Here is a 49,795-nt window from a genome sequence, read left to right as displayed (position 1 = left end):
GCGCGAAAGCGCGGCCCGCCCACCTGCATAGGCTGGGGCCGGGAGGTAAATCTCCCGGCCCCAGTCGCTTTCCGCGAGTGTGGAGGACACGATATCCTCCGCCATGACGCGGATCAGTGGCTTCAGCTGTCTTCCTTGGGCGTCAAGTGCATCATGATCTCGATGGAGTCCATGAACTGGCCCAGCGACTTATTGAACTTTTCGTAGTCGGTGTTCTGGTATTCTTCGCCGACGCGGCCTACCGCGACGTTGACGAAGGACACCTGGTTGTGGAACACCAGCATGGCGGCCGTCTTGATGACGGGAACGAAGCCGCGAATGGTGATGGAACCGGCCTCGGGGATGGCGAGGATCTCGTCGGGGGAGGAGATCTGGATGATTTCGTCGTCGACCAGAATCTCGGGATTGTCGGCGTTTTGGGAGACGTCGCGCATGTAGGGGTAGACACCGCGTACGCCCTTGAGCAGGGTCTCCCACGAGACGCGGTAGGTGAGATTAAAGGTGGAGCGAATCCAGCCGGGTTCTTCGGTGAAGCCGATCAGAAGCATGGCGCGTCCTGTCGTCGATGATGTATATGTGATCGGCATCCTATCAGAGTGGTTGGTTGGCCGAGTGCGAGGACAAGTGATAGACGCGAGCGGCCCCGTACTTGTCGCTATTGGTGAAAGGACACCATCGCGTCATGCGCGTCAGTAGTGGGCGTCCTTACGCGGATAGGTTATAAGCACGCGGATAGGTTACGAGCATGTGGATAGGTTAATAACCTATCCGTATCTGCATAACCTATCCGCAAACGCACAACCTATCCGCATGAGCGAGCGTCACCGGGAAAGGTCACCTATGTGCCAGCCCTCCGCGGGCCGCGTCGATTGCCGCCTTCGCCGTCTTCAGGTCGAGGCCGGTGCGGTCCTTGTAGTTCTTGACGGCGTTGATCATCCTGCCGTCGGCGATCAGCTGGATCTCCACCGCGTTCAGTTCCGGGAGCGAGGCTGAGGCCGGGGAAGAGGTAGCAGGAGCCGGGGTGGGGGCTGCTGCCTCGAACGTGGGGGAGGAGGACCCGGCGAGAGCCGTGACCCCAGCGTCCGCGTAAGCGGCGCGCAGTCGCGCCTCGAGGTTCGCGACCTGTTCCTTCAGCTGGCGGTTCTCAGCGCGTAGCTCCTCGATTTCGGATGCCTGACCAAACCACTTACCCACGTGTTGCCTCCTTGAGAGAAATACCTTGGCGGAAACAATCCTATCCGCGTGCGGTGGGCAAGGGGCCTTCCGCTCGCGATGCGCTCAGAGCGCGAGGGGAGGTGATGCGCGCGAGGAGCCCCGGCCTCGTCGATGAATCCAGAATTGCTAAAACGCGCCGTGACCGGCGGAACAAGCCGCCCGCGCGACCCAGCCCGGTAAAATAGCGAAGACACTGTGAGTAGCGGAGGAAACATGGCAGGCGAATCGTTCTTTGGACAAGACCCCACCCACGACGAGCAGGGCGGCATCCCGGCCGACCTGATCCCGTACCTGGAAGCGGCCGACGAAGTCGAAGACACGGAGGCGGGGGAGAGCGTCGACCCTCAGGCTGAGGAGAGCGAACGCGAGGCCGCACTGCGCGCCCTCGTCGAGAACTCACTGCTGCTGGGCCCCGACCCCTCGGTCCTCGCCGAGATCGAGGGCGAGGTGGACGAGGACTTCGCCGATGACGCGGCGGAGGCACGTGACGAGCGCGCCTCCCACGAGGCCGCGTTGGCTAAGGCCGAGGATGAGGTCGCCCTCGACGCTCGCGTGCAGGAGATCTACCAGTCCATCGTCGCACGCGCCCCCGAGCACGACATCGACCCCACCCTTGACCGCGTCAAGCTCGCCCTGGACATCCTCGGCGACCCGCAGAACTCCTACCCGTCGATCCACATCACGGGCACGAACGGCAAGACGTCCACGTCGCGCATGATCGACTCTCTGCTGAGTGCTTTTGGCATGAAGACGGGCCGCTTCACGAGCCCGCACCTGCTCGACGTGCGCGAACGCATCTCGCTGGAAGGCCACCCGATCACGCGTGAGGGCTTCGTGCGCGCCTGGGAGGATATTGCCCCGTATGTCGGCATGGTCGACGAGCGCAGCCAGGAAGAGGGTGGCCCGCGCCTGTCCTTCTTCGAGGTCTTCACGATCATGGCGTACGCGGCCTTCGCTGACTACCCGGTTGATGCGGCCGTCGTCGAGGTTGGCATGGGCGGGCGCTGGGACGCTACGAACGTCATCGACGCAGGCGTCTCCGTCATCACGCCGATCGCCCTGGATCACACGAAGTGGCTCGGCTCCACCATTGAGGAGATTGCCCACGAGAAGGCAGGCATCATCAAGCCCGGCCAGGTCGTCGTCATTATGAAGCAGGAGGAGGAAGTCTTCGACATCCTCCTCGAGCAGGCGCACGCTGTCGACGCGATCGCGCGCGTCGAGGGCCGTGACTTCGAGGTCGTGGATCGTCAGATGGGCGTGGGCGGACAGATGGTTACCATCCGCACGCCCTCCGCGGTCTACGAGGACGTGTTTGTCCCGCTGTTCGGGCAGTATCAGGCGCATAACGCCGCAGCGGCGCTCGTGGCCGTCGAGGCCTTCATGGGCGGGCGCGGTCTGGACGGCCGCATCGTCGAGCAGGGTCTCATGAACGCTTCTAGCCCGGGTCGCATGCAGGTCGTGCGTCATTCGCCCACGATCATCGTGGACGCCGCGCACAATCCCGCGGGTGCGGCCACCCTGCGCGAGGCCGTGGAATCCTCCTTCGCCTTCGCGCGGATCGCGGGCGTGTATGCGGCGATGGGAGACAAGGACGTCGAGGGTGTCCTGTCCGAGGTCGAACCGTTCATCGATCACCTTGTCGTGACCCAGATGCCGGGAGAGCGTGCCGCAGATGTTGCGCGCTTGGCTGAGATCGCAGGGGAGGTCTTCGGTCCCGATCGGGTAGATGTGCGCGAGTCGCTCGCCGACGCGGTCGATCGTGCAGCGGAGATTGCCGAGGCCGGGGCCGAGCCCGCAGATCGCAGCGGAGTTCTCGTGTTTGGCTCGGTCATGCTGGCTGGCGAAATGCTGGCCCTCGCTGGCCACTCTCCGCGCTAGGATGTCATCCAACCGTGGCGGCCGCATCGTGGCGGCCGCCACGGTTGGGAAATCGTGCTCGATGGTGGCACGATTGATCATGCGTACAAGTACAGATGAGCAATGTCGCAAGGAGGCACCATGAAGAAGCTCGTCAATGATGTTCACGCCGTCGTTCGCGAAACCCTCGAAGGTTTCGCCCTCGCCCACCCTGACCTCGTCGATGTCCACTATTCGCCGGATTTCGTGACCCGGCGCGCCCCCAAGGCCGAGGGCAAGGTCGGCCTCGTCTCCGGTGGTGGATCCGGACACGAGCCCCTGCATGCGGGTTTCGTCGGTGAAGGCATGCTGGACGCGGCCGTACCCGGCGCGGTTTTCACCTCGCCCACCCCTGACCCGATTCTGGAGGCCACGAAGGCCGCCGATCACGGCGCGGGCGTCCTGCACATCGTCAAGAACTACACGGGCGACGTCCTCAACTTTGAGACCGCCGCCGAGCTGGCCGACATGGAGGACATCAAGGTTTCCACGGTCGTTGTCAACGATGATGTGGCCGTCGAGGATTCCCTCTACACGGCGGGTCGCCGTGGCGTCGCCGGCACCATCTTCGTGGAGAAGATCGCGGGCGCCGCGGCAGAGCGCGGAGACTCCCTCGAGGAAGTCACGCGGATCGCAACCAAGGTCAACGATCAGACTCGCTCTATGGGCCTGGCCCTGGGGCCCTGCACGGTGCCCCATGCTGGTAAGCCCTCCTTCGAGCTGGGCGAGGATGAGATTGAGCTGGGCATCGGTATCCACGGTGAGCCCGGATACCGCCGCGGTGCGATGGAAAGCGCCGACGCTCTCATCGCCGAGCTCTACGAGCGGGTGCGCGAAGATCTCGGCCTGAGCGAAGGTGAGCGCGTCGTCGCCCTGGTCAACGGCATGGGTGGCACCCCCATTTCCGAGCTCTACATCTGCTTCCGAGCACTCGCCGCCCTCCTGAAGAAAGACGGCATCGAGATTGCTCGCCAGATGGTCGGCAACTACGTTACCAGCCTGGAGATGCCCGGCGTCTCCGTGACCCTCATGCGCGCCGACGACGAGCTCCTCGAGCTCTTCGACGCACCCGTGAACACGGTCGCCTGGAAGTAAGCAACGAGGCAGGACAAGGAGAATCACAATGAGCCTAGATGCAGCGTGGGCACAGCGGTGGATCGAGCTGGCGGCGGCAGATATCGCCGAGCAGCGCGACTATCTGGTGGACCTGGACCGAGCCATCGGGGACGGCGACCACGGCGAGAACATGGATCGCGGCTTCAAGGCCGCGCTCGAGGCGCTGAGTCAGGCCCAGCCGGGCAGCGTCGCTGAGGTGCTCAAGACCGTCGCCAAGACGCTCATGTCCACGGTCGGCGGCGCCGCCGGGCCCCTGTACGGGACCGCGTTCCTGCGCGCATCGAAGGCCGCCGGTGACGGCGAGCTGGACGGCGTCGGCGCTGCCGCAGTGATCGCGGGCGCGCTCGAAGGGATTCAGGCGCGCGGCAAGGCCACCACGGGCGAAAAGACCATGGTGGACGCGTGGACACCCGCGCTCGAGGCAGCCCGCGCAGCCGCTGAGTCCGGTAGCGACGCGGCCGCCGTCTTCGAGGCAGCCGCCACCGCCGCCGAGGCCGGCGCAGCCTCCACCGAGCCGATGCGGGCCACGAAGGGACGCGCCTCCTACCTGGGAGAACGCTCCATCGGCCACCTCGACCCGGGCGCCGTCTCCACCTCCCTCATCCTGCGAGCCGCCGCGCGCGCGGCGGGCGAGGGCGGCGCAGCATGAGCGTGCGCGTCTCTTATGTGATCGTCTCTCACTCTGCCTCCCTGGCCTCCGGCGTGTGCGAGCTCGCCACCCAGATGGCCCCCGACGTTCACTTCGAGGCTGCCGGAGGCACGGACGACGGCCGCATCGGCACGTCCTACGACCGCGTGGAGGCAGCACTCGAGGCAGCCCTTGCGGCCGTGGACGGGGACGGCAGCGGCGTCATCGTCCTGACCGACCTGGGCTCGGCCACGATGACCGTCGAATCCGTCATCGACATGAGCGACGAGCCCGAACGTATTCGCTTCGTCGACACCTGCCTCGTCGAAGGGGCCGTCGCATCCTCCGTGCGCGCCCAGCTCGGCGAAGATCTCGACCAGGTCGCCGACGTTGCAGCCGCGCTGGCCCCCCGCGTGGACGACGTACCCGCCCAGGAGGCACCCAGCCCCGCTCCCGCGCAGCCGAGCGGGGGAGCGGGAGGGGCCACGGCCTCGTCACTGTGGGCGCAAGGGGACGCGGTCGTCGCGGACCCCGTCGGACTGCACGCACGCCCGGCCGCTGCCTTCGTGCGCCTGGCGGGCACCTTCGACGCTGAGGTCACTGTCAACGGGGCGGATGGCGGGTCAGTCCTCGAGCTCATGGCTCTGGGGATCACCCAAGGTCAGAGCGTCCACATCGAGGCCAATGGGGCAGATGCCACAGCCGCGGTGGCAGCGCTGACAGATATGCTTGAAAGCGCAACACCGCAACCGCCAGAATCAAAGGAGACAATGTGAGCGCTAAGAGTGTTCTGCTGGAGCCCCAGCACCTTCTCGACCCCACCCTCGAGCACACCCTCATCGTCGTCAAGCCCGACGGCTACGCCCGCGGCCTGACCGGTGAGATCCTGCGCCGCATCGAGGCCAAGGGTTACACGATCAAGGGCCTCAAGCTCATGGTCGCCTCCCGCGAACTGCTTGCCGAGCACTACGCCGACCACAAGGACAAGCCCTTCTTCGAGGGCCTCCTGGAGTTCATGAGCTCCGGCCCGGTTGTCGCCATCATCGTCGAAGGCCAACGCGTCGTTGAGGGCATGCGCGTCCTCATGGGCTCGACCGACCCGACGACGGCTCCCGCGGGCACGATCCGTGGCGACCTTGGTCGCGCATGGAACAGCCCCCACATGGAGAACCTGATTCACGGTTCGGACTCTGTGGACAACGCAACGCGCGAAATCTCCCTGTGGTTCCCGGAGATTTACTGAGTCACGGCTAACCTGCAAGGGTGTACCTCAAAAACCTGACGCTGCGGGGCTTTAAGTCCTTCGCCAGTGCGACCACGCTTGCCCTTCAGCCGGGCATTACGTGCGTCGTCGGCCCCAACGGGTCGGGTAAATCGAACGTCGTCGACGCGCTCGCCTGGGTCATGGGCGAGCAGGGTGCTCGCGCTCTACGTGGCGGGCAAATGGCGGACGTGATTTTCGCGGGGACATCTGGGCGCGCGGCGTTGGGGCGCGCCCAGGTGGACCTGACGATCGACAACACCGACGGGCTGCTCGACATCGAGTATTCCGAGGTGACGATCAGCCGCACCCTGTTTCGCGGGGGAGGCTCCGAGTACTCCATTAACGGGACTCCGGCGCGCTTGCTGGATGTCCAAGAGCTCCTGTCTGACACGGGCATGGGCCGTCAGATGCACGTCATCGTCGGCCAGGGGCAGCTCGATGCGATCCTGTCCTCCACGCCCGAGGAGCGTCGCGGCTTCATCGAAGAGGCCGCGGGAGTCCTCAAGCATCGCCGGCGTAAGGAGCGCGCGCTCAAGAAGCTGGCCGACATGGACGCGAACCTCGTGCGCGTCCTGGACCTGACGAACGAGATTCACCGCCAGCTGGGGCCCCTGGCCCGCCAGGCGCGGGTGGCCCGGCGCGCCTCCCTCATTCAGGCGCGCGTGCGCGACGCGAAGGCCCGCCTGCTCGCCGATGACCTGTCCTCTGCGCTTTCCAAGCTATCGGTGCTCGAGGCATCGGATGAGTCTGCGGCCGAGCGCCGGGCTTCGCTCGAGGAGCAGATAGCCGCAGCGCGCGCTGAGCTTTCGCGTCTGGAGGATGCGGAGCGCGCGTCCTCGCCTGCGCTCGACCAGGCGTCCTCCGACTGGCAGTCCCTGACTACGATCACCGAGCGCCTGCGTGGCACGCTGATGGCCGCGACCCAGAAGGTTTCCCTGCGTGCGACCCCCGAGCTGCCCCCGGGCGGCGAGGATCCCGACGTCCTCGACGAGCGCGCCCGCGTCGCCGGTGCCGAGGACGCTGCGCTGGTCGCTCACGTCGAAGAGGCGCGCAGTGCCCTGACGTCCGCGACTCGCGCGCGCGAGGCCGCCGAGGACGCCGACGATTCCGCGTCCCGCGAGCTCGCCCGCGTCAACCGCGTCATTGCCGATCACCGCGAGAAAGTCGCGCGCCTGACCGGAGACGCGTCCACCGCCGCGTCTCGCCTGGAGGCAGCGATCGCCGAGGCCGACCGCGCGTGGGGCGCATACCGCGCGGCTCAGGAGCGCGCCGAGGCCGCCGAGAGGGCCGTGCCTGCGTCGTCTGTTGGAACCGTTGACGTGGACGCTTCTGGCGCTGAGGGAGCCTCATCCGAGGAAGAAGACGACGGGGGAGCGGCCCGCGCACACGCCGAGGCCTCTGCCCGCCGCGACGCCGCGCGCGCCCGCGTGGACGAGCTGCTCGGCGTCGAACGCGAGGCCCGCGCTGACCGCGCGCGCTGGGAGGCCCGCCGCGACGCGCTTGAGCAGCTGCTCGCCCCCGAGGACGGCACCGCCGAGCTGCTGGGACGCCCCGGTGTGCTCGGCCAGGTCGCGCCCCTCCTACACGTCACACCCGGTTTCGAAGACGCCGTCGCCGCCGCGCTGGCTCCCTTCGCTGACGCCGTCGTCGTCGACTCCTTGGCCCGAGGCCTGGGCGAGCTGGACGCTGCCCGCGCGGCCGGGCGCTCGCTGCGGTTGGTCGTGGCATCTGATTCTTCAGGTTCTTCCGACGATCCTGCGGATAGGACCGGCGGTGGCGCCCGCGCCGAGCTGCCCGAGGGCGCGACGTGGCTCGCCGACGTCGTCGCCTGCGAGGGGGCCGCCGCGCCGCTGGCCTCTCTGCTGGATGGGGTTGTCGCCTGCTCGCTTGAGACCGCCGCGGCTGTGCTCGATGTGCTCGGCGTGCGCGCCGTCGTCACGTCGGGCGGCGACGTGCTGCGCTCCTGGTCGGTGGAGGGGGGCCGCCAGGCGTCCTCCGTACTGTCCGTGCGCGCTGACTACGAGGAGGCGTGCGCGCAGGCCGAGGCCGCGCAGGCCCGCATGGCCGAGGTCTCCGAGCAGCTCAGCGAGGCAAACGCACACCTGGACCGCTGCATCCGCGAGGCAAACGACGCCCTGAAGGCGCTGCGCGAGGAAGACGCACAGCGCGCCAAGGAAGCCCAGGAGCTGGCCCGCGCCCAGTCGGCCGCGCAGGCAGCCCGAGCCGAGGCCGAGCGCGCCCACGATGTGGCTCGCCGCGCCGACGAGCAGGTCACGTGGGCCCGTGAGCAGGATGTGGCCGCACGCGCGCGCCTCGACGGTGCCGACACCGTCGGCCCGCCCGAGTCCCTCGAAGACGCTCAGGCCCGCGCGGACGCCGCCTCCCGCGCCGCGCGCGAGGCACGCGAGGCCGAAAACGAGGCGCGCCTGAGCCTGCGTGCCCTCGAAGAACAATCACGGCGCGCCGCATCCCGCGCCCGCTCCCTGCGCCAGGCTGCCGCCGCTGAGCGCGAGGAGCGCGCCCGCTACGCCCGGCGCGAGGCCGCGCGACGAACGGAGCTGGCCACGGCCTCGGACGTGGAAGCTGCCGCCCGCGTGGCCCTTGAGGCTGCTGAGCGCGCCCTGGCTCAGGCTGCCGCGGAGCGCGACCGCCTGAGCGAGCGCCGCACCCAGGTCTCGCAGGAGGTCTCGGACGCACGCCGCGCCCTAGACCGACTGAGTGCGGAGCTGTCGGAGGCCACGGCCTCGGCCCACCAGGGGCAGATTGCGGCCGAGCAGACTCGCCTGCGCGTCGAGGATCTGCAGCGGCGCGCCCTGGAGGAGCTGTCCCTCGAGCCCGAGCAGCTGCTCGCCGAGTTCGGGCCGCAGATGCTGGTGCCGATGCTGCCGCTCGACCCCGATCAGGTCGAGAAGGCCGCGGCTGTCGAGCCGAGCGCGTATGTGCGCGCTGAGCAGGAACGCGCGCTCGCCAAGGCGCTGAAGGACTTGGAGAAGCTGGGGCGCGTGAACCCGCTGGCGCTCGAGGAGCACGAGGCGCTGGCCTCGCGGCACAAGTTCCTCGTGGACCAGGTCCAAGACCTCAAGGCATCGAAAGCGGACCTGCTGCGCATTGTGCAGGACGTGGATCGCCTGGTGGAGGAGGCCTTCGCGTCGGCCTTCGCCGAGACGCGCGAGCAGTTCGAGCACGTGTTCGGCGTGCTGTTCCCGGGCGGCCAGGGCGACCTGGTGCTCACCGACCCGGATGACATGCTTTCGACGGGCATCGAGATCGAGGCCCGGCCCGCGGGCAAGAAGGTCAAGCGCCTGTCCCTGCTCTCGGGCGGCGAGCGTTCCCTGGCCGCGATCGCGTTCCTGGTCGCGATCTTCAAGGCGCGTCCGTCCCCGTTCTACGTCATGGACGAGGTTGAGGCCGCCCTGGACGACATGAACCTGACGCGCCTGCTCGCCATCTTCAAGGAGCTGCAGGAGACCTCGCAGCTGATCGTCATCACCCACCAGAAGCGCACGATGGAGATCGCGGACGCCCTCTACGGCGTCACCATGCGCGACGGCGTCACGACGGTGGTGTCCCAGCGTCTGGCGGACTAGGGGGCAGCGTTCTCGCGCGGATGGAGCCGTTGCATCTGGTCGCAATGGCCGCGCCTTCACAGAAAATGATGACAGAAATATTTGGACCTGAGAGGAGAGGCAATGAGCACGAAACCAGAAGAAACCTACCGCCTTGCTGGAGGAATCACTGTTACCGACGCCGATCTTGAAGCAGATGCGCAGCGCTTCGAAGCGGGCGAATGCGACGGAGCGTGGAAGGTTCTCCCGGTGCGCCCGACGCTCTCAGGCTTCGATCTTCGTTAGCGTGCCGTGCGTGAGCTCGTAGATAGTGCCCACGTAGGGGAGGATCGAGCGATCATGCGTCACCATGAGGGCACGAACCTCGGCCTGACGCGCGGCCTTGTCCTTCTGGCCCTTGAGCTTCGCGACCAGCTCAAGCTGATCGCCGATGCGCATGTAGGGGTGGGCTTGTCTGCACGTTGTTGGTCGTTCGTTCAACCGGCTTTGTCGAGGCTACGTAGTGTCGTTCGTCGTGGAGTGAGATTGTTGCCGGGATTGCTGATTGTTGATCTGGATAGGATGCGGCCTTCTGGATAGGTTATGAGCATCTGGATAGGTTAATAAGCTATCCAGATCTGCGTTTCCTATCCAGAACTGCGTTTCCTATCCAGAACTGCGTTTCCTATCCAAGAGAGTGGGCGTATTCGGCGGAGCGCAGGCTCACTCATGCGCACGTTGACCCGCCGGGTGGAGCAACGGCGGTTCGAGTATGAAAACGCGGGCGGGGACCCCGTCGGTCCCCGCCCGCGCCTCACAGCCGTGCGTCCCGCCGCTGCGGGAGGCTCGCTCTCAGTCGTTCATGAAATGACGCTCGTCCAGGATCTGCGCGCCGCCGCCCACCAGTGAGGGCAGGTGTTCATTTGCGTGGTGGCCGCAGAAGTACAGCTGGCCACCCGAAGGCATCGTCGCACGAACCCAGGCGCGAGCGCCGCAGGCGTCGCAACGATTCGCCGCGGTCAGCTGCGGCTCGTCCAGTACGGGGCGTTCAAGAGTCTGTGCGTTCATGCTTCCATCACACACCATCACCCCGCGCCGCGCACCCCTGTTCACCCGGGGCGCAATCGAGAGCCCATACGCCGACACAATGAAACGGGAGAATGCAAACCCTCCCGAAGCAACCGCCAACACGCCCCGAAACGCCACCCACGAGGGCGACCTGGCCCCGGCCTCGTCAATCGTGGAAAGCGTCCCAGAACCCGCGCCACGCGCACCGTTGGCCACAAACGAGCGTTGACCCACATATGATGCACCTCGTGACTCCTACCGACGCATCCGACTACAACGCACGGCACCTCTCGGTCCTCGAGGGGCTCGAAGCCGTGCGCAAGCGCCCCGGCATGTACATCGGCTCGACCGACCACCGGGGCCTCATGCACTGCCTCTGGGAGATCATCGACAACGCGGTCGACGAGGCCCTGGAAGGTCACTGCGACACGATCGACGTGCGCCTGCACCCTGACCACTCTGCCTCCGTCGCAGACAACGGCCGAGGCATCCCCGTCGACATCGTGCCCGGACAGGGTCTGACGGGCGTCGAGGTCGTCTACACCAAGCTCCACGCCGGCGGTAAGTTCGGCGGCGGCTCCTACGCGGCCTCGGGCGGCCTCCACGGCGTCGGAGCCTCCGTCGTGAACGCCCTGTCGGCCCGTCTCGACGTGCAGGTCGACCGTGGCGGTAAGACCCACGAGATGTGCTTCCGCCGCGGCGAGCCCGGCGAATTTGACGACTCGAAGCAGCGCACTCCCAACTCGCCCTTCACGCCCTTCGTGGACGGCTCGACCCTCAAGACGGTCGGCAAGGTGAAGAAATCCCAGACCGGCACGCGCGTGCGCTTCTGGGCGGACTTCCAGATCTTCCCGTCGACCGAGGGCTTCTCCTGGGAAAACCTGCTGGCGCGCGCCCGCCAGACCGCGTTCCTCGTGCCCGGCCTGACCATCAACTGCTACGACGAGCGCGGCGAAGAGGAACTCCACGAGAGCTTCCGCTTCGACGGCGGCGTCGTCGACTTCGCGAACTGGCTGGCCTCCGACGGCCCCGTCACCGACACGTGGCATATCACGGGCGAGGGCACCTACAACGAGACCGTGCAGGCCCTGGACTCCGAGACCGGGCACCTGCGCGCCACCGAGGTCGAGCGCACCTGCGAGGTCGACATCGCGCTGCGCTGGGGCATCGGCTACGACACGACCGTCCAGTCTTTCGTTAACATCATCGCCACCCCCAAGGGCGGCACCCACGTCACCGGCTTCGAGCAGGCTGTCCTCAAGACGCTGCGCGCCGCGATCGACAAGAATGCGCGCAAGCTGAAGGTCGGCGCGAAGGACGGGCGCCCCGAGAAGGATGACGTCCAGGCCGGCATGACCGCCGTCATCACCGTGCGTTTCCCCGAGCCTCAGTTCGAGGGCCAGACGAAGGAAACGCTGGGCACGCCCCAGATTCGCACCGTCGTCAACCGCGTGGTCTCGGACTGGCTGAAGGCCAAGTTTGCGTCCTCCAAGCGCGATGACAAGCAGCAGACCTCCCTCCTCATGGAGAAGGTCGTTGGCGAGATGAAGGCCCGCGTCTCCGCGCGCATCCACAAGGAGATCTCGCGCAAGAAGAACGCGCTCGAGACCTCGTCCCTGCCCGCTAAGCTCGCGGACTGCCGACTCGAGGACGTCGAGGAGACCGAGCTCTTCATCGTCGAGGGCGACTCCGCCCTGGGCACGGCCAAGGCTGCGCGTAATTCTCAGTACCAGGCCCTCTTCCCGATTCGAGGCAAGATCCTCAACGTGCAGAAGGCCTCGACCGCGGACATGCTGGCCAACGCCGAGTGCGCCAACATCATCCAGGTGATCGGCGCGGGCTCGGGTCGCACCTTCGACCTGTCGCAGGCTCGATACGGCAAAGTCATTCTCATGACCGACGCCGACGTCGACGGCGCGCACATCCGTACCCTGCTGCTGACCTTGTTCTTCCGCTACATGCGTCCCATGGTCGAGGCTGGCCGCATCTACGCCGCCGTCCCGCCCCTGCACCGCATCGAGGTCGCGGGCAAGGGGCGCAAGAAGCGCGAGTACATTTACACGTACTCTGAGGACGAGCTGCATCGCAAGCTTGCCTCTCTGCGTCGCTCGGGGCGCACTTGGAAGGAGCCCATCCAGCGTTACAAGGGCCTGGGTGAGATGGACGCCGACCAGCTGGCGGAGACGACGATGGACCGGGCGCATCGCTCGCTGCGTCGTATCACGTTGGCCGACGAGGAGGCCCTGCGTCAGGCTGAGGACGTGTTTGAACTGCTCATGGGGTCGACCGTGGGCCCTCGTAAGGAGTTCATCGTCGAGGAGTCTGCGGGGCTGGATCGCACGCGTATTGACGCGTGACGCGAAGCGGAAAGCGCTGATTCATTGCACAAACGTTCAGGCCTGTTGGTCATATGTCAGGTCCCAGTGTGACTAAAGGCCCTATCAGCCGGTAGGATGTTACGCATGACAGGACTTGCGCAGCGCCTCACGCCGCCCGGGTCCGTCCCGTACCCGGGCAATCACCTCGGGTTGCGCTGGCGGCCCCTGATCGGCCGCGACGCGCCCGCCGTGTATGCACTCATCTCCCTGATCGAAGACGACGATAACGCCATCCGGCGCACGTCCGTCGACGATATCGCGGACATGATGGAGGGCGAGAACGGACGCGACTGGGTCGACACGATCGTCGGCCTCGATGCGAAGCGAAACATTTGCGCGGTAGCATCCGTGCGCGTGCTACGCGGCATCCACGAGGCTGCGACCGCCATCGTGAGCGCATACATCCACCCGCACTGGCGTGGCCGAGGCGTGGGCCGAGCCCTGCTGTACTGGCAGGACGGACGCGCTCGCCAGATGCTCGTCGAGGCATTCGGCGCCGAGTCCGAGGTCCCGGTGTCCATCTCGAACCTCGTCGACGCGCACATGACCGACCGTCGCCGTCTCTACATCGCTGCCGGTTTCTTTGCCAAGCGCACGTACCAGGTCATGTACCGCGACCTTGCCGGTGGTGAGGTCGCCCCGCAGCCGCGCCACGGCTACCGCGTCCTGCCGTGGACGCAGGTTCCGCAGGAGCAGATCCGTGCGATCCACATGGAGGCTTTCCAGCAGGCGTTCCGTTCACCGCTGCGTGCTCTGTGGTGGGATGACGCCATGAATCACTTCGATCCGCGGTGGTCCTTCGTCGCTGTCGACTCCGAGGGTGAAGTGGTCGGCTACGCGATCACTGGTCGTCCCGCGCAGCGCTGGGTGGCCACGGGTCGGCCGGAGGCGTACATCTACCTGCTGGGCGTTGCTGAGGCTCACCGTGGCCGTTCCGTGGCGACAGCTCTCGTTGGGCACACGGTCGCCGCAGCGTCGGCCTCGGGAGTGAGCCGGATCGGCCTGGATGTCGATATGTCAAGTCCCGACGGCGCGCATAATATCTACGAACACCTTGGCTTCGTTGATGAGGCCGCCGAGGTTTATTACACGATCGACCAGTAGAGCCGGAAGGAGGCGAGCATGAGCATTCCTCTCGCACAGCGAGCAAATGCCCCCGAGTTCGTCCCCTTCCCGGGCGAGCATCATGGGATTGAGTGGGAGGAGCTGACGCTTGCCCACCACACGGGTCTTGCTGCCCTGTTTGCTCGCATGGAGGCTCGTGATAACCCGCCGTATCGCACGAGCCCGGACGAGGTCGAAGAGATGCTCTCGAGTGCCTCGCAGTGGCGTGGCCTGGTTGGTATTGCGCGTAGAGGAATCGCGGCAGGGCGCATCGTTGCTTTCGCGCAGGTCGTCTTGCGTTTCCCGGGGCGTGTGGAGTGCGTGTGCGTCGGGGGAGTGGATCCCGACTTCCGCCGCATTGGCCTCGGTAATGCGATCGTGGACTGGCAGGAGGGAACCGCGCGCCAGATGCTGGCTGGGGTCGAGGGGGACGGTCCCGCACAGATCACCTGCCACGTCGAGACCGGACAGGATGATCTCGAAGCGCAGCTGAAAGTCCACGGATTCCGTTGGACACGCACCTACTACGAACTGCGCGCGTCGCTTGAGGGGCTGCCGCAGCTGCCCGATCTCGGTTCGTACATGAGTGTCGAGGCCTGGGATCCCCAGTGGGAGGAACCCGCCCTACGTGCGGCGAACCGTCTCAACGAGTTCGAGTGGGGGCGTCCCCCGCTCACGCAGGAGCAGTGGATGCAGGGGCGCACGGCTTTTGCCCCAGAATGGTCGTTTGTTGCTGTTGACCGCACCGGTGATCGACCGCGCGTCGCAGGGTTCCTCCTAGCTTCCCGCTACGAACAGGACTGGGCGGCTCTCGGTTGGCGCGAGGGGTATATCGACCAGTTGGGGGTTCTGTCTCAGTGGCGTGAGAGCCGCGTTGCGGATGCACTGATCCTCGCCTCGATGAGGGCGCAGAAACGCGATGGAATGGACCGCGCGGCGACGGGCGTGGGGTCAGCGAATCATACGGGTGCCCTCGCCATTTATGACTATCTGGGCTTCCGCACGGTGGGCCAGACGAGGCTGTACGCGATTGAAATTTGATTGTCGTTTCACATGGTGGATATTTCCTCATATCTTCTTGTGTAAGCGTCGTTACTTTTTTCTTTCTTGCGGACGCATTCGTGCGCGACAGGTCAGGGCTTTTCGTGTAATCGCTACCTAGGTCCTAATTGTCCGACCAATTGAATTCATAGGCTCGCGTCAGAGGCAGGAACGGCCTCGGCGCCACGTGCGTCCCATCTCCACAGCGCGGAGCCAGCATGACAACAAAGACGTCAGCATCATCGACTTCCATTCCGCCCTTGGTCATTCGAAGCGCGATCGTCGCATCCCTCGGAGGCCTGCTCTTCGGTTTTGACACTGCCGTCATCTCGGGTGCGGAAGAAAAACTCACCGAGCTTTACGCCCTCTCCTCCATGGGTGAGGGCATGATCGTCGCCATCGCGACCATCGGCACCATTTTCGGCGCCATTATCGCCGGTAAGCTCGCCGACCGCTTTGGACGTAAGCCCGTCCTCTTCTGGATTGGTATTCTCTTTGGTGTCGGCGCCCTGGCAACCGCCCTGGCACCGGTTCCTACACTGAGTCCGGTCGGGGACGGTAAGTTTGTGGCGGCGTCCTCTTTCCCGATTGCCTTCTTCATGCTGTTCCGCTTCCTCGGAGGCATCGGCGTCGGTCTGTCCTCGGTGGTTGCACCCATCTACACCGCCGAAATCGCCCCCGCCCGCGTGCGCGGGCGCCTGGTGGGCCTGGTCCAGTTCAATATCGTCTTCGGTATCCTCCTGGCCTACGCTTCGAACGCGGTCATCCGCGAGATTGTGCATGAAGATATTGCGTGGCGCTGGATGCTTGGTGTCATGGCCGTGCCGGCTGTGTTCTTCCTGATCTTCCTGGCCACCGTGCCCGAGACTCCTCGCTGGCTACTTGCCCACGGCCACGAGGAACGTGCTGTCAAGATTTCTGAGCGCCTGACCTCCACGCAGGAGGAGAGCATCGAGCAGATTGGCGAGATTAAGACACAGATCGCCGAGGACGCCGCTGGCGGTAAGGTCGCTTTCTTTACGCGCCGCTACCGCAAGGTCATCCTCATGGCCTTCTGCATCGCGATGTTCAACCAGCTCTCGGGAATCAACGCGATCCTCTACTACGCGCCCAAGGTCATGAAGCTCGCAGGTGGTGAACAGGTACTCGGACCGGCATTCCCCTATGTCGCATCCGTCATTGTCGGCCTCATGAACCTGATTGCCACGATGGCCGCCCTGACCGTTATCGACAAGCTTGGTCGCCGTCAGCTCATGATTGTTGGTTCTATCGGCTACCTCGTGTCGCTGGGCTTCCTGTCGGCCATCATGTTCGCCTACAAGGGAGGAGCGTTCGAGCAAGGCAGCGCTGTCCCGGTGTGGCTGATCCTGATTGGTCTGCTTGCATTCATCGCCTCTCACGCGTTTGGGCAAGGGTCCGTCATCTGGGTGTTCATTTCGGAGATCTTCCCCAACCGCGTGCGCGCGCGTGGCCAGTCCCTCGGTTCGCTCACGCACTGGGTGTTTGCTTTCATTACCACCTATGCCTTCCCTGTGCTCACGGATAAGCTCGGCGGTGGATTCGCCTTTGGACTGTTCTTCCTCGCGATGGTTGGTCAGCTATTCTGGGTCCTGAAGGTCATGCCCGAAACCAAGGGCATCCCGCTCGAAGAAATGGAAGAGAAACTGGGGTTGACGAATGACTAGGATCGTGAACATCGGGGAAGCTCTCATCGATGAGATCACCCGCCCGAACAGTGAACCCGTCGAGGTCGTCGGGGGATCGATGCTCAACGTCGCAGCCGGACTGACCCGGCTAGGGCATGAATCCGAACTGGCAACATGGTTCGGCCGCGATGCCCGCGGCAACAAGGTCCGCGCTCACGCCGAAGCGGCGGGGGTGACCCTGACTCCCGGCTCCGATGGGGCTGACTTCACGACGGTCGCCCATGCGACTCTTGATGAGCGAGGCCGCGCCACCTACGAATTCGATCTGTCGTGGGACGTGCCCTCCGTGGAGGAACCCGACACTGTCGGACACGTGCACACCGGCTCCTACGCAGTCGTCCTCGAGCCGGGCGCCGACAAGGTCCTGGCCGCTGTTAAGCGTCAGGCTATCCGAGGCACCGTGTCCTACGATCCGAACATCCGCCCGGCCCTGCTGGGCACGCCCGACGAGGCCCGCCCGCACATTGAGGCGATCGTGGCCCTCTCGGACGTCGTGAAGGCCTCCGACGAGGATCTCGAGTGGCTGTACCCGGGCCGCCCCGTTGAGGACGTTATCCGCGAGTGGTCGCAGTCCGGTCCGTCGCTGATCCTGTGCACGCGCGGCCCCTGGGGCGTCTACATCAAGGCGGCCGCCGAGCGTGACATGCTCGTCGTCGACCCGCTGGACGTTGAGCTGGTGGACACCGTGGGCGCGGGTGACTCGCTCATGGCTGGCCTCATCTCGGGTCTGGTGGATGCGGGCCTCCTGGGCTCGGGCGAGGCGAAGCAGCGTCTGCGCGAGGCCTCGTGGGACCAGATCCTGCCGGCCATCCACCGCGGCATCATCACCTCCGGCATCACCATCCTGCACCAGGGTGCCTACTCGCCCACGCGTGACGAGGTAGCCGACATCCTGGCTGCTGATCGGACGCTGCGAGGCTGATGGGGGAGCGTTCCTCAACTGATGGGTGTGGGCCCGGCCGTTTGGCTGGGCCCACACCCATCTTGCTTGCTTTGTCCTCTCCTCGGACTGGCTTGTCAATGTGAACAAGTGGTCATATGCTTGCAGGCATCCCGTTGTGTTCCGTGGAACACGTTTCGCAAGCCCGGTATTCCTGGAGGTGCCGAGTGGCCGACGTTGGCTTTGACTCTGATAAGCACGCACAAACAAATGGAGATATGGAGAAGGGGGGGCGATCACTCGATGACTCGTGCGCGGCTATCGGACGTCTGATTGACGCGCAGGATCCTGAGCATTGGTCGCAGGAAGAGGGATTCCTGGCGATGCGTACTGCTCTCATTACCTTCCTGAAAACGGAAGATCGGGTCATCAGAGGGGAAACGGGTCGCTTCCAGAAGTTTGATGGCGACGTGAAGACGGCCGTTGCTGCGTTCACGGCCGCAGAGCAGGGGAACACTGACGAACTAGCACGAATTCTCGCTCAGATGGAATCGGGACAGGGAGGTTCTGGATCTGTCAGCGCTCCTCCTCCCCAGACATCGGGTGGGTCGTCGGCGAGTGGTGCTCAACCGGGCTCGTCTGTTGGTGGTAGTTCCTCGAATAGTGGTGGCACATCCTCTGGCGGAGGAACGCCCCCAAACTCGGGTGGCGGTTCGAATACGACTAACGGTGGTGGAGCCGGGGCAGCGTCAGGGACGTCATCCGCAGATCAAGCACCGGTGCAGAATAAGCCATCTGAATTCTAGGCAGGGAGCAGGATATAGCTATGGTTGATAGCCCTATGTACGACAGACTGATGCGCCTCGTGGCAGCCCTTGAAAGTGCTGAAGCCTTGGTAGCATCGGATGGTGAGCACAATGCCATCGTTTGCGGCTTAAATGAAGCCAATAACTCAACGTACCATTTACGTGCGAACCAAGGGTTTACTGGTGAAACGGGTAATGAGATCGATGCGTGGGCAGATGCAACGATGAAGCGTGTGCAGGGCATCAAGGAGAGTCATAACTCGGCGATGGAGTATTACGTCGAAGCCCGACGTGCAATGAAGCATATCTGTGAGGAAGCTCAGCAGCTTTCCCCCAATCTCATCGATGCGAGTCTCCAGCAACTTGCGGATGCGGCGCATGTGGTTGTGCCCGTCACAAAGTATCTTGGACCGCTCGGACAGCCGATCAATGCGCTCGCCGTTTCGGCAGACGCCTACTTCCAAGCGCTGATCATGCAAGCCAATGATCGGCGAGAAATCAATTCGACGGACATTCTAGAGCGCGCAAATAACACGATGCAGGAGCTCGCGAACGGTGTCACGGAACAGACTGTGCAGCTGGAAGATCCTGGTTCGCATCAATGGGCTCCTAAAGGCCCTTCTACGCCATCTGTACGTAAAGACATTGAGAATGGGTATCTCAATGTCTCTCGACACAAGCCAGGTGTCTATCCGGGTAATAGGGATAATGACTATGGGCGTTCCGATCTGCGAGGTCCTCGTTCAGGGCTCTATCCCGATGGGTACAACGAGGGTGGCCCCGTCAGTGATCGTGTGATGTCCTCTCAACGGATTCCAAATCGTTTCACTACCGAAGGAGAAGTGGGTTCGCGCCTGAATCCAATTACAGATCCTCAAGACTTGGCGGGAATCGATCTGCTGCATACACGCGTGAATGGAGATCGCCATGCGAATGGAACCATCGGTGGTTACACCCCTGCCCCGCCGACGGATCGTCATCATCCACTCTGGAAGCTTAATGGTGGTCCAGGAGATGAGAAGTCGCTTGCCGCTCGTCTAGGGGGAGTGGGTGTTCTGGCAGCAGGTGCCCTCGGAACGGGTGTGGCTGCGCGCTTCGCCTCTATGTCGTCAGGTAATGCAATTAATGGAATGACATCATTGCGTGCTGGTGCCTATGCAGCACCGGGCTATGGTTCCTCTGCAGCGAGGGGAACAACGACGCCCCTGAGCGGTAGTTCTGGTGTGTCTGCTAATCGCGCCGGTGCAACAGGCCAAGGAGGCTTCATGGGAGGGGCCGGCGGTTCCGGTAGTGGCGCAAAAGACGAGAAGAAAGGCCGCCGTTGCAAATACACTCCATTTCGTGTGGACGATGATGACGAGCTACCCGAAGGCTACGTCAATCCTCTTTCGCAGACATACGGATCGGAGAAGGATATTGAGCCAGTGAGTCGAAAGAATGATGGATGGGATATCAGGCAATGGTGAATTCAGTGAACGCCACTCATCGTCCCCGGTGGAGCTGTGTCGTCGTGGCTTCTGCCGTCGCCCTCACGGCAGCCTCACTTGTAGGACCTGTCGGCCCAGCACACGCGGCTGACCCTATTACTGCCGCTGACCAACCATATTTCACCTACTACCACCTCGACCAAGCCAGGGCGAAGGGCTATACCGGCTCAGGCGTGACAATTGCAATGATTGATGGACCGGTTGAGACTACTGCGCTAGAACTTGCCGGTGCATCGATCCAAAACAAGGGAACCTGCTCAATTAACTCGTCTTTGGCTTCCAAAAGCCACGGAACCTCAGTTGCGTCGATTCTAGTCTCCCAAAATTATGGTGTTGCTCCCGATGCGACCTTGCTGACATACCTGACGGGTTCCAAGCAAGATGGTGACCAGCCGTCCTCTGATTGCGTTGATAATACGAAACATATCAAGTACGGCTATGCATGGCTGCTGAACTCAGCTATGAATGATGGTGCGCAGATTATCAATTTGTCTTCCTCTAGTACGTCTCAAGAAAATGAGTTGAAATGGGCAATAGCACGCTCGATGGCTCAGGGAATTATCATTACTGCTTCTGCAGGTAATGAAGCGACCGATGGTAACGCGACTTCTCTCTCGCAGTGGTCGGGAGTAGTTGGCGTTTCTGCAATTGGGATTGATGATAGCAGGCAGGATTATTCGTCTTGGGGGCAGGGTGTCACTACTGCAGCGGTAGGAGGTCCACTGGTGGTGCACGACTACTCAAGCGGACAGGTAACACAGGTGTCGGGAACCTCCGTCTCCGCTCCCATCGTTGCTGGAACCCTCGCCTTGGCGCGTCAGAAATGGCCCAATGCAACGAGCAATCAGCTCCTGCAACTTCTGGTGAAAACGGGGCTGAATCCCGATCACGGATGGAACCAGTACACGGGATATGGGGCTATTGATCCTGCTGCCATCGTGAATACGGATCCGACTCAATTCCCCGATGAGAACCCGCTTGCTGATAAAGGCGGCGGATCGAGTCCGACGCCTGCGGAAGTCCAACAGTATGCAGATGGAGTGGTCAATCCGACCGAGATTGTCAACGACAAGTCGTACACGTATCGCGGCCTCGATGAGTCCAAGCTGACGGACCCGATGAACACGTCAACTACACACCTGGGGACGAGCCCGCGCTACCACGCGAAGTAGAGTGTAATAACGAGAGTGGGGTTGCCGGGAGCAATCCCGGCCACCCCACCACTCAAAAAACAGCGGAGCATCAGCCAATCGACGCGATCGCGAAGGTGATCGGCACACCCGAGCCGTCGCGGCGCTCATCCTCCGCGGGCAGGTCGATAGGAGAACCGTCCGCGGACGCTGCGCGTCCCGGCTTCGTTCCCACCCAGGCGATATCGAGCCGATCCTCGCCGCGCAGGAAACGCTGGCAGCGCACGCCCTGACCACCTCGGCCCTTCGCCGGGTAGCACTCGAAAGGCGTCACCTTGACGGTCGTCTGACCTGTGCCAGGCAGTGCGCCGAGCGCCGCGGCGACCGTCACGACGACCGCATCGATAGGTGCCTCGACAACCCAGAATCCCAAGGCCTCGGCGCCTGCGTTGAGCTTCATGCCCGCCATGCCACCGGCCGTGCGGCCCTGCGGGCGCACCTTCGCGGCGGGGGTGCGCAGCAGCTGTGCGTCCGACGAGATAAACACGAGGTCCGCCCCATCCGTGCAACGATCAAAGCCCACGAGACGGTCCCCGTCCTCCAGGGCGATGACCTCCCACTCGTCGCGCTGAAGCACATCCGGGCGCAGGCGCTTAACGGTTCCACGGGCCGTGCCCATCGCGACCACGTCGGTGCCCTCGGGGTCCAGCAGACCCACCGCGGGAACGTCCGTGTGTAGCAGCAGGGATGCGGGCATCGCCCCGGCGAGCGACAGTCCTGTCTCGAAGCGGGGGAGCGCCGGCAGGTCCACGACGTCAATACGGTGCGCGACACCGTCCTCCGTCACCACCGCCACCTGCGAGCGGGCAGTCGATGGCAGCTGCGCACGCCACCCGTCCGATGCGGCGCGCGGCCCGGGTTCCAGCGGGTCCCCACCCTCGACGCGGGCGAGCGCGCCCGTCGACGAGAGGACCACGACGCACGGGTCGTCCGGAATCTGAAGGTCCAGACCCTTGCCCGAACGAGATACCGAGGGCAGCGCAGCCAGCGCGGCGTCGTCGGCTGCGGCTCCCACAGGCGTCCCCGTCGAGGCCAGCAGCAGCGTACGACGCGGCGTACCCAGGCGATCTGAGACCTCGCGCAGCTCTTTCTTGACGAGCGCGCGCAGCAGCTGCGGATCCTCCAGGATTTCACGCAAGGAAGCGATCTTCGCCAGCAGTTCGTCGCGCTCGGTCTCCAGCTCGATGCGCGAGAACTTTGTGAGGCGGCGCAGGCGCAGCTCGAGGATGTAGTTCGCCTGAGCCTCGGACAGGTCGAAGGCCGTCATGAGTCGCTCGCGAGCGATCTCCGCGTCGTCCGAGGACCGAATGATCGCGATGACGTCGTCGATGTCCAGGATCGCGATGAGCAGGCCCTCGACCAGGTGCAGGCGATCCTCGTACTTCTTCAAGCGGAAGCGGCTGCGGCGCGTCGTCACGTCCAGGCGGTGATCCAGGAAGACCTGCAGCATCTCCTTCAGGCCCAGGGTACGCGGCTGGCCACCGACCAGAGCCACGGCATTGATCGAGAAAGAATCCTCCAGCGGAGTGCGCTGGTAGAGCTGCTGGAGCACGGCCTCGGGGTTGAAACCGTTCTTTACCTCGATGACCAGACGCAGGCCGTGAATGCGGTCCGTGAGGTTCTGCACCGAGGAGATGCCCTTCAGGCGACCCGCGTTCGCGTTTTCCTTGATCTTCTCGATGACCTTTTCCGGGCCCACCATGTAGGGTAGCTGCGTCACGATAATGCCCATCTTGCGGGCGGTCACGCGCTCGATCTGGACCTTCGCGCGGGTCTTAAACGCGCCTCGACCAGTCTCGTAGGCCTCCTTGATCCCATCGAGGCCCACGATGACGCCGCCCTCTGGCAGGTCGGGGCCGGGAATGTAGCGCATGAGGTCGGCGACGGACGCCGAGGGGTTATCCAACAGGTGGATAGCGCCCGCGATCGTCTCCGAGAGGTTGTGCGGCGCGATGTTCGTCGCCATGCCCACCGCGATGCCCGAGGCGCCGTTAACGAGCAGCTGCGGAAAAGCGGCCGGCAGGACGTCCGGCTGCATGAACTGATTGTCGTAGTTCGGGACGAAATCGACCGTGTCCTCGTCCAGACCCGTCACCAGGTCCAGCGCAGCGGGCGCCATGCGCGCCTCGGTGTAACGCGCGGCAGCCGGGCCATCGTCGAGAGAGCCGAAGTTACCGTGCCCATCGACCAGGGGGACGCGCAGGTTAAACGGCTGAGCGAGGCGCACCAGGGCCTCGTAAATCGCGGAATCGCCGTGCGGGTGAAGCTTACCCATGACCTCGCCGACGACGCGCTGGGACTTCACGTGTCCCTTGTCGGGGCGCAACCCCATCTGATTCATCTGGAACATGATGCGGCGCTGCACGGGCTTAAGGCCGTCGCGCGCGTCGGGAAGTGCGCGCGCGTAGATCACCGAGACGGCATACTCCAGGAAGGACCCACGCATCTCATCAGACACGTCGATCTCTGAGATGTTCTCGTCCTTCTCGGGAATATCGACGACCTGGTCCTTCTTAGCCATACGCGCCATTATTGCGCGGGTCGGCGCTCATTTCGACTGGCGCGCCGCTTCGGGGCACAATTGGAGGATGGACACATGGACCCGTATCGAACGTGGGGGCTTTTACCCCAAGGCGGTGCAGCGTGCGCTGCGCCGGGCTCTGGGCAGCGCGGAGCCGCTCGCGACGCTGTGCCAGGTGGACACGGGTTTTGACCGGGGGTCGGTGTTCCGCCACCTGACGATCGCCTCGTTGACGGATCGTGCGATCGTCCAGCTGCACGTCGACGAGATGGACGGCGGTTCCGCGACGATTGCGACGGCCGTCCACCGCGTGGGAGACATCGCCGGATACTCGACGATGGAGGTCTACACGGACCCCGAAAACGCCACAGGTTTGTCTGAAATGACGATTGCGCTCGACCTGAAGGGTGCGCGCCGCCTCGAGCTTGAGCCCGCCCACTGTGACGACCCGAATTGCATGGCGGACCACGGTTTGACAGGTTCGTCCTTCCCCGACGACCTGACCTTCCGTATCTCGGCGGCAGCCGACGGGCGGGATGCACTCGACGAGGCCTTGGCGTTCGTGGATCGACTGGCGCAGCTGATGGGGACCCACAGTGAGTGAGGGCGCAGTGACGCTGCATCTGCCCGGCGCTGATCTGCCCCGTGTTGGTGATCCGCTCATCACGGACGTTGTCGCGGGTGGCCTCGCCACGATCGACCCCGCCCTGCCCGGCGCGTCCGCTCAGGCCGCCGCCTCACTCGGTATGGAGACGGGCGCCCACCAGCTGCTTCTGATCCTCGTGGATGGCCTCGGGTATGAGCTTATTGAGGAGTACGTGGGACACACTCCGACGCTGCGCCGCGTGCGAGGCGATGTTCGTTCGATTCATACGGTGGTCCCCTCGACGACGGCAGCGGCGATCACCGCCTTTGGGACGGGAGAGTGTCCGGGCGCCACGAACATGGTGGGCTTTTCCGTCGCATATAGGGGCACCGTCATGAACCTGCTCGCCATGGAGGGCGGTCCTGCGCCCAGCGAGTGGCAGCCGGTCCCCACGTACTTTGAGCGCCTGGCCGCCGCGGACGTTGCTTCTGCGGTCGTCTCCCCGGCGCGTTTCGCGGGCTCCGGTCTGACGGGGGCAGCCCTGCGGGGAGCACGTCACGTGCCCGCAGAGACGCTTGATGAGCGCGTCAGCGCTGCCCTGCGCGAACTGCGCGCCGGCACGCCCGTTGTGTACCTGTACTGGTCTGAGATCGACCACGCGGGCCACGGATCGGGCGTCGGTTCAGACAGTTGGATCGCCAATCTGGAAGAGTTCGATGCCGGGCTCGCGCGCCTGCTCAGGTCGCTGCCTGCGGGCGTGCGGACTGTCATGACGGCCGATCATGGAATGATCAACGTCGATGCGTCGCAGATCGTCGATGTGGCGTCCACCCCCGCCCTGCGCGAGGGCGTGCGCATCGTCGCGGGAGAGACTCGAGCCGTGCACGTTCACGCTGATGCAGGACGTGCCGACGAGGTGGAGGCGCGCTGGCGCGATGTCCTGGGAGAGAGCGCATGGATCGTCTCAGGAGAGGCGATCAGTGCCCTCATCGGCGCTGGCGACGGTGCGGCGGTCATCGGAGATTTCCTCGTGCTTGCACGAGGCCGTGGCGGAGTCGTCGACTCGCGCACGCAGAGCGCATCGGCGATCGCAATGCCGGGTGTCCACGGGTCGCTCACCTCAACGGAAATGCGCATCCCGGTCGTGGTTCTGTCCTAGGAATTCACCGGGAGGCGGCAAACGGCCGCTCTGCGCTAAGAGCGACCGCCTGCAGAGAACGAGTGCTTAGGGCTTTGATCCGAACAGGATCTCGTCCCAGCTGGGTACTGACCTGCGGTTTTTCTTTGAGGATGCGCGGGCCATACGCGAACCGGTGATGCCCTGCGCGGGGACGGCCCCTGTCGCGCCTTCTTCAGCCTTGTCGGACGTCGAATCAGTCGGCGCAACGGCCTTCATAGGAATCGCCGGGGTCTGCTGCTCTTCAGCCTGTGGTTCGGTGGTTTTCTCTTCGTCGGAGGAGCCAGGAGCCTCCGATAGCCACGGGAGGACGCCCGACGAGGCCGGGGCCTCGTTCCTGGGCGAGCGCGACGCAACGGGGATGGATCCGGTCGCCGCGGGGCGAGCCGACGGGATCTGGCCGGTTGCGGGGAACAACCCATCCTCGGACGCTTGGGCCGGTGCTTCGGCCTTTGTACGCGCGGAAGCGAGTGAATAGATGCGCGCAGAAATGGGGCCTGTAGAAGCATCTGGTTCGGTGGCCTCGGGTTCTTCTTCGCTGGCGATCGCAGCGAGGTACTCGGCTTCCTCGTCCACCTCGTCGTCCAAGTCCAAGTCGATCTGCTGACGCTTGCCGCGCACAGCGTTGAGCTGATCGAGGATCGCCTCGCGGTTACGCAGATCCTCCTCGTCTGGATCAAGGGCGGCAGTAGACGTCGTGCGCGGCAGGGGAGTGAAGATCGACGCCGTCGGGGACGCGGATACCTGCTCGGTCAGCCACTGCGCCTCCTGGTCGATGGCCTCGAGGGCCCCGGAATTCGACAGATGCCAGTGCGCAGCGTGCTCTGCTGCGCCCTGCACGAACGTGACGATAATCTGCCAGGGCTCTCCGGCCTCGCGCGTGGCAGCCCACTCCAGGGAGGTGGGATCAACGCCACGAGCCGCCAGACGATCAACGACAAGATCGCCCATCGTCGGACCGCCCTCACCGATGCGAACGGCGCGCGCACGGGTGAGCGCATAGTCCTTTTCCGCCTGAACGGGGGCCTCAAAGCGCTCCACGGCGCTGACTTCCATCCCGTGCTCGGAAGCGATTTCCGCAGGAGTAGCACCCGCACGCAGCAGTGCCTGAATGTCGCGAGGAGCCAAGGTGGGACGAGCGGGGGCAAGCTCCACTCGCGGACGGTCACGGCGCGTCGCACCGCGGAGCTCGTCCGAGATCAACACCGAGTAGCGTTCACCCTGGGCATCGGTGAGCACCAGGGACTCGCCATCGGCGCTGGTCCCGAGCAATTCGAGCTCAATCATCACTTCCTCCTCATACGTCTAGGTCGAATCGTCTCAAATAATGCCGAGAATGTCGCGTAGCTGGGCGCGTGTCACACATACGATGGCACATTCCTCTCACAAGTGTTATCCTCCCTGCGCATAGACCACTCGCGCAAACCGGCTCGAGAGGCGAAAGGGGAGAACCATGGCAACCGATTACGATGCGCCGCGCAAGAACGAAGACGAGGTCGCAGAGGACTCGATCGAAGAGCTGAAGTCCCGTCGCAACGACGCCGGCTCCGCTGAGATTGAGGAAGACGAGAACGAGGCCGCCGAGAATTTTGAACTTCCCGGCGCTGACCTGTCAAAGGAAGAACTGACCGTTCACGTCGTTCCCCGTCAAGAAGACGAGTTCACCTGCTCGCAGTGCTTCCTCGTGCACCACGCGTCGCAGCTCGACCACGTGGACGCCAGCGGCGCTCCCGTGTGCACCGAGTGCGCGATGTGAGGTAGGACGATGTTCGGACGCAAGAAGAAGACTGCAGAAGACGACGTCGAAGAGGTTGAGGTTCTGCCTCGCCTCAGCGACGAAGACGCGGAGATCTGGAGCGAGCCCGGCCCTCGCAACTACGGTGAGGTCGACGCCTCCGAAGGCTACGTCGACATGGGATCCATCCTGTTCCCGGCGGTTCAGGGCATGCAGCTGCGCACGCAGGTCGCTGACGACGGTACGACCGTCCTGCAGATCCTGGTCGTGCTCGGTAGCTCCGGCATTCAGATGAGCGTCGCCGCCGCGCCCCGATCCGGAGGCGTGTGGGAGGAGCTGCGCGAAGAAATCCGCAAGGGTTTCGAAGAGCAGGGCGCCAAGGTCGCCGACTATCCGACGCGCTACGGAGACGAGCTGCTCGTCGATATGCCGATGCAGATGCCCGATGGTCGTTCTGCGACCTCCCGCATGCGTATCATCGGTCGCGAAGGCGACCGATGGTTCGCGCGCATCGATATCCTCGGCCCGGCTGCCGCGAACGCCGACGCCGGCGTCGAGATCGAGAAGGTCATCGATCGCATTATCGTGCGACGCGATGACCACCCGCGCACGCGCCTGGAGCTGCTCCCGGTGCACCTGCCCGCGGGTGCTCAGGAGGCCTGACATGGCATCGTGGATCGCTCGGGTCGGCGCCGCGCTCGGCCTCGATAAGGATGCGCGTTCTCTGGACGCAGCTCTCGACGAGGACTCGGCGCGCGCCGCCCGCGGGGTCACGCCTATCCGCGACGTGACGGACCGCTCGCACGTGCTCGTCTTCGGCACGCTCCTCGGCATGACCTACCCGCCCGAGGAAGGCACTCAGCGGGTGCTCGTCGCCACGCTCTACGACGGCACCGACACTCTGGAGCTGCGCTGGCCTGGGCGCACGTCCATCCCCGGGCTCAGCGTCGGCCAGCGCCTCGAAGTTGAGGGCACTGTCGGGCGTACGGGGGACCGCCTCGTGATTATCAATCCCCTGTATCGCGTCATCGCAGGGGAAGGCTGATGCCCACTCCGCGTTGGATGGACCAGGCAACCTCCGAGGACTTCTCCTGGTCAGACGCGCTCGGAGGTACGCGCGGAGTCATCGAAGCGACGGCTCCCGGCCTCGTTTTCGTGATCGTCTTCGTCGCAACCCGCGCCCTCGTGCCGACACTGGTAGCGGCGTCGTGCGTGGCGTTGCTCGCCTGTGTGCTCCGGCTTGTCCAGAGACAGGGGCTCCAGCAGGCCCTCTCGGGGCTGTTCGGCGTCGCTATTGGCGTCATTTTTGCCGCGGCCACGGGACGCGGGGAGAATTACTTCGCGTGGGGCATTGCCACGAACGTGGCCATGGCCCTCGCCTTCGCCCTGTCCGTCCTGCTCAGGCGAGGCCTCGTCGCCCAGTTCTACGGGCCACTGACGGGCCTGGCTAAGGGATGGCAGTCCGACCCGGCACGCGCGGACCTCGCGCGCAGGTGCAACCTACTCACGTGGATGTGGGCGGGAATCTTCGCGGTGCGTGTCGCAGTCCAGGCCCCTCTCTGGCTCGGTGGCCAGGTCGCGGCGCTCGGTATCGCCAAGCTGGCCCTGGGCCTCCCGCTCTTCGCCCTGGGCGCCTGGGCCACCTGGTGGGGGCTGCGCGGCTACTCCTCGTCCTCGGAGGATGCCTCGGACTCAGGAGAAGCGACCAACTGACGAAGCTTCGTCAGCTCCTCGGCATCCGCATCGGGGACGAGCAGGAGTAGCTCGTCCGCGGCCTCGAACACGTCATCGGCGCTCGGAGTGATCGGACGGCCATCGCGCAGGAGCGCAGCTAGCACCGAGCGCGCAGGCAACTCGAGGGAGTGGACGCGCTTGCCGACGACCGGAGAATCGTCCGGCAGGATGAGAGCGTGCATGGACACGGCAGCGGTATTGAAAGAGAACAGGCGCACCGGGATACCCACCGACACAGCCTCTTCGACGAGAGACGTCATGATGCGCGGCGTCGACACCGACACATCCACACCCCATGCCTGATCAAAGAGCCACTCGTTCTTCGGGTTGTTCAGGCGGGCGACGACGCGAGGAACCGCAAACTCCGTTTTGGCCAGCAGAGAGATGACCAGGTTCGCCTTGTCGTCCCCCGTGGCTGCAACCATCACGTCGGCCTCGGCCACGCCAGCGTCGCGCAGGGCATCGGGCGAGCACGCATCTGCGAGCACCCAGTCAGCGTCAGCAACCGAGGAAATACGCAGCTTTTCGGGCATGTTGTCGATCAGGGTAATGTCGTGACCGTGAGCGAGGAGCTCCAGGGCAACGCTGCGCCCGACCGAACCGGCTCCAGCAATGACGATCTTCATGCTCACTCCTCCGTCTTGGGCGGGCTGGCCAGCTGATCGCGCAGCGCGGCCGTATCCGTCCCATTGATCGCAAAGTACAGTTGGTCGTGCTCCTGAACGACCAGGTCAGGCGATGCCGTGCGAATCGACCCCAGGCGCGAGGTGAATGCAATCCGGCACCCCGTCAGCTCCTCGACGAGCTGGAAGCTCAGCCCATACCAGGGCGCAGAGGGCGTTGCGTTGACGAGAGCGACCTCACCGGTCGGATGTGACCAGATCAGTGAGGCATCCGGCGGCAGCAGGCGACGCAGGACCGAGTCCGCGGTGCGCTGGACAGACGCAACAGTGGGAATGCCGAGGCGCTCATACAGGTAGGCGCGAGTCGGGTCATAGATGCGCGCAACCACGTGTTCAACGTGAAAAACCTCACGAGCGACGCGCGCGGCAATAATGTTCGAGTTATCACCCGATGAGACTGCCGCAAACGCATACGCCTCCTTGATGTTCGCTTGACGCAGGCAGTCACGGTCCATGCCCACGCCCGTCACGCGACGGCCGGAAAAGTCCGGTGACAGGCGAGAGAAAGCCTTGGAATCCTGGTCAATAACCGCCACGGAATGACCCGCAGCGTCCAACGTCGATGCAAGGCGAGCGCCGACGCGCCCGCAACCCATGATCACAAAGTGCACGACTACCAAAGTACTCCGGTCCCCGCGTAATAGCCATGCGTGAAGTTTCGGCGTTCCCATGCTCGGCGAGGTGGACTAGGCTTGTTATTCGTGACGAACTTGTTGGCCTACGCAAAGCGCGTGCTCATCGGACGCCCGATGCGATCGGACGCGATGGGCCACCAGCTTCTCCCCAAACGTATTGCTCTGCCGATCTTCGCGTCGGATGCGCTCTCGTCGGTCGCCTACGCGCCCGATGAAGTCCTCCTAACGCTTGCGCTCGCCGGATCCATGGCCGCCCTTCAGTCGGTCTGGGTGGGCGTTGTTGTTGCTCTCGTGTTGGCTGTCGTGGTCGCGTCCTACCGCCAGACGGTTCACGCCTACCCCTCAGGTGGCGGCGATTACGAGGTTGTGACCACGAACTTGGGTCGGTCGTGGGGGCTACTCGTCGCCTCGGCCTTGTTGGTCGACTACATCCTCACCGTTGCCGTCTCGATTTCGTCGGGCGCCAACTACATCACGACGGCAGTGCCCGCGCTCCTCGGCCACGAGGTTCCCATCGCGGTGGCGCTCGTCATTATTCTGGCGACTCTGAACCTGCGCGGTACACGCGAGGCCGGTGGCGCGTTTGCCGTGCCCACCTACCTCTACATGGGCGCGATCGGCCTGATGGTCGTCGTCGGTTTCGCAAAGATGGCAACCGGGCACCTGGGTGTGGCTCCGACGGCCGCCTACGAGCTCGTTGCTGCCCCCGCTCACGCGGACGGCCTCGCCGGACTCGCGGGCGCTTTCCTCCTTATGCGCGCCTTCTCGTCGGGTTGCGCGGCCCTCACCGGCGTCGAGGCGATCTCTAACGGCGTGCCGATGTTCCGCCGCCCCAAGTCGCGCAACGCGGCCACCACGTTGGCGATGCTCGGCCTCATCGCGGCTTCGATGATGATCTCAATCCTAGTGCTGGCCCGTGCGACCGGTGTGAAAATCGTCGACGACGCGGCGAGCCAGTTGACCTATCAGGGCGCGCCCGTCCCGGAGAAAACGCCGATCGACCCGGCGATCTCTCAGATTGCGTCGGCTGTTTTCGGACAAGGGTCGATCCTGTTCATTGTGATCACCGTCGTCACCGGCTTCATCCTGGTTCTCGCCGGTAACACGGCGTTTAACGGATTCCCGACGCTGGCCTCGGTCCTGTCGCGTGATTCTTTCCTGCCTCACCAGATGGTGCGCCGTGGCGATCGCCTGTCGTATTCGAACGGCATCGTCGTTCTGACCATCGCGGCGATCGCGCTCATCGTCGGCTTCCAGGCACAGACGACACGCCTGATCCAGCTCTATGTCGTCGGCGTCTTTATTTCCTTCACGCTCTCGCAGCTGGGCATGATCAAGCACTGGAACAAGCAGTTGCGTTCGCGTCAGTCTGGTCAGGAGCGTATGGCCGTTCTGCGCTCGCGCGCCGTCAATATCGTTGGCTTCATGATGACGGGCATCGTGCTCCTCATCGTGCTGGCCACGAAGTTCACGCACGGCGCGTGGATCACGTTGCTCATGATTGCCATTGCTTTTGGCGTCCAGATTTCGATTCACCACCACTATGAAACCGTTCGCACGCAGCTGCGTGTGGACGACTGGAACGCTCGGCGTGCGCTGCCCACACGCGTGCGCGCCCTCGTGCTCGTCTCCTCGCTGTCACGCCCCGCGATGCGTGCGATCGCGGCTGCTCGCGCGTCGTCACCAACGTCGATCGAGCTCGTGTCCGTCGTCGCGGACGATGAGGAAGAAAACAAGATTCTGCGCCAGTGGAAGGCCTCCGGTGTTCCCGTGCCTCTGACGCTCCTGTCAGCGCCCTACCGTGACATCGCATCGGTGATCTTGCAGTACGTGCGGGGGCGTCGTCGCTCGATGCCCACCGAGATGCTGGTGGTCTACATGCCCCAGTTCCTCGTCACCCACTGGTGGGAGAACTTCGTGCACAACCAGTCCGCGCTCCGCCTGCGCGCCGCGCTCCTGGGTGTCCCCGGGGTGGTGATTACCATCGTTCCGTGGCAGCTGGGCGAGGACGACGTCGTTGAGGGACGCCAGCGTGTCAACGACCCGTTCTTACGTGTCGGAGCACCGGCACCGAGTGAGTCGAATCCCCGCACTGAACAGCCCGGCGACGCCAGCGCCGATGCTACCGCCGAGGAGAGCGCATGAGTCCCCGTCCGTCCCGTCGTCGTCCCTCCCCGCGTCGACGCCCCGTCTCCGCGGAGCCACGTGAGGGGATTGGCGAGATCCTTGAGCTGACTGTCGGGGAACCCGCTCACGGCGGAGCGTGCGTCGCCCGCGACGAGAGCGGGCGCGTTGTCTTCGTGCGCCACTCGGCGCCCGGTGAGGTAGTCCGTGCGCGCGTGAGTGCCGTCCAGAAGAAGCTCGCATGGGCGGATGCCGTGGAGGTTCTTGAGCCGTCGCCTGATCGCGTCGAGTCCGTCTGGCCCCAGGCGGGTCCGGGTGGCGTTGGCGGCGGCGAGCTCGCTCACCTGACTCCGGGTGCTCAGCGTGATTGGAAGTCTCGCGTGATCGCCGGGCAGTTGCGCCGCGTGGGCGGCGAGGCCCTGGCCGAAGCCGTGGATGCCCTCGGGGGAGTGCGCGTCGCACCTGCGCCCGGCGACGAGGATCCGAACGATCCGCTGACCGGTCGCCGCTCGCGCATCGATGTTGTCATCGACGCGGATGGCCGTGCTGGTATGCACGAGTTCCGCGGCCGCCGTGTGATTGCGCTCGATGATATGCCGCTGGCTGTTCCCGCGATCCGTGAGCTCGGCCTGTTCGACGCGGATTCGCCGTGGCGTCGCCTGTGGAAGCCGGGGGACCGCGTGCGCGCTGTGGCCCCGTCCGGTGGCGATCCCGTCGTTCTGATCGGCGATGACACCTACGCCGCTGACGGCGTGCGTATTGACGCCGACGTCTTGCGTTGGAACGTGCCCGTCGGCTCCGGCGTCGAGTCGTACTACGTGCGCCCCTCCGGTTTTTGGCAGACGCACGCGCGCGGCGCCGAGGTGCTTGCGAACGCTGTGCGTGCTGCTGCGTTCGGTTCGGACGAGGCGGGGGCTGGCCGTGCGGTCATGGAACTCTACTCGGGGGCGGGCCTGTTCTCCGTGCCGCTCGCGCGCGCTCTTGGCGAGACGGGGCGTATGGTGACGCTTGAGGGCGACGAGGCCGCCGTGCGTGACGCGGGCGAGAATCTCGCAGCCTTCGATTGGGTGGACGCGTTCGCTGGCAACGTGGATCGCGAGGGTATTGTCGACCTGGCCGGCCAGCTCGGCGCTGTGCCCGACGTGGTCGTGGCGGACCCGCCGCGTGCCGGCGCCGGTGCCGAGGTGTGCGAGGCGATCGCCGCCACGGGTGCTCCTCGCGTCGTCCTGGTCTCGTGTGACCCCGCAGCGGGCGCGCGTGACCTGCGCGCCCTGACCGAAGCCGGATACGAGCTCGAATCACTGCAGGCGTGGGACCTCTTCCCGCACACCCACCACGTCGAGACGGTCTCGGTTCTGAGCCGCTAGCGGGTCCTCCTGCGCTCGAGCATGCGCGAGCCCCACGACGTCTGCGTGCGCGCCTCGATTGCGCGGCGCTGATCGCGGTACATGCGATCCACCAGGTCGCGTTCGGACACCCAGCCGACGACACGGCGATCTCCGTCTACGACTGGTAGGGACTGCAAGCCGGTACGCCGCAGCGCCCCGAGAACCTCGGACGGGGGAGCGGAGGCGGCCACGGCCTCGTCGATGAGAGGCAAATCCGCCAGGGGAGCATCCAGAGAACCATCCTCCTGCGTGAGCTCAGCCAGGCGCAACGAGGACACGAGGCCGACGAAACGCCCTTTGTCGGACACGACGGGCAGAACCGTCTCCCTCGTGCGGCGCAGGGCAGCGATGGCGGAGGCAGCGCTCGTGGTCGATGCCAGTGTCTTGGGGACCTCCATCATCCACTCGGACGCCGCGCGGGTACCCAGCAGAGTGCCGTCGACCGGGTCGTCAAGCACGTCACCGCGGCGGCGCAGTTTCTCCGTGTAGATCGTCGCGCGCGTGAGGAAACGCGACGCCCCCGTCGCGATCACGACTGCGAGCATCATCGGCAGAATCAGCGAGAACTGGCCGGTCATCTCCACGATGATGAGAACGGCCGTCATGGGGGCACGTGCGGCGCCCGCGAAAGCGGCACCCATGCCGACCACGGCAAAAACACCGATGGGAGAATCCGATAGCGGGGAGACAATGTTTCCGAAGGCCGCACCAGCCATCGCACCGATGAAGAGCGTGGGCGCGAAGACGCCGCCCGAACCGCCCATACCGATCGTGAACGACGTGTAGACGGCGCGCCCCAGCATGAGGGCGAGAAGGAATGCGATCGAGAAGTTTCCGGCGATCGCCTCCTCCTCCAGCGGATACCCCGAGCCGTACATGTACGGGAACGCAACGAGAGCGACGCCGAGGGCGAGACCGAGGACACCCGGACGCGCCCACTCAGGTAGGTGCGTGCGTGCCCACACCCAGTCAATCGCGTCCTCTGAGGCATACAGGAGCTTCGAGAAGCCCAAGCCGCACAGGCCAGCAACGAGGCCGAGAACAGCAACCCACCACATGTCCGACATCGACGCGAACGTCAGGTTGTCGGCGACGTGCACGACCATCTCATCCCCCTGCAGGATGCGTGCAACCACCGACGACGTGACGGCGGAGAGGACGACGAAACCGAAGGTTTCGGCCGTGAATTCGACGAGAATAACCTCAAGAGCGAAGACGGCACCCGCGAGAGGCGCATGGAATGTGGCCGCGATGCCAGCCGCCGAGCCGCACGAGGCCAGCAAGACCACGCGGGAGACGGGCATATGCAGCCACGAGGCAATGGTGGAACCCAGCGACGCTCCGACCTGAACGATCGGGCCCTCGCGGCCAGCGGATCCGCCCGAGCCGATAGTCAGTGCCGACGCAATGATCTTCACGATCGCAACGCGCCCCGGGATGCGCCCACCCTTACGACGCACAGCGAGCATCACCTCGGGGATGCCATGGCCCTTCGCAGAAGGGGCGAAGCGCTGGATCAGCGGTCCGTACAGGAGACCAGCGATAGCGGGGGAGAGGAGGAGAAAGAGCCAAGGTGCCCACCCCCAGACGCCGTGCGACTGACCGATGTGGGTCGTGTACTCGTCGAAACCTGTCGACACCCAGGTCCATGCGCGGATCGCAAGGTTAAACAGGACGGCTGCTGCGCCGACGACGCCGCCAACGAGTGCAGCGGCGACGCCGAGCAGGGAACGATGCGCGGCGACCGTCTGGCCGACGCGTAAGCGAGTCCCCGCAGCCGGTTCCTCTGGCTGCGGGGACTGTACTGTGTGTGTCACAGGTTTGCGATCTCCACGTGAATGGGGGCGTCAATGGCGATGCCCCAGATGGTCCGGTAGAAGGACAGCTCCGACTGCCATGCATCCTTGATGTTGATGGCCGAGCGGAAGCGGTGTCCCTCACCCTGATAGAGCTTGAGGGCAACAGCATTGCCGTTCGCCCGCAGCGCCTCGTACATTTCCTGGGCCTGCGAGGCGGGGACCACCGGGTCTGCGGTGCCCTGCAGGAGCATGAGAGGCGCCTTAATGTCGGACACTCGGTTGATCGGCGAGCGCTGCGCCCACACCGGATCCGACCTGTCGTCCGTACCGAGCAGAATGCCATCGTAGTGCGACTCAAACTTGTGGCTGGTTTCGGCCAGCTTCGCCAGGTCCGCGATGCCCGAGAAGGAAGCGCCGGCGGTGAACACGTCAGAGGATGCCAGCGCGTTGAGCACGGTGAAGCCACCGGAGGAACGGCCGCGGATCGCGATCCGCTTGGGATCGACGCGCCCCAGATCAACGAGGTACTGGGCGCCGTCAATGCAGTCCTGAACGTCCATGACACCCCAGTTGCCGTTCAGACGCTGACGGTAGGGACGCCCGAAGGAGGTCGAACCGCGGAAATTCACGTCCAGAACAGCAAATCCACGGCTGGTCCAGTACTGGAACGGCACCTGCAGGCCGGGGCGTGCAGCCTCGGTCGGGCCGCCGTGCACGTTCACGATGAGGGGCGGAAGCTCACCCTCAGGGGCGGTGAAATCAGGGTTCACGGGCGCGTAGTAGAAGCCGTGAGCCTCCTCGCCGTCCGAGGTCTTCCACGTCAGCATCTCGGCCGTGGAGACGAGGGCGGTCGGGACCTCGGCCTCTGAGGAAGGACGCAGTACCTTGGTCTTACCACGCGATACTTCGATGATGGCGGGCGTGTGGGTGGCGGAGTCGGCAAGGAAAACGACGCGACCATCAGCGGCTGCCACGTTACCGATGGGCCACCAACCGGTCGCCCACTCTTCGGCCATGCCGTTGTCGATACGCACAGTTCCGATGTGCCAGACCTGGTCCTCAGCCCACGAACACACGAGGTAGTCGTTGTCGTAGTTATCGTAGGAGTGCAGGCCGAGCTGCCAGTGCGGGTGCGAGAATGCGCGATGTCCGGGGTGCAACGCACGGGTGCGCAGCCGCGAGGTCCACGCGTTTGCGTCCTCGCCTTCCTTCCACACGAAGCCCTGGGTGCGGTACAGGTTTGCCCAGCCGGAGGAATCATCCACGTGGATCAGGTCACCGTCAAGGGTCCAACGTGGCTCGTAGACGCACACGCCCGGGCGATCCACCAGGACAACCTCCTGGTCGATGGTTCCCTCGAAGGTCAGGGAGGCGACGCGCAGCTGAGAATACGTCCACGGCATGTTCGGGTGGTTCCAGGTGATCCACGCGATCTTTGTGCCGTCCGGGGACACCGTGGGTGCCTGCGCGAAGTCGGTGCCCTCGAACACCGTGATGATTGCGCTGTCATCGCGCGCGGCGGACCCATCGAGCGGAATGGCGACGATCTTGTTCACGGGCTCGCCCGGAGCTGAGTGGTCCTCGGCGACCGCGTACACGAGTTCGCGCACGTCAGCGATCCAGAAGTCGCCGTAACGGACCTTCGACAGGGTCGTGAGCGGGCGCACGACGCGGCGCGGATCGGCCGTATCAAAGGCGTACACGCGGCCATCGGTCTGATCGGAGAAGACGATGACGCCATGGTGAACGGCATACGCCTTACCGCCGTACTCGTGTACGCGTGTGCCGACGTCGGGCAGGCGAGAACCATCGATCAGGGGCAGAACTTCGCCCGTCTCACCCGTTGCACGACGGCGCAGCAGCGTGCCGCGACCGCCCTGGAGTGGATGTCCTTCAACCCAGTAGGTATCGGGTCCATCGACACGAACCTGGGAGAGCGTGACCGAACGGGCGGTGAAGGAATCGCCCGAGATGGGGGACTCCCACAGGCCGTGGGGTGCGACGGTGACGGACATAGTGCCTCCTTAAGCGGTACGGCGAGCCAACAGTGTCTATCTTAGTGCGCGTGCTTGTCGCCTGCGCGGGTCGAAGGTAGCTGACATGCACTTTGATCTGTAGGTGAGACGCTTGGGCAACTACACTGGTTGCTATGTCTGGAACACGAGAGTCGCGCGACCTCCTGTCGCGCTGCAGCACACCGCGTGAGCTGCGTCGCCTGGAACGCGAGCAGCTGGACGATTTGGCGGCGGAAATTCGCGGGTTCCTGATTGACAACGTGTCGCGCACGGGTGGGCACCTTGGTCCCAATCTGGGTGTCGTTGAGCTAACGATCGGTTTGCACAGGGTGTTTCGGTCCCCGCAGGACACGATTGTGTTCGATACGGGTCACCAGGCTTATGTGCACAAGCTGTTGACGGGCCGTCAGGATTTTTCATCGCTGCGATGCCCGGGCGGACTGTCCGGCTACCCGTCGCGCGCCGAATCTGAGCATGACGTCGTTGAGTCTTCGCACGCGTCCGCGTCGATCGCGTGGGTGGATGGTATTTCGCGGGAAAAGCATCGCCGGGGTGACCGTACGTGGACTGTCGGTGTGATCGGCGATGGCGCGCTGACCGGCGGCCTCGCGTGGGAGGCGCTCAACAACATTGCGACGGCGAAGAATCGTCGCATCGTGATTGTGGTGAACGACAATGGGCGCTCGTATGCGCCGACGATCGGTGGACTCGCCGATCATCTTGATGCCTTGCGTACCTCCGCTGGTTATGAGAAGGCGCTTGCCTGGGGAAAACAGCATCTCCTCAGTCATGGCACGCCCGGCCGCGCGGCCTACGACGCGTTGCACGGCCTGAAGGCGGGTATCAAGGACGCTCTCATTCCCCAGGTGATGTTCGAAGACCTGGGCCTGAAATACATTGGACCCGTCAACGGGCATGACATTTCTGCGGTGGAGACTGCGCTTCGCCGGGCACGTTCTCTGAGCGAGCCTGTCCTCGTCCATATGATCACGGAGAAGGGGCGCGGATACACTCCCGCAGAGGAAGATATAGCGGATCGCTTCCACGCCGTCGGACCGATCCACCCGGAGACTGGCCTGCCCGTCGCTCCTGAGCGTTTTGGCTGGACCGGAGTGTTCGCCGATGAGATTTGCGCTCAGGCGGCTACGCGCGACGATATCGTCGGCATTACCGCGGCGATGATGCGCCCGGTCGGTTTGGGTCCGATGCACGAGGCCTACCCGGGTCGCGTGATCGACGTCGGCATCGCCGAGGCCGAGGCCGTGGCTTCCGCAGCTGGCATGGCCTACGAGGGTGCGCATCCCGTGGTCGCGCTCTATGCGACGTTCTTGAACCGTGGCTTTGACCAGCTCCTCATGGATGTTGCACTCCATCGTGCGGGAGTGACGCTCGTGCTCGATCGCGCCGGCGTTACGGGTGCGGACGGCGCGTCGCATAATGGCGTGTGGGATATTGCCATGTGCTCCCTGATTCCGGGCCTGCGTCTGGCCGCGCCCCGTGATGAGGACACACTGCGTTCTCGCGTGCGTGAGGCGCTCGATGTTGACGATGCGCCCACCGTCATCCGATACCGCAAGGGTTCTCTGCCGGAGCCTATGCCTGCGCTTCGTAGCGTCGGGGGAGTGGACATTCTTGTCGACGAGGCCGGGGCAGACTCGCCCGCTCGAGTCCTCATTGTTGGTACCGGAGCATGCGCACCCGATGCGATTGAGGCCGCGCGTCGCCTGGTGGCTGACGGTGTGAGTGTGACCGTCGCGGATCCGCAGTGGATGATCCCAGTGCCGCAGGAGCTGACAGCGATGGCTCACGATTACGATTGCGTGGTCAGCGTCGAGGATGGCATCGTCCAGGGCGGTTTCGGTTGGTCGCTGCGCGATACGTTGGCGGAAGCGGGCGTGCCCGTACGATGCCTCGGCGTGCCGCAGGGATTCCCCGAGCATGGTGATCGAGCGGCGTTGATCGCGCGCTTCGGCTACGACGCCGACGGCATTGAGCGTGCCGTGCGCGAGCTGATTGAGCGACTCTCCGCCTGCTAACGATCCCTGGTCAGACGCCGAGCGCGTCGCAGATTGGGTCGAGCGTCAAATCGATCTGCCAGTCGCGCGCACCGCGATTGACCATCCGTTCTTCGACCTCATCGCCAGACGGACGCGATGGGTCCAGGGGAGCCCACGCGAGGTAGCGCTGCACCTGGGGCGCCAGGACCACCTCGGGCGCGAGCCCCAGACTCGACGCGACCGAGGCGACAGCGTTGCGTACCGTTCCCAGGCGCGCGGCCGAAGCCTCGTCGATTCGGTTCCACTGGCGAGGCTCCGGGATCGACCCCGGTTGAACGGGCTTGCGCTTGGGGGGAAGCTCATCATCAGTCATGGCGGCGACGCTGGCCAGTGCCCGCATCCACTCGTCTTCGTACTGGCGGGCGACGGGGGAGCGGAACTCGCTGATGCTCATGAGGGCGCGCCTATTACGCGGAGGATTTGAGGCCGCGCGAACAAGGGCCGCGTTGCGCACGAGGCGGCCCGGGCTCAGGTCGATACGCTGAGCAATCGACTCGCGCGTCTCCCACAGGGCCTTCAAGACCGCGAGACCACGGCGGGAACGGATCTTGCCCGCGCCAGGCACAGAACGCCACCGATCGGGTTTAGGGGCGGGAGGAGCGACCGACAAGGCATGGGCAAACTCCTGCTGTGCCCACTCCCAGCGGCCCATCTCATCGAGCCTCTTCGACAGGCGATAGTAGAGTTCGGTCAGCAACTCGACGTCGAGGGCCGCGTAGCGCAGCCACTCCTTGGGCAGCGGACGCACCGACCAGTCCGATGCCTGATGATCCTTCACGAGGCCCAGGCCGAGAATCTGCTCGGCAACGGCGGCCAGGCCGAAACGCTCCAGGCCAATCAGGCGAGCGGCAATCTCAGTGTCGAAGAGAGCCGGGGGACGAAGTCCCACCTGGCGGAGATTTGGCAAGTCCTGCAGGCAATCATGCAGAAGCCAGACGTCTTCCACGCCCGGCTGAAGCACAGACAGGTCCGGCAGCGCGTGTGTATCGATGAGGAACGTGCCGACGTCCTCCCGGCGAATCTGGACGAGGTAGGGGTCTGCGCCGTAGCGGAAACCCTGAGCTCGCTCAACATCCATGGCGATCGGGGTCGAACCAGCGCTCAGCGCGCGGGCCGCCGCCTCAAGATCCTTCCGAGTGTCAATGACGGCAGGGGTCCCCCCACGCGGCTGCGCGATAAGCTCCGGATTATCCGTATCGCCCTGCGGCAAGCCGCCGCCATTGTTGACCAGCACTCAGACTCCTTCGAGATGACGGGCAGGCACAATCCCTGCCGTCCGACGCATCACATCCGCCCATCCGGACAGATGCTCACCAAGATACTCACTGTACGGCGTCCATGACGCGCGGACCTCGACGAATAGGGATGATCCGCGTAGCTCGAGACCACCGAAAGCTTCACTCATTTCCCGCGTCACGGTGCCCGTCATGTCATGGAATCCTGCCCCTGCGCTCTCCAAGCAGTCCAGCGTCCAGCCCCAGACCCCCTCCGACAGCATGGGATCGCCGATCATCTCGGCATCTACCTGGGCGCGCAGCTGAGAGACGATGCGGAACGTACCATTCCAGCCGAGCTGCTCGATAGGATCGTGCAGGATCACCATGCGACCACTCGATAGGGGCTGTCCGGCCTCGTCCTCGTCCGTGGTCCGCATCGCAAGTGCAGCCGTGTAGGGCGCCAAACGACGAGGCGGGGGGACCTCCTCGAGGAGGATGTGCGGCAGGTGGTCCGCCTGCCGCAGGGACAGCAGAGCCCGCATAAACTCCTCGGGCACCGCGTTTTCATTCACAAATCAAATCGTACGGGTGTCCACACGCCTTTTGGGCCAGACGCGCCGCCAACCCCCAGGTCGATAAATAGCCGGTACACGTACCCGGAGGTTGGCGGTTTATCTTACTCGTTTATAGCCCGCGCGGGTTGCGCAGGATGTACGACGTGCGAGGCCCAACGTGCACGACGTCGCCCGAGTGGTACTCGGCGCGATCATCGTCACCCGCCGTGTCAACAACGGTGTGCCAGATGTGACCGTACTTCGTGTCGGGGAGCGTGAAATCGACGGGCTCCGGAGCCGCGTTCAGAAGCAGCAGGAAATCGTCGTCGAGGATTCGACGCCCGTTCGCATCGGGTTCGCGGATGGCGTCGCCGTTGTAGAACACCATCGTCGATCGTGCCCACGGCTGGTTCCACTCCTCCTCCGTCATGTGGGTACCGCCGGGGGTGAACCACTCGATTTCGCCGAGCTCTGACTCACCGCCGCGCTCGGCCGGTCCTTCGAGGAAGCGCCGACGGCGCATGACAGGGTGATCGCGGCGCAGGTGGATGAGGTGGCGGGTAAATTGCAGCAGCTTGTGATCGTGCTCGTCCAGATCCCAGTTGATCCACGAGATCTCGTTGTCCTGGCAGTACGCATTGTTGTTGCCGCGCTGGGTGCGCCCGAGTTCGTCGCCATGGGCGATCATCGGCACGCCCTGAGAGAACATGAGGGTCGTCAGGAAATTGCGCTGCTGGCGGTAGCGCAACTCGATGATGTCCTGATCGTCTGTGTCGCCCTCGGCGCCACAGTTCCACGAACGGTTGTCGTTCGCGCCATCCGCGCCGCCCTCGAGGTTCGCCTCATTGTGCTTTTCGTTGTAGGAGACGAGGTCGCGCAGCGTGAAGCCGTCGTGTGCAACCACGAAGTTGACGGATGCCATGGGCTTGCGGCCCGTTGAGCCGTAGAGGTCTGAGGACCCTGCGAGGCGCGAGGCAAAGTCGGGCAACGAGGAGAACTCTCCGCGCCAGAAGTCGCGCACCGTATCGCGGTACCTGCCGTTCCACTCGGACCACAGGGGTGGGAAGCCTCCGACCTGGTAGCCATCTGCGCCCACGTCCCAGGGCTCTGCGATCAGCTTGACCTGCGAGACGACGGGATCCTGGTGGATCAGATCGAAGAAAGCGGACAGGCGGTCGACTTCGGCGAACTGACGGGCCAGGGTGGAGGCGAGGTCGAAGCGGAAGCCATCGACGTGCATCTCCGTGACCCAATAGCGCAGCGAATCCATGATGAGCTGCAGGACCTGAGGGGAACTCATCAGGAGGGAGTTGCCCGTGCCCGTCGTATCGAAGTAGTGCTGACGGTCCCCGTCGACGAGACGGTAGTAGGAAGGATTGTCGATGCCGCGGAACGACAGGGTCGGTCCCATGTGGTTGCCCTCGGCCGTGTGGTTGTAGACGACATCGAGGATGACTTCGATGTTGGCCGCGTGCAGCGCTTTGACCATTGCCTTGAACTCAGAGACCTGCGCGCCCGGTTCCTTCGTCGCCGCGTAGCCATTGTGCGGGGCAAAATAACCGATCGTGTTGTAGCCCCAGTAGTTCGACAGTCCCTTCGCCTGCAGGGTCGTGTCGTTCGTGAACTGGTGAATCGGCATGAGCTCGACCGTGGTGATGCCAAGCTTCTTCAAGTGTTCAATGATCGCAGGGTGCGCCATGCCGGCATAGGTCCCGCGCAGTTCCTCCGGGACCTCCGGATGACGCATGGTCATACCCTTGATGTGGGCCTCGTAGATGATCGACTCAGAGTAATCGTGGCCGGGGCTATGGTCGCCTTCCCAGTCGAAGAAGGGGTTGACGACGACCGAATGCATCGTCGCGTCGGCGGAGTCACCGCCTTTAAGAGTGAGCGGGTCGTCGGCCTGATAGGAGAGAAGATCGAGAGAATCTGTCAGCTGACCTTCAATCGCCTTCGCATAGGGGTCAAGGAGGAGCTTCGAGGAGTCGCATCGTAGGCCATTCTGGGGGTCCCAGGGGCCGTCAATGCGGTATCCGTAGCGCTGTCCGGCGCGCACCTGAGGCACGTAGACATGCCAGACGTAGGCGTCGACCTCCGTCATGGGGATGCGCATTTCATTGAGATCGTCATCCAAGAGACACAGTGTCACAGACGTCGCGACCGAGGAGTAGATCGCGAAGTTCGTACCGGTTCCATCAAAGGTGGCACCCAGGGGGTAAGCCTTGCCAGGTCGCGTTTCCATACCGTCAAGCCTCCCACGAATGTGGCGTGACGGGCCATAATCCGCGCAAAAATGGTCATGTGACTTGGATAACGGCTGTTTGGTTTTGCGTTCGGGGTGGATCGTCTGTTAAGGTTTTACCCGTTGCGAAGAACGGTTGACGTTCTGAGAAACGCGGATGTGGCTCAGTTGGTAGAGCATCACCTTGCCAAGGTGAGGGTCGCGGGTTCGAGTCCCGTCATCCGCTCGGGCGATTGGCGCAGCGGGAGCGCGCTTCCCTGACACGGAAGAGGTCACTGGTTCGATCCCAGTATCGCCCACGGTCATCCTGGTAACAGGATCGGCGGGCTTTAGCCCGGCCGCACATGCGGTTCACGCGGATGTGGCTCAGTTGGTAGAGCATCACCTTGCCAAGGTGAGGGTCGCGGGTTCGAGTCCCGTCATCCGCTCTCAATCGGGAATCCACTCGATCCCATTGGGTGTGGTGGGTTGGCCGAGAGGCGAGGCAGCGGCCTGCAAAGCCGTATACACGGGTTCGAATCCCGTACCCACCTCGGGCGATTGGCGCAGGGGTAGCGCGCTTCCTTCACACGGAAGAGGTCACTGGTTCGATCCCAGTATCGCCCACCAGTCAGCCGGATCTAACGATCCGGTTTTTTGTTTATCTGGCTCCCACCTTTCCGGTGGGAGCTTTGTCGTGTGTGTGTGGCAGTGGGTATGCGCTGTTGGTTCTTGCTCCTGTGCAGTGTAGGGGTTCCTAACGGCATGGTTGGCGGGCTGGGAGAGCGTCGACTGTCCGCGTGGTCAGGGAGCTAACCGGTGAATTGGTGTCAGTTGAGTGCCTCCTGTTATCCGTTCGGTTTGTTTCCTGAACAGCAGGTTAGTTTGTCGGGCTCTCGGGGCCACTGTTTTCAGCGTTGGCGACACGCCCGAACAACAAATTTTGTCACTTTATAAAGTTGCTTGAAAACTCAGCGAGAATTGCTTTTGTCGATTCAGCCTTTTTCGGTGTTTTCAGAACGTAATTTTTCCATTCTTGACCGTATTGCAGGTGATTGGCATAGACTGATCCGGTATGCGGCGACGCCGTCGCTCATCCCGTTGACAGGAGTTTTCTATGGTTGCCCTGAAGCGCCGTCACTTCGGCGTCCTTCTTGCGACTTTCGCATTGGTTCTGAGTTTCTTCGGTCTGGCGCAGTTTGTTGGCGCTCAGGCCCCTGCGTCCGCAGCTCCCTTGAGCTGTCCGGAGCCGACCACGGATGTGAGCGGCAAGGTCACATTGGATTGGGACAACGCTCAGCTTGTCGACCACAGTGGTCGAGAGACCCATGCTGTTGGTGACTGGTGGGACCTGGGCATCAAGCTCCCGTGGCAGACACAGGGACGCGTGAAGGCGGGCGACTACTTCACCTATGACGCGTCGATCGTGAACTCCGCGACGGGCCAGAGCGTCCTGCGCCCGAACATTACCCGCCAGTTTGAGGTTGTCTCCAATAACGGCGTTGTCGTCGGCTGTGGTACCTGGGGCACTGACGGCAAGGTGACCGTCGTTTTCAACGAAAAGGTCGAGTCTGCCGCGCAGTGGTACGGCCACGTTTCTACGAACGGCCTCACCTACTACACGGGCCCCGGAGATGAGACCTACAAGGTGAAGCTGGGTCAGAAGGTAGAGCGCGAGCTGACCATGCTGCGCCGTACGCCCGGCGTGGCGCGCTACCAGAAGGATGGCTGGCTGACCCTTTCGGACAGCGAGGATGGGGATGAGAATAAGGCCATCATGTGGCGCGTCGTCTTCCCTGCTGGCGATACGGCCGTGACCGGCGCTTCGATCGTTGACGAGGTCCCCGCGGGCTCCAACTGGAACTTCAACTGCGATGTCGTGAACGAGTACACGAAGAACCATACCTACCTCGTGACTGACCCGACGACATCCGCCGGTTTGAACCAGGGCAATGACACCTCGCACGGCGCTTTCGGTGCCGCTGCGCAGGTCGACTGCACGTCGACGAAGGTGACCGTCACGCTCGCCGAAATCCCGGCGAACCAGTCCGCCATCATTCTTCTGCCCGGCCATGTTGCCGGCGCCAAGCGCGCTGGCGACATCAACGGTCTCTTCTCGAACACTGTGAACTTCAATGTCGCGGGCGTGAAGATCACCGAGCCCATCACGAAGGTTCTACGCTACGGCGCATCTGCCGACGCCTACGCCCACCAGACTTTCTCTGTGACCAAGAAGGTGGAGGGTGACCTGCCCGAGTCCGCGAAGGACCTCGAGTACACGCTGTCGATCACTCTGAAGAATGATGCTGATCCCTCGGTGAACAAGACCTTCGAAGCGACCCTCAAGGCTGGTGAAACCTACACCTACCCCACGTCGCTCCCGCTGGGCACCGTTGTCACCGTTTCTGAGGGTGACCTGCCCGCCGGTGCCGACATCACGTGGGTTGATGGCCAGAGCCGAGTCTTTGAGACCGCCGATGGTGTCACCCTCTCTGCGAACAATCGTGAGGCCACCTTCACGCTGAGTGATGATCAGGTCTACTCGTTGACGCTTACGAACGTTCTGGCGCCGACTCCGACCCCGTCGGCCACGCCCTCGACTCCTGCTCCGACCCCCTCGACCACGCCGTCGCCTGCACCTCAGCTGGCGAAGACCGGTACGGATGCTGCCGGACTGGGCGTCTTGGCAGGAATTGTCGCAATTGCTGGCCTGTCCCTCGTGGCTGCCAAGCGTCGCGGTCACTGATGTGATTGGTCAGTGGGGCGTGTGAGCGCCTGACTAACTCTCGCTGGGCGGGATGAGCGTTGCTCATCCCGCCCACTTTTTTCTCCGTTGCGGTGTGTCAGGGGCGAGCTGGCAAGCAGCGATTCGCCCACAAGCGGAGGGGGGAGCGCAGGTGTTTATTTCTCGCATCTGGAACGAGAATAGCTGAATTGTTACGGCTTCCTGTTGAATGGTTCTCGAACTCTTCGGGGAGATGGGGTAGAGAGGCGTCAAAAGACGAAAGTCCTGTCAAAACGGCAGGCTCCTTGTTGCGTTGCGTGTCTGATGAGTGGATGCAGCGGGTGCATCGATGCTGCAACAGGTTATGCGTGCGTGTTATGGGGGACTGAATCGCCTGTTTCAAGCCGATTTCTATCGATTGTTCGTGATAGTCAGCAGGGTGAGAGAGGGTTGTCGCCCTGTGGTGGTTGGGCTCAACAATCGTCAGGAATGGCAGATAATGTGATGAAGCACATTTTTGAGTCGCATATGCGTTTGTGCTGGTCAAGCCTGATTGACCTGCTGTGCGGGAAATTAAAATGGGTGATTTACTCAGTGCTTTCTGAATCTATAGATATACAGGTAAGAGCTGTTTGACAGCAAAATTATATCGAAATAGTTTCTCTCTGATTGTGCAATTGTCGGCTATTTTGTGTCGTTACTCTATAATTATGTGCTTGAGGCGACATAGCCTCACGCCCATCGACAGGAGTAATTTATGGTCGCGTTCAAGAGCAGTCGGCTTAGCGCACTTCTTGTGGCTTTTGCATTGGTACTGACTTTCTTTGGTGCTCTGCAGCTATCTACGACCGGCACTGCGTCCGCTACGGCACTCGCATGCCCCGCCCCGACGACGAACGTCAATGACAAGGTTGATCTCGACTGGGACAACGTGCAGCTGGTCAACCCCCAGGGGAGTCAGGCCAAGACGGTTGCTGATCTGTGGGATCTCGGAGTGAAGCTTCCGTGGAAGACGAAGGGGGCCGTCAAGGCCGGTGACTTCTTCACCTACGACGCGACCGTCGCCGAGGCCGGTAGCGGCCAGCCGATCCTGCGACCCACCGCTGAACGCACCTTCGACGTTCGCTCTGCAAACGGTGTCGTCGTCGGATGCGGTACGTGGGGAACCGACGGCATTGTCACCGTTGTCTTTAACGAGAATGCCGACTCTGCTGCGCAATGGGCCGGTTCCGTCACGACGAGCGCAATGGTTCGCTATACCGGACCCGCGAAGGAGAACTTCCAGGTTCAGGTCGGCAACAAGGTATTGGCAAGCACGCTCAATGTGGTCGTGAAGCCGACTGGTGAGGCGCGCTATGCCAAGGAAGGCTGGCTCGGACTGAACGACAGTGAGGACGGTGACGAGAATAAGGCCATCATGTGGCGTGTCATCTTCCCCGCCGGGGAGCAGTCCGTGACCGGAGGATCGATTGTTGACGAGGTTCCTGCAGGTGAGGACTGGTCCTTTGACTGCGCGACAGTGACCGACTACGTCAAGAAGCACACCTTCGTCGTCGTTGATCCGACCACTCCCGAGGGTAAGCGTCAGAGCAAGGACACGTCGAACGGCGCCTTTGGCGCAGGCTCCACAGTTACGTGCACCCCGCAGAAGGTCACGGTCAACTTCCCGACGATCCCTGCTCACCAGTCCGCGATCGTTGAGATCCCGAGCCGTGTTCAGGGTGCTAAGCGCGCGGCAGATGTGGCCGGTAAGTTCACTAATACGGTCAACTTCAATGTTCCGGGAAAGAATGTCGCGCCTGTTACCAAGGTTGCGCGTTTTGGTGCGGTGGCGGACGCCTTCGCCCATCAGACGTTCTCGGTGGTCAAGAAGGTTGACGGCGAGCTGCCCGAGGGAGCCAAGGACCTCGACTACACCCTCAACATCACCCTGAAGAATGACGCCGATCCGTCAGTGAACAAGACCTACCAGGCGACCGTGAAGGCGGGCAAGAAGTACACCTATCCAGGAACGTTGCCCCTTGGTACGCAGGTGACTGTCTCCGAGGGTGAGCTTCCTACCGCCGATGGTGTCACCTGGAACGAGGCCGAGAGCCGCATCTTCGAGACCGCGCAGGGTGTTGCTCTCAAGGCCGGTAACCGCGAGGTGACGTTCACGCTGAGCGAGGATAACGTCTTCGCGCTGACGCTCAACAACAAGCTCGCCCCGATGCCGACCCCGACGCCTACGCCTACGCCGACTCCGACCCCGACGCCGACCCCGACGCCGACTCCGACGCCGACGCCTACACCGACTCCGACGCCTACGCCTACGCCGACTCCGACTCCGACGCCCACGCCGTCGGAGAGCCCCACGCCGTCGGAGAGCCCCACGCCGACACCGACGCCGTCGGAGAGTCCGACGCCCACGCCTACTCCGACGCCAACGCCCACGTCGACCCCGTCGACACCTCCGACGCCGCGTCTGGCGAAGACGGGCACAGATGCAGCGAGCCTCGGCTTCCTGACGGGCCTCGTGGCAATTGCAGGAGTGTCGCTGGTGATCGCGCAGCGCCGTCGCAGCTGACACATTCCCTGAAAGAAGCGCGGATGAGAAGACGACCTCTTCTCATCCGCGCTTTTCCGCGTGATCCTGCCGCATGTGCGCGAGCGTACGGCTATCGGGATACAGATGGAGGCGCCGAGGAGCGTTTCCGATCGCGAGGCGCTCACAGAGCGCGCACGTAGACGCGAGCCTCCCACGGTCTCATCGATGCGCATGGGGGGAGGGAACAATCCTCCTCGTTGCGCCCGTCAGGAGAACCACCTGCGCCCGGCTCGTCCACATTGCCCAGGTACAGTGTCCAGCGTGACGGCGTCCACGCCTCGTCGGGGGAGGGGAAGTACGGCGCACGAGCGGTACCCGAGAGGTTCACCATCACGAGAACCTCGCTGCACGACGCGCGGCGACAGTACGTGAAGAGCGCGGGATCACCGACGTCGATCCGATCGAATGTGCCGTCAGTCAGTGCGGGAATGCGGTGGCGAGCATCGATCAGCGCCTTGTAATACGACAGGATTGAGCTGGGATCCTGCATTTGCGCCGCGACGTTGATCCGAGAAGCCGACGGCGGGATGCTGATCCAGGGATGGGCGGAGGTGAAACCGGCGGTGGGGGAGTCGTCCCACTGCATGGGAGTGCGCCCGTTATCGCGCGACATCGCGGCCACCCCGCCGGGCACGTGGTTGTCGCCGCAACCGGCCAAATAGTTGAGGGATTCAACGTCACGGAAATCGGAGGGGGCCGAGAAAGAACCT

General features: G+C 63.8%; 39 protein-coding genes and 5 tRNA genes (1 of these 44 cut by a window edge). 30 read left to right on the top strand and 14 right to left on the bottom strand.

Annotation, left to right across the window (positions count from 1 at the left end):
• Window positions 1-122 precede the first annotated feature (122 nt).
• Both QP415_RS01260 and QP415_RS01255 read right to left on the bottom strand, forming a co-directional pair.
• Window positions 123-548, bottom strand: a complete 426-nt coding sequence (locus QP415_RS01260) for a hypothetical protein (RefSeq protein WP_048677621.1) — start codon at window positions 546-548, stop codon at window positions 123-125.
• Between the two features lie 286 nt (window positions 549-834).
• The gene (locus QP415_RS01255; protein WP_065422124.1) at window positions 835-1,194 is read right to left on the bottom strand and encodes a 50S ribosomal protein L7/L12; all 360 of its coding nucleotides are present in this window, start codon (window positions 1,192-1,194) and stop codon (window positions 835-837) included.
• Between the two features lie 234 nt (window positions 1,195-1,428).
• Here QP415_RS01255 and QP415_RS01250 point away from each other — a divergent pair, with 234 nt between their 5' ends.
• From QP415_RS01250 to QP415_RS01220, 7 genes are all read left to right on the top strand, one after another.
• Window positions 1,429-3,096, top strand: coding sequence for a bifunctional folylpolyglutamate synthase/dihydrofolate synthase (locus QP415_RS01250; protein WP_285098097.1), 1,668 nt, complete (start codon window positions 1,429-1,431; stop codon window positions 3,094-3,096).
• Window positions 3,097-3,216: 120 nt separating this feature from the next.
• Window positions 3,217-4,209, top strand: coding sequence for a dihydroxyacetone kinase subunit DhaK (gene dhaK, locus QP415_RS01245; RefSeq protein ID WP_016461822.1), 993 nt, complete (start codon window positions 3,217-3,219; stop codon window positions 4,207-4,209).
• A 28-nt stretch (window positions 4,210-4,237) separates the two neighbouring features.
• Complete coding sequence (gene dhaL / locus QP415_RS01240; RefSeq protein WP_048677626.1) at window positions 4,238-4,879, top strand: dihydroxyacetone kinase subunit DhaL; 642 nt, start codon at window positions 4,238-4,240, stop codon at window positions 4,877-4,879.
• The gene (dhaM, locus tag QP415_RS01235; RefSeq protein WP_048677628.1) at window positions 4,876-5,634 is read left to right on the top strand and encodes a dihydroxyacetone kinase phosphoryl donor subunit DhaM; all 759 of its coding nucleotides are present in this window, start codon (window positions 4,876-4,878) and stop codon (window positions 5,632-5,634) included. Before dhaL ends, dhaM begins: the two co-directional genes overlap by 4 nt.
• A complete protein-coding gene (ndk, locus tag QP415_RS01230) occupies window positions 5,631-6,101 on the top strand; it encodes a nucleoside-diphosphate kinase (protein ID WP_285098093.1) in 471 nt (156 codons plus the stop codon). The genes dhaM and ndk overlap by 4 nt, the downstream gene beginning before the upstream one ends.
• A gap of 20 nt (window positions 6,102-6,121) precedes the next feature.
• Entirely contained in the window at window positions 6,122-9,709 is a 3,588-nt protein-coding gene (gene smc / locus QP415_RS01225) for a chromosome segregation protein SMC (RefSeq protein WP_285098091.1), read from the top strand.
• Window positions 9,710-9,811: 102 nt separating this feature from the next.
• On the top strand, window positions 9,812-9,973 hold the full coding sequence (locus tag QP415_RS01220; RefSeq protein WP_016461817.1) for a hypothetical protein: 162 nt from the start codon (window positions 9,812-9,814) through the stop codon (window positions 9,971-9,973).
• On the opposite strand, the gene QP415_RS01215 is transcribed toward QP415_RS01220, so the two are convergent.
• Both QP415_RS01215 and QP415_RS01210 read right to left on the bottom strand, forming a co-directional pair.
• Entirely contained in the window at window positions 9,953-10,126 is a 174-nt protein-coding gene (locus tag QP415_RS01215; protein WP_016461816.1) for a hypothetical protein, read from the bottom strand. The two genes, QP415_RS01220 and QP415_RS01215, sit on opposite strands and share 21 nt — an antisense overlap.
• 393 nt (window positions 10,127-10,519) lie before the next feature.
• The gene (locus QP415_RS01210) at window positions 10,520-10,735 is read right to left on the bottom strand and encodes a DUF7455 domain-containing protein (protein ID WP_048677632.1); all 216 of its coding nucleotides are present in this window, start codon (window positions 10,733-10,735) and stop codon (window positions 10,520-10,522) included.
• A gap of 236 nt (window positions 10,736-10,971) precedes the next feature.
• Here QP415_RS01210 and QP415_RS01205 point away from each other — a divergent pair, with 236 nt between their 5' ends.
• The 7 genes from QP415_RS01205 (at window position 10,972) to QP415_RS01175 (ending at window position 21,309) form a co-directional block, all read left to right on the top strand.
• Entirely contained in the window at window positions 10,972-13,092 is a 2,121-nt protein-coding gene (locus QP415_RS01205; protein ID WP_285098089.1) for a DNA gyrase/topoisomerase IV subunit B, read from the top strand.
• 186 nt (window positions 13,093-13,278) lie between these two features.
• Window positions 13,279-14,217: a GNAT family N-acetyltransferase gene (locus tag QP415_RS01200; RefSeq protein ID WP_083940096.1), complete on the top strand. Its 939-nt coding sequence runs from the start codon at window positions 13,279-13,281 to the stop codon at window positions 14,215-14,217.
• Window positions 14,218-14,235: 18 nt separating this feature from the next.
• On the top strand, window positions 14,236-15,258 hold the full coding sequence (locus QP415_RS01195) for a hypothetical protein (protein WP_016461812.1): 1,023 nt from the start codon (window positions 14,236-14,238) through the stop codon (window positions 15,256-15,258).
• Between the two features lie 218 nt (window positions 15,259-15,476).
• Window positions 15,477-16,943 (top strand): sugar porter family MFS transporter, encoded by a 1,467-nt coding sequence (locus QP415_RS01190; RefSeq protein ID WP_285098087.1) that lies wholly within the window; start codon window positions 15,477-15,479, stop codon window positions 16,941-16,943.
• Complete coding sequence (locus tag QP415_RS01185; protein ID WP_285098086.1) at window positions 16,936-17,886, top strand: PfkB family carbohydrate kinase; 951 nt, start codon at window positions 16,936-16,938, stop codon at window positions 17,884-17,886. Before QP415_RS01190 ends, QP415_RS01185 begins: the two co-directional genes overlap by 8 nt.
• A gap of 799 nt (window positions 17,887-18,685) precedes the next feature.
• Window positions 18,686-20,116: a hypothetical protein gene (locus tag QP415_RS01180; RefSeq protein ID WP_285098084.1), complete on the top strand. Its 1,431-nt coding sequence runs from the start codon at window positions 18,686-18,688 to the stop codon at window positions 20,114-20,116.
• Window positions 20,095-21,309: a S8 family peptidase gene (locus QP415_RS01175; protein WP_442953447.1), complete on the top strand. Its 1,215-nt coding sequence runs from the start codon at window positions 20,095-20,097 to the stop codon at window positions 21,307-21,309. The genes QP415_RS01180 and QP415_RS01175 overlap by 22 nt, the downstream gene beginning before the upstream one ends.
• Window positions 21,310-21,379: 70 nt before the next feature.
• Here QP415_RS01175 and QP415_RS01170 read toward each other — a convergent pair whose 3' ends face one another.
• The gene (locus tag QP415_RS01170; RefSeq protein WP_285098080.1) at window positions 21,380-23,848 is read right to left on the bottom strand and encodes a DNA gyrase/topoisomerase IV subunit A; all 2,469 of its coding nucleotides are present in this window, start codon (window positions 23,846-23,848) and stop codon (window positions 21,380-21,382) included.
• Window positions 23,849-23,915: 67 nt separating this feature from the next.
• On the opposite strand from QP415_RS01170, the gene QP415_RS01165 reads away from it, so the two are divergent.
• Entirely contained in the window at window positions 23,916-24,452 is a 537-nt protein-coding gene (locus QP415_RS01165) for a DUF5998 family protein (protein ID WP_048677639.1), read from the top strand.
• Window positions 24,445-25,593, top strand: coding sequence for an alkaline phosphatase family protein (locus QP415_RS01160; RefSeq protein WP_285098079.1), 1,149 nt, complete (start codon window positions 24,445-24,447; stop codon window positions 25,591-25,593). Before QP415_RS01165 ends, QP415_RS01160 begins: the two co-directional genes overlap by 8 nt.
• Window positions 25,594-25,659: 66 nt before the next feature.
• On the opposite strand, the gene sepH is transcribed toward QP415_RS01160, so the two are convergent.
• Window positions 25,660-26,898, bottom strand: a complete 1,239-nt coding sequence (gene sepH, locus QP415_RS01155) for a septation protein SepH (RefSeq protein ID WP_048677641.1) — start codon at window positions 26,896-26,898, stop codon at window positions 25,660-25,662.
• 166 nt (window positions 26,899-27,064) lie between these two features.
• Between sepH and QP415_RS01150 the strand changes: the two genes are divergently transcribed.
• From QP415_RS01150 to QP415_RS01135, 4 genes are read left to right on the top strand one after another with little or no spacing between them, the layout of a single operon-like run.
• Window positions 27,065-27,367, top strand: coding sequence for a DUF4193 domain-containing protein (locus QP415_RS01150; RefSeq protein ID WP_016461805.1), 303 nt, complete (start codon window positions 27,065-27,067; stop codon window positions 27,365-27,367).
• 9 nt (window positions 27,368-27,376) lie between these two features.
• Window positions 27,377-28,009, top strand: coding sequence for a DUF3710 domain-containing protein (locus tag QP415_RS01145; protein WP_016461804.1), 633 nt, complete (start codon window positions 27,377-27,379; stop codon window positions 28,007-28,009).
• A gap of 1 nt (window position 28,010) precedes the next feature.
• On the top strand, window positions 28,011-28,391 hold the full coding sequence (locus QP415_RS01140) for a hypothetical protein (RefSeq protein ID WP_016461803.1): 381 nt from the start codon (window positions 28,011-28,013) through the stop codon (window positions 28,389-28,391).
• Complete coding sequence (locus QP415_RS01135) at window positions 28,391-29,059, top strand: DUF3159 domain-containing protein (protein WP_285098075.1); 669 nt, start codon at window positions 28,391-28,393, stop codon at window positions 29,057-29,059. Before QP415_RS01140 ends, QP415_RS01135 begins: the two co-directional genes overlap by 1 nt.
• Here QP415_RS01135 and QP415_RS01130 read toward each other — a convergent pair.
• Together QP415_RS01130 and QP415_RS01125 are read right to left on the bottom strand one after the other, a co-directional pair.
• Window positions 29,008-29,706, bottom strand: coding sequence for a potassium channel family protein (locus tag QP415_RS01130; RefSeq protein ID WP_016461801.1), 699 nt, complete (start codon window positions 29,704-29,706; stop codon window positions 29,008-29,010). The genes QP415_RS01135 and QP415_RS01130 overlap by 52 nt on opposite strands.
• A gap of 2 nt (window positions 29,707-29,708) precedes the next feature.
• Window positions 29,709-30,359, bottom strand: a complete 651-nt coding sequence (locus QP415_RS01125; RefSeq protein ID WP_442953448.1) for a potassium channel family protein — start codon at window positions 30,357-30,359, stop codon at window positions 29,709-29,711.
• Window positions 30,360-30,464: 105 nt separating this feature from the next.
• Here QP415_RS01125 and QP415_RS01120 point away from each other — a divergent pair, with 105 nt between their 5' ends.
• A complete protein-coding gene (locus tag QP415_RS01120) occupies window positions 30,465-32,543 on the top strand; it encodes an APC family permease (RefSeq protein WP_285098072.1) in 2,079 nt (692 codons plus the stop codon).
• Entirely contained in the window at window positions 32,540-33,889 is a 1,350-nt protein-coding gene (locus tag QP415_RS01115; protein WP_285098070.1) for a class I SAM-dependent RNA methyltransferase, read from the top strand. Before QP415_RS01120 ends, QP415_RS01115 begins: the two co-directional genes overlap by 4 nt.
• Here QP415_RS01115 and QP415_RS01110 read toward each other — a convergent pair.
• Window positions 33,886-35,727 (bottom strand): chloride channel protein, encoded by a 1,842-nt coding sequence (locus tag QP415_RS01110; RefSeq protein ID WP_285098067.1) that lies wholly within the window; start codon window positions 35,725-35,727, stop codon window positions 33,886-33,888. The two genes, QP415_RS01115 and QP415_RS01110, sit on opposite strands and share 4 nt — an antisense overlap.
• Entirely contained in the window at window positions 35,724-37,724 is a 2,001-nt protein-coding gene (locus QP415_RS01105) for an alpha/beta hydrolase family protein (RefSeq protein WP_285098064.1), read from the bottom strand. The genes QP415_RS01110 and QP415_RS01105 overlap by 4 nt, the downstream gene beginning before the upstream one ends.
• Before the next feature lie 134 nt (window positions 37,725-37,858).
• On the opposite strand from QP415_RS01105, the gene dxs reads away from it, so the two are divergent.
• Window positions 37,859-39,760, top strand: coding sequence for a 1-deoxy-D-xylulose-5-phosphate synthase (dxs, locus tag QP415_RS01100; RefSeq protein ID WP_285098061.1), 1,902 nt, complete (start codon window positions 37,859-37,861; stop codon window positions 39,758-39,760).
• Between the two features lie 10 nt (window positions 39,761-39,770).
• On the opposite strand, the gene QP415_RS01095 is transcribed toward dxs, so the two are convergent.
• The 3 genes from QP415_RS01095 to glgX form a co-directional block, all read right to left on the bottom strand.
• Window positions 39,771-41,015, bottom strand: coding sequence for an HRDC domain-containing protein (locus QP415_RS01095; RefSeq protein WP_285098059.1), 1,245 nt, complete (start codon window positions 41,013-41,015; stop codon window positions 39,771-39,773).
• Entirely contained in the window at window positions 41,016-41,540 is a 525-nt protein-coding gene (locus tag QP415_RS01090; RefSeq protein ID WP_048677651.1) for a DUF3000 family protein, read from the bottom strand. It abuts the gene before it with no gap.
• A 142-nt stretch (window positions 41,541-41,682) separates the two neighbouring features.
• The gene (glgX, locus tag QP415_RS01085; protein ID WP_285098057.1) at window positions 41,683-43,794 is read right to left on the bottom strand and encodes a glycogen debranching protein GlgX; all 2,112 of its coding nucleotides are present in this window, start codon (window positions 43,792-43,794) and stop codon (window positions 41,683-41,685) included.
• Window positions 43,795-43,947: 153 nt separating this feature from the next.
• Here glgX and QP415_RS01080 point away from each other — a divergent pair.
• The 7 genes from QP415_RS01080 to QP415_RS01050 all read left to right on the top strand — a co-directional run bounded on the left by QP415_RS01080 (window position 43,948) and on the right by QP415_RS01050 (window position 49,064).
• Window positions 43,948-44,020 (top strand) — tRNA-Gly (locus QP415_RS01080).
• Between the two features lies 1 nt (window position 44,021).
• Window positions 44,022-44,093, top strand: a tRNA-Val gene (locus tag QP415_RS01075).
• Window positions 44,094-44,149: 56 nt separating this feature from the next.
• A tRNA-Gly gene (locus QP415_RS01070) sits at window positions 44,150-44,222 on the top strand.
• A 34-nt stretch (window positions 44,223-44,256) separates the two neighbouring features.
• Window positions 44,257-44,327: transfer RNA gene (locus QP415_RS01065), tRNA-Cys, on the top strand.
• Window position 44,328: 1 nt separating this feature from the next.
• Window positions 44,329-44,403: transfer RNA gene (locus tag QP415_RS01060), tRNA-Val, on the top strand.
• Between the two features lie 487 nt (window positions 44,404-44,890).
• Window positions 44,891-46,519, top strand: a complete 1,629-nt coding sequence (locus QP415_RS01055) for a DUF5979 domain-containing protein (protein WP_285098055.1) — start codon at window positions 44,891-44,893, stop codon at window positions 46,517-46,519.
• Between the two features lie 736 nt (window positions 46,520-47,255).
• Window positions 47,256-49,064 carry a DUF5979 domain-containing protein gene (locus QP415_RS01050; RefSeq protein ID WP_285098054.1) on the top strand — a complete coding sequence of 603 codons (1,809 nt, stop codon included), beginning with the start codon at window positions 47,256-47,258 and terminating at the stop codon, window positions 49,062-49,064.
• A 142-nt stretch (window positions 49,065-49,206) separates the two neighbouring features.
• Here the strand turns inward: QP415_RS01050 and QP415_RS01045 are convergent, their stop codons facing one another.
• On the bottom strand, window positions 49,207-49,795 hold the final stretch of the coding sequence (locus QP415_RS01045; protein WP_048677188.1) for an alpha-glucosidase. Its footprint extends 1,181 nt past the window's final position; 589 of the gene's 1,770 nt are visible here — the last part of the coding sequence; its start codon lies beyond the right edge, outside the window; the stop codon is at window positions 49,207-49,209.

Origin of the sequence: Pauljensenia sp. UMB3104 (assembly GCF_030217285.1) — a bacterium.
Lineage (GTDB): Bacteria > Actinomycetota > Actinomycetes > Actinomycetales > Actinomycetaceae > Pauljensenia.
This window is presented reverse-complemented; position numbering and strand designations above follow the sequence as displayed.

Coding starts and splice junctions, on each gene's coding strand:
- QP415_RS01150 (WP_016461805.1), top strand. CDS start 27,065: ATGGCAACCGATTACGATGCGCCGCGCAAGAACGAAGACGAGGTCGCA.
- QP415_RS01125 (WP_442953448.1), bottom strand. CDS start 30,359: ATGGGTTGCGGGCGCGTCGGCGCTCGCCTTGCATCGACGTTGGACGCT.
- QP415_RS01130 (WP_016461801.1), bottom strand. CDS start 29,706: ATGAAGATCGTCATTGCTGGAGCCGGTTCGGTCGGGCGCAGCGTTGCC.
- dhaM (WP_048677628.1), top strand. CDS start 4,876: ATGAGCGTGCGCGTCTCTTATGTGATCGTCTCTCACTCTGCCTCCCTG.
- dxs (WP_285098061.1), top strand. CDS start 37,859: ATGTCTGGAACACGAGAGTCGCGCGACCTCCTGTCGCGCTGCAGCACA.
- QP415_RS01135 (WP_285098075.1), top strand. CDS start 28,391: ATGCCCACTCCGCGTTGGATGGACCAGGCAACCTCCGAGGACTTCTCC.
- QP415_RS01250 (WP_285098097.1), top strand. CDS start 1,429: ATGGCAGGCGAATCGTTCTTTGGACAAGACCCCACCCACGACGAGCAG.
- QP415_RS01260 (WP_048677621.1), bottom strand. CDS start 548: ATGCTTCTGATCGGCTTCACCGAAGAACCCGGCTGGATTCGCTCCACC.
- QP415_RS01055 (WP_285098055.1), top strand. CDS start 44,891: ATGGTTGCCCTGAAGCGCCGTCACTTCGGCGTCCTTCTTGCGACTTTC.
- QP415_RS01165 (WP_048677639.1), top strand. CDS start 23,916: ATGGACACATGGACCCGTATCGAACGTGGGGGCTTTTACCCCAAGGCG.
- QP415_RS01170 (WP_285098080.1), bottom strand. CDS start 23,848: ATGGCTAAGAAGGACCAGGTCGTCGATATTCCCGAGAAGGACGAGAAC.
- QP415_RS01105 (WP_285098064.1), bottom strand. CDS start 37,724: ATGTCCGTCACCGTCGCACCCCACGGCCTGTGGGAGTCCCCCATCTCG.
- QP415_RS01205 (WP_285098089.1), top strand. CDS start 10,972: ATGATGCACCTCGTGACTCCTACCGACGCATCCGACTACAACGCACGG.
- sepH (WP_048677641.1), bottom strand. CDS start 26,898: ATGATTGAGCTCGAATTGCTCGGGACCAGCGCCGATGGCGAGTCCCTG.
- dhaL (WP_048677626.1), top strand. CDS start 4,238: ATGAGCCTAGATGCAGCGTGGGCACAGCGGTGGATCGAGCTGGCGGCG.
- QP415_RS01190 (WP_285098087.1), top strand. CDS start 15,477: ATGACAACAAAGACGTCAGCATCATCGACTTCCATTCCGCCCTTGGTC.
- QP415_RS01215 (WP_016461816.1), bottom strand. CDS start 10,126: ATGCGCATCGGCGATCAGCTTGAGCTGGTCGCGAAGCTCAAGGGCCAG.
- QP415_RS01140 (WP_016461803.1), top strand. CDS start 28,011: ATGGCATCGTGGATCGCTCGGGTCGGCGCCGCGCTCGGCCTCGATAAG.
- QP415_RS01220 (WP_016461817.1), top strand. CDS start 9,812: ATGAGCACGAAACCAGAAGAAACCTACCGCCTTGCTGGAGGAATCACT.
- QP415_RS01115 (WP_285098070.1), top strand. CDS start 32,540: ATGAGTCCCCGTCCGTCCCGTCGTCGTCCCTCCCCGCGTCGACGCCCC.
- QP415_RS01180 (WP_285098084.1), top strand. CDS start 18,686: ATGTACGACAGACTGATGCGCCTCGTGGCAGCCCTTGAAAGTGCTGAA.
- QP415_RS01090 (WP_048677651.1), bottom strand. CDS start 41,540: ATGCGGGCTCTGCTGTCCCTGCGGCAGGCGGACCACCTGCCGCACATC.
- QP415_RS01145 (WP_016461804.1), top strand. CDS start 27,377: ATGTTCGGACGCAAGAAGAAGACTGCAGAAGACGACGTCGAAGAGGTT.
- dhaK (WP_016461822.1), top strand. CDS start 3,217: ATGAAGAAGCTCGTCAATGATGTTCACGCCGTCGTTCGCGAAACCCTC.
- QP415_RS01050 (WP_285098054.1), top strand. CDS start 47,256: ATGGTCGCGTTCAAGAGCAGTCGGCTTAGCGCACTTCTTGTGGCTTTT.
- QP415_RS01195 (WP_016461812.1), top strand. CDS start 14,236: ATGAGCATTCCTCTCGCACAGCGAGCAAATGCCCCCGAGTTCGTCCCC.
- QP415_RS01175 (WP_442953447.1), top strand. CDS start 20,095: ATGGGATATCAGGCAATGGTGAATTCAGTGAACGCCACTCATCGTCCC.
- QP415_RS01185 (WP_285098086.1), top strand. CDS start 16,936: ATGACTAGGATCGTGAACATCGGGGAAGCTCTCATCGATGAGATCACC.
- glgX (WP_285098057.1), bottom strand. CDS start 43,794: ATGGAAACGCGACCTGGCAAGGCTTACCCCCTGGGTGCCACCTTTGAT.
- QP415_RS01210 (WP_048677632.1), bottom strand. CDS start 10,735: ATGAACGCACAGACTCTTGAACGCCCCGTACTGGACGAGCCGCAGCTG.